At 65.0% G+C, this 55703-nt stretch carries 56 protein-coding genes, 1 tRNA gene and 1 pseudogene (1 of these 58 running past the window's edge); 36 read left to right on the plus strand and 22 right to left on the minus strand.

Annotation, left to right across the window (positions count from 1 at the left end):
• Window positions 1-768 (minus strand): IS4/Tn5 family transposase DNA-binding protein (locus FJQ54_RS13030; RefSeq protein ID WP_207790428.1); only part of this gene is annotated, 768 nt, incomplete at its 3' end.
• A gap of 122 nt (window positions 769-890) precedes the next feature.
• Between FJQ54_RS13030 and FJQ54_RS13035 the strand changes: the two genes are divergently transcribed.
• From FJQ54_RS13035 to FJQ54_RS13045, 3 genes are all read left to right on the plus strand, one after another.
• Complete coding sequence (locus FJQ54_RS13035; protein ID WP_268920587.1) at window positions 891-1271, plus strand: DUF6491 family protein; 381 nt, start codon at window positions 891-893, stop codon at window positions 1269-1271.
• A 245-nt stretch (window positions 1272-1516) separates the two neighbouring features.
• Complete coding sequence (locus FJQ54_RS13040; protein WP_140928863.1) at window positions 1517-2569, plus strand: replication initiation factor domain-containing protein; 1053 nt, start codon at window positions 1517-1519, stop codon at window positions 2567-2569.
• Between the two features lie 9 nt (window positions 2570-2578).
• Window positions 2579-3196, plus strand: a complete 618-nt coding sequence (locus tag FJQ54_RS13045) for a hypothetical protein (protein ID WP_140928864.1) — start codon at window positions 2579-2581, stop codon at window positions 3194-3196.
• A gap of 18 nt (window positions 3197-3214) precedes the next feature.
• On the opposite strand, the gene FJQ54_RS17540 is transcribed toward FJQ54_RS13045, so the two are convergent.
• Both FJQ54_RS17540 and FJQ54_RS13050 read right to left on the minus strand, forming a co-directional pair.
• Window positions 3215-3382: a hypothetical protein gene (locus tag FJQ54_RS17540; protein ID WP_181160157.1), complete on the minus strand. Its 168-nt coding sequence runs from the start codon at window positions 3380-3382 to the stop codon at window positions 3215-3217.
• Window positions 3383-3457: 75 nt separating this feature from the next.
• Complete coding sequence (locus FJQ54_RS13050) at window positions 3458-3970, minus strand: hypothetical protein (protein ID WP_140928865.1); 513 nt, start codon at window positions 3968-3970, stop codon at window positions 3458-3460.
• Window positions 3971-4057: 87 nt separating this feature from the next.
• On the opposite strand from FJQ54_RS13050, the gene FJQ54_RS13055 reads away from it, so the two are divergent.
• The 7 genes and pseudogenes from FJQ54_RS13055 to FJQ54_RS18130 all read left to right on the plus strand — a co-directional run.
• Window positions 4058-4342, plus strand: a complete 285-nt coding sequence (locus tag FJQ54_RS13055) for a single-stranded DNA-binding protein (protein ID WP_140928866.1) — start codon at window positions 4058-4060, stop codon at window positions 4340-4342.
• Between the two features lie 646 nt (window positions 4343-4988).
• Window positions 4989-5150, plus strand: coding sequence for a hypothetical protein (locus FJQ54_RS17545; RefSeq protein WP_181160158.1), 162 nt, complete (start codon window positions 4989-4991; stop codon window positions 5148-5150).
• A 76-nt stretch (window positions 5151-5226) separates the two neighbouring features.
• Entirely contained in the window at window positions 5227-6549 is a 1323-nt protein-coding gene (locus tag FJQ54_RS13060) for a hypothetical protein (RefSeq protein ID WP_140928867.1), read from the plus strand.
• Window positions 6550-6552: 3 nt separating this feature from the next.
• Window positions 6553-6903: a hypothetical protein gene (locus tag FJQ54_RS13065; protein WP_140928868.1), complete on the plus strand. Its 351-nt coding sequence runs from the start codon at window positions 6553-6555 to the stop codon at window positions 6901-6903.
• Window positions 6900-7832, plus strand: a complete 933-nt coding sequence (locus FJQ54_RS13070) for a zonular occludens toxin domain-containing protein (RefSeq protein ID WP_140928869.1) — start codon at window positions 6900-6902, stop codon at window positions 7830-7832. The genes FJQ54_RS13065 and FJQ54_RS13070 overlap by 4 nt, the downstream gene beginning before the upstream one ends.
• Window positions 7783-9009, plus strand: a complete 1227-nt coding sequence (locus FJQ54_RS13075; protein WP_181160159.1) for a hypothetical protein — start codon at window positions 7783-7785, stop codon at window positions 9007-9009. Before FJQ54_RS13070 ends, FJQ54_RS13075 begins: the two co-directional genes overlap by 50 nt.
• A 766-nt stretch (window positions 9010-9775) precedes the next feature.
• A pseudogene (locus FJQ54_RS18130) lies at window positions 9776-10120 on the plus strand (tyrosine-type recombinase/integrase); the annotation flags it as partial.
• Between the two features lie 175 nt (window positions 10121-10295).
• On the opposite strand, the gene FJQ54_RS13085 reads toward FJQ54_RS18130, so the two are convergent.
• From FJQ54_RS13085 to infA, 6 genes are all read right to left on the minus strand, one after another.
• Window positions 10296-10371, minus strand: a tRNA-Phe gene (locus FJQ54_RS13085).
• A 37-nt stretch (window positions 10372-10408) separates the two neighbouring features.
• The gene (gene yacG, locus FJQ54_RS13090; RefSeq protein WP_140928871.1) at window positions 10409-10597 is read right to left on the minus strand and encodes a DNA gyrase inhibitor YacG; all 189 of its coding nucleotides are present in this window, start codon (window positions 10595-10597) and stop codon (window positions 10409-10411) included.
• Complete coding sequence (locus tag FJQ54_RS13095) at window positions 10584-11525, minus strand: Rne/Rng family ribonuclease (protein WP_140928872.1); 942 nt, start codon at window positions 11523-11525, stop codon at window positions 10584-10586. The genes yacG and FJQ54_RS13095 overlap by 14 nt, the downstream gene beginning before the upstream one ends.
• Window positions 11518-12108, minus strand: a complete 591-nt coding sequence (locus tag FJQ54_RS13100; protein WP_235890453.1) for a Maf family protein — start codon at window positions 12106-12108, stop codon at window positions 11518-11520. The genes FJQ54_RS13095 and FJQ54_RS13100 overlap by 8 nt, the downstream gene beginning before the upstream one ends.
• The gene (locus FJQ54_RS13105; protein ID WP_140928873.1) at window positions 12099-13133 is read right to left on the minus strand and encodes a DUF2332 domain-containing protein; all 1035 of its coding nucleotides are present in this window, start codon (window positions 13131-13133) and stop codon (window positions 12099-12101) included. Before FJQ54_RS13105 ends, FJQ54_RS13100 begins: the two co-directional genes overlap by 10 nt.
• 9 nt (window positions 13134-13142) lie before the next feature.
• Window positions 13143-13361 carry a translation initiation factor IF-1 gene (gene infA, locus FJQ54_RS13110; RefSeq protein WP_140929026.1) on the minus strand — a complete coding sequence of 73 codons (219 nt, stop codon included), beginning with the start codon at window positions 13359-13361 and terminating at the stop codon, window positions 13143-13145.
• A 190-nt stretch (window positions 13362-13551) separates the two neighbouring features.
• Here infA and FJQ54_RS13115 point away from each other — a divergent pair, with 190 nt between their 5' ends.
• Window positions 13552-13761: a hypothetical protein gene (locus FJQ54_RS13115; RefSeq protein WP_207790429.1), complete on the plus strand. Its 210-nt coding sequence runs from the start codon at window positions 13552-13554 to the stop codon at window positions 13759-13761.
• Window positions 13762-13779: 18 nt separating this feature from the next.
• On the opposite strand, the gene dapB is transcribed toward FJQ54_RS13115, so the two are convergent.
• Complete coding sequence (dapB, locus tag FJQ54_RS13120; RefSeq protein ID WP_140928875.1) at window positions 13780-14568, minus strand: 4-hydroxy-tetrahydrodipicolinate reductase; 789 nt, start codon at window positions 14566-14568, stop codon at window positions 13780-13782.
• A gap of 97 nt (window positions 14569-14665) precedes the next feature.
• Here dapB and FJQ54_RS13125 point away from each other — a divergent pair, with 97 nt between their 5' ends.
• Both FJQ54_RS13125 and FJQ54_RS13130 read left to right on the plus strand, forming a co-directional pair.
• Window positions 14666-16687, plus strand: coding sequence for an amidohydrolase family protein (locus FJQ54_RS13125; protein ID WP_140928876.1), 2022 nt, complete (start codon window positions 14666-14668; stop codon window positions 16685-16687).
• The gene (locus tag FJQ54_RS13130; protein WP_140928877.1) at window positions 16687-17382 is read left to right on the plus strand and encodes an NAD-dependent deacylase; all 696 of its coding nucleotides are present in this window, start codon (window positions 16687-16689) and stop codon (window positions 17380-17382) included. The genes FJQ54_RS13125 and FJQ54_RS13130 overlap by 1 nt, the downstream gene beginning before the upstream one ends.
• 409 nt (window positions 17383-17791) lie before the next feature.
• On the opposite strand, the gene FJQ54_RS13135 is transcribed toward FJQ54_RS13130, so the two are convergent.
• Both FJQ54_RS13135 and phhA read right to left on the minus strand, forming a co-directional pair.
• A complete protein-coding gene (locus FJQ54_RS13135; protein WP_140928878.1) occupies window positions 17792-21118 on the minus strand; it encodes a hybrid sensor histidine kinase/response regulator in 3327 nt (1108 codons plus the stop codon).
• A gap of 322 nt (window positions 21119-21440) precedes the next feature.
• The gene (gene phhA, locus FJQ54_RS13140) at window positions 21441-22289 is read right to left on the minus strand and encodes a phenylalanine 4-monooxygenase (protein WP_181160160.1); all 849 of its coding nucleotides are present in this window, start codon (window positions 22287-22289) and stop codon (window positions 21441-21443) included.
• Window positions 22290-22336: 47 nt separating this feature from the next.
• Between phhA and FJQ54_RS13145 the strand changes: the two genes are divergently transcribed.
• On the plus strand, window positions 22337-22990 hold the full coding sequence (locus tag FJQ54_RS13145; protein ID WP_140928880.1) for a peptidylprolyl isomerase: 654 nt from the start codon (window positions 22337-22339) through the stop codon (window positions 22988-22990).
• A complete protein-coding gene (gene mnmD, locus FJQ54_RS13150) occupies window positions 22987-24720 on the plus strand; it encodes a tRNA (5-methylaminomethyl-2-thiouridine)(34)-methyltransferase MnmD (protein ID WP_140928881.1) in 1734 nt (577 codons plus the stop codon). The genes FJQ54_RS13145 and mnmD overlap by 4 nt, the downstream gene beginning before the upstream one ends.
• On the opposite strand, the gene FJQ54_RS13155 is transcribed toward mnmD, so the two are convergent.
• Complete coding sequence (locus tag FJQ54_RS13155; protein ID WP_140928882.1) at window positions 24626-25570, minus strand: LysR family transcriptional regulator; 945 nt, start codon at window positions 25568-25570, stop codon at window positions 24626-24628. The genes mnmD and FJQ54_RS13155 overlap by 95 nt on opposite strands.
• A 114-nt stretch (window positions 25571-25684) precedes the next feature.
• Between FJQ54_RS13155 and FJQ54_RS13160 the strand changes: the two genes are divergently transcribed.
• The 4 genes from FJQ54_RS13160 to FJQ54_RS13175 all read left to right on the plus strand — a co-directional run bounded on the left by FJQ54_RS13160 (window position 25685) and on the right by FJQ54_RS13175 (window position 29157).
• Window positions 25685-26383, plus strand: a complete 699-nt coding sequence (locus tag FJQ54_RS13160; protein ID WP_140928883.1) for a pirin family protein — start codon at window positions 25685-25687, stop codon at window positions 26381-26383.
• Window positions 26384-26449: 66 nt separating this feature from the next.
• The gene (gene wrbA / locus FJQ54_RS13165) at window positions 26450-27049 is read left to right on the plus strand and encodes an NAD(P)H:quinone oxidoreductase (protein ID WP_140928884.1); all 600 of its coding nucleotides are present in this window, start codon (window positions 26450-26452) and stop codon (window positions 27047-27049) included.
• 118 nt (window positions 27050-27167) lie between these two features.
• The gene (locus FJQ54_RS13170; protein ID WP_207790430.1) at window positions 27168-28496 is read left to right on the plus strand and encodes a TrkH family potassium uptake protein; all 1329 of its coding nucleotides are present in this window, start codon (window positions 27168-27170) and stop codon (window positions 28494-28496) included.
• Entirely contained in the window at window positions 28486-29157 is a 672-nt protein-coding gene (locus tag FJQ54_RS13175) for a potassium channel family protein (RefSeq protein ID WP_235890454.1), read from the plus strand. The genes FJQ54_RS13170 and FJQ54_RS13175 overlap by 11 nt, the downstream gene beginning before the upstream one ends.
• 471 nt (window positions 29158-29628) lie before the next feature.
• Here the strand turns inward: FJQ54_RS13175 and FJQ54_RS13180 are convergent, their stop codons facing one another.
• The 4 genes from FJQ54_RS13180 to lgt form a co-directional block, all read right to left on the minus strand.
• The gene (locus FJQ54_RS13180; protein WP_140928886.1) at window positions 29629-30294 is read right to left on the minus strand and encodes a superoxide dismutase; all 666 of its coding nucleotides are present in this window, start codon (window positions 30292-30294) and stop codon (window positions 29629-29631) included.
• Window positions 30295-30400: 106 nt separating this feature from the next.
• Window positions 30401-32203, minus strand: a complete 1803-nt coding sequence (locus FJQ54_RS13185) for an aminopeptidase P family protein (protein WP_140928887.1) — start codon at window positions 32201-32203, stop codon at window positions 30401-30403.
• Window positions 32200-33258, minus strand: coding sequence for a class I SAM-dependent methyltransferase (locus tag FJQ54_RS13190; protein ID WP_140928888.1), 1059 nt, complete (start codon window positions 33256-33258; stop codon window positions 32200-32202). Before FJQ54_RS13190 ends, FJQ54_RS13185 begins: the two co-directional genes overlap by 4 nt.
• Window positions 33255-34076, minus strand: coding sequence for a prolipoprotein diacylglyceryl transferase (lgt, locus tag FJQ54_RS13195; RefSeq protein WP_235890455.1), 822 nt, complete (start codon window positions 34074-34076; stop codon window positions 33255-33257). Before lgt ends, FJQ54_RS13190 begins: the two co-directional genes overlap by 4 nt.
• Window positions 34077-34138: 62 nt before the next feature.
• On the opposite strand from lgt, the gene FJQ54_RS13200 reads away from it, so the two are divergent.
• Genes FJQ54_RS13200 through pgeF form a run of 5 tightly spaced genes read left to right on the plus strand, consistent with a single transcriptional unit; the run spans window position 34139 to window position 39485 of the window.
• A complete protein-coding gene (locus FJQ54_RS13200; protein ID WP_140928890.1) occupies window positions 34139-35329 on the plus strand; it encodes an acyl-CoA dehydrogenase family protein in 1191 nt (396 codons plus the stop codon).
• A gap of 3 nt (window positions 35330-35332) precedes the next feature.
• The gene (locus tag FJQ54_RS13205) at window positions 35333-36472 is read left to right on the plus strand and encodes an acyl-CoA dehydrogenase family protein (RefSeq protein WP_140928891.1); all 1140 of its coding nucleotides are present in this window, start codon (window positions 35333-35335) and stop codon (window positions 36470-36472) included.
• Window positions 36473-36481: 9 nt separating this feature from the next.
• The gene (locus tag FJQ54_RS13210) at window positions 36482-38209 is read left to right on the plus strand and encodes a class I adenylate-forming enzyme family protein (protein WP_181160161.1); all 1728 of its coding nucleotides are present in this window, start codon (window positions 36482-36484) and stop codon (window positions 38207-38209) included.
• Window positions 38206-38733 carry a GNAT family N-acetyltransferase gene (locus FJQ54_RS13215; protein WP_140928892.1) on the plus strand — a complete coding sequence of 176 codons (528 nt, stop codon included), beginning with the start codon at window positions 38206-38208 and terminating at the stop codon, window positions 38731-38733. Before FJQ54_RS13210 ends, FJQ54_RS13215 begins: the two co-directional genes overlap by 4 nt.
• Window positions 38730-39485, plus strand: a complete 756-nt coding sequence (pgeF, locus tag FJQ54_RS13220; protein ID WP_140928893.1) for a peptidoglycan editing factor PgeF — start codon at window positions 38730-38732, stop codon at window positions 39483-39485. Before FJQ54_RS13215 ends, pgeF begins: the two co-directional genes overlap by 4 nt.
• A 626-nt stretch (window positions 39486-40111) precedes the next feature.
• On the opposite strand, the gene FJQ54_RS13225 is transcribed toward pgeF, so the two are convergent.
• Complete coding sequence (locus FJQ54_RS13225) at window positions 40112-41179, minus strand: tetratricopeptide repeat protein (RefSeq protein ID WP_181160162.1); 1068 nt, start codon at window positions 41177-41179, stop codon at window positions 40112-40114.
• A gap of 301 nt (window positions 41180-41480) precedes the next feature.
• Here FJQ54_RS13225 and fabD point away from each other — a divergent pair, with 301 nt between their 5' ends.
• The 11 genes from fabD (at window position 41481) to FJQ54_RS13280 (ending at window position 51194) form a co-directional block, all read left to right on the plus strand.
• A complete protein-coding gene (fabD, locus tag FJQ54_RS13230; RefSeq protein WP_140928895.1) occupies window positions 41481-42419 on the plus strand; it encodes an ACP S-malonyltransferase in 939 nt (312 codons plus the stop codon).
• Window positions 42420-42488: 69 nt separating this feature from the next.
• On the plus strand, window positions 42489-43223 hold the full coding sequence (gene fabG / locus FJQ54_RS13235) for a 3-oxoacyl-[acyl-carrier-protein] reductase (RefSeq protein WP_140928896.1): 735 nt from the start codon (window positions 42489-42491) through the stop codon (window positions 43221-43223).
• Window positions 43224-43327: 104 nt separating this feature from the next.
• Window positions 43328-43564: an acyl carrier protein gene (locus tag FJQ54_RS13240; protein WP_140928897.1), complete on the plus strand. Its 237-nt coding sequence runs from the start codon at window positions 43328-43330 to the stop codon at window positions 43562-43564.
• A 146-nt stretch (window positions 43565-43710) separates the two neighbouring features.
• Window positions 43711-44958 carry a beta-ketoacyl-ACP synthase II gene (fabF, locus tag FJQ54_RS13245; protein WP_140928898.1) on the plus strand — a complete coding sequence of 416 codons (1248 nt, stop codon included), beginning with the start codon at window positions 43711-43713 and terminating at the stop codon, window positions 44956-44958.
• On the plus strand, window positions 44958-45956 hold the full coding sequence (gene mltG / locus FJQ54_RS13250) for an endolytic transglycosylase MltG (RefSeq protein ID WP_235890456.1): 999 nt from the start codon (window positions 44958-44960) through the stop codon (window positions 45954-45956). Before fabF ends, mltG begins: the two co-directional genes overlap by 1 nt.
• Before the next feature lie 45 nt (window positions 45957-46001).
• Window positions 46002-46265, plus strand: coding sequence for a CopG family ribbon-helix-helix protein (locus FJQ54_RS13255; protein ID WP_140928899.1), 264 nt, complete (start codon window positions 46002-46004; stop codon window positions 46263-46265).
• Window positions 46247-46645, plus strand: coding sequence for a PIN domain-containing protein (locus FJQ54_RS13260; RefSeq protein WP_140928900.1), 399 nt, complete (start codon window positions 46247-46249; stop codon window positions 46643-46645). The genes FJQ54_RS13255 and FJQ54_RS13260 overlap by 19 nt, the downstream gene beginning before the upstream one ends.
• Before the next feature lie 49 nt (window positions 46646-46694).
• Window positions 46695-48104 carry a 3-isopropylmalate dehydratase large subunit gene (gene leuC / locus FJQ54_RS13265; protein WP_140928901.1) on the plus strand — a complete coding sequence of 470 codons (1410 nt, stop codon included), beginning with the start codon at window positions 46695-46697 and terminating at the stop codon, window positions 48102-48104.
• Entirely contained in the window at window positions 48101-49024 is a 924-nt protein-coding gene (locus tag FJQ54_RS13270) for an ABC transporter ATP-binding protein (RefSeq protein ID WP_140928902.1), read from the plus strand. Before leuC ends, FJQ54_RS13270 begins: the two co-directional genes overlap by 4 nt.
• Complete coding sequence (gene nadB, locus FJQ54_RS13275; RefSeq protein ID WP_235890457.1) at window positions 49021-50631, plus strand: L-aspartate oxidase; 1611 nt, start codon at window positions 49021-49023, stop codon at window positions 50629-50631. The genes FJQ54_RS13270 and nadB overlap by 4 nt, the downstream gene beginning before the upstream one ends.
• Window positions 50632-50768: 137 nt before the next feature.
• The gene (locus FJQ54_RS13280) at window positions 50769-51194 is read left to right on the plus strand and encodes a MerC domain-containing protein (protein WP_181160163.1); all 426 of its coding nucleotides are present in this window, start codon (window positions 50769-50771) and stop codon (window positions 51192-51194) included.
• A gap of 596 nt (window positions 51195-51790) precedes the next feature.
• Here the strand turns inward: FJQ54_RS13280 and FJQ54_RS13285 are convergent.
• Genes FJQ54_RS13285 through trmB form a run of 4 tightly spaced genes read right to left on the minus strand, consistent with a single transcriptional unit; the run spans window position 51791 to window position 55345 of the window.
• Window positions 51791-52237: a (deoxy)nucleoside triphosphate pyrophosphohydrolase gene (locus tag FJQ54_RS13285; protein ID WP_235890458.1), complete on the minus strand. Its 447-nt coding sequence runs from the start codon at window positions 52235-52237 to the stop codon at window positions 51791-51793.
• Between the two features lies 1 nt (window position 52238).
• A complete protein-coding gene (locus FJQ54_RS13290) occupies window positions 52239-53687 on the minus strand; it encodes a M48 family metalloprotease (protein WP_140928904.1) in 1449 nt (482 codons plus the stop codon).
• Window positions 53688-53704: 17 nt separating this feature from the next.
• The gene (locus FJQ54_RS13295) at window positions 53705-54640 is read right to left on the minus strand and encodes an acetyl-CoA carboxylase carboxyltransferase subunit alpha (protein ID WP_140928905.1); all 936 of its coding nucleotides are present in this window, start codon (window positions 54638-54640) and stop codon (window positions 53705-53707) included.
• A gap of 15 nt (window positions 54641-54655) precedes the next feature.
• Window positions 54656-55345 (minus strand): tRNA (guanosine(46)-N7)-methyltransferase TrmB, encoded by a 690-nt coding sequence (gene trmB / locus FJQ54_RS13300; RefSeq protein WP_140928906.1) that lies wholly within the window; start codon window positions 55343-55345, stop codon window positions 54656-54658.
• 77 nt (window positions 55346-55422) lie between these two features.
• Between trmB and FJQ54_RS13305 the strand changes: the two genes are divergently transcribed.
• Window positions 55423-55703, plus strand: the start of a protein-coding gene (locus FJQ54_RS13305; RefSeq protein WP_140928907.1) for a PaaI family thioesterase. The gene runs 589 nt beyond the window's last position; the window shows 281 of its 870 coding nt (coding positions 1-281); the start codon lies at window positions 55423-55425; its stop codon lies off the right edge, out of view.

Here is a 55703-nt window from a genome sequence, read left to right on the forward strand (position 1 = left end):
GCCTTGCACGGTGGTTTCGCTCATTTCGTCGGCGATCGTATGGCCACCGTCGCCAGCCAGACGATCGACACAGGTGCGGACCAAGAAATGCGTGCCGAGCGCCTGTGTTTCGCAGAAGAACTCGTAAATGTCGTTCTCTCGATCGCCAATGTGAACCAGTCGCTCCGGATCGCCTAGCAGGGTGGTCGATTGACGCATATTCTCGAGCCAGCGGTAGCTCTCCTTCTCCTCGATCGGCACGCGCGTGGGATTGATCCGCCGCTTCAACGCGTTGGCGCCCTTGAACTTGGTGCGGGTCCAGAATTTCGCCGCTGTCAGACCCAGTGGCAATCCCTCAGTCGTGATCGCAAGGCTGGAGTGCATGAGCAGGCCGCAGACCGTATGAAGCCGAAGCCGACCATTCTCATCACGCCGGCTCGGCGCAAGCCCGATGGCGCCAATCGTTTCAGGATTGCGCCTTTGATAGGAGAATTCGGTGGTGTCCTGTAAAACCAGGATGAACCCCTCAAGCGCCGCCGCGCGTGTCCGTGTCGCCTGAAAATGCCCGGCAAGTATGTCTCCCTCGTTCACCGAGCCATTAGACAAAAAACGGTAGGCCGCCTTTGTATTGGCCCAGTCTTGACACGCCATCGGTATCGGTGCGCCAATCGCTCCTGCCATCTGCTTAAGCATCGTTCGAAGCCGTTCGCCCAGTCGCTTATCACGAAAGGCGGCGGGATCGACTTCCCCGTCAGCCCATCCTGCCGCATCGAAAACGGACGTCTCCACGTTGCACCCCGCCAACCGATTCAGGTGCCAGGGAATGAATCATGCTTGATTCCAGACGGGCAATGCTCATGCGGCCAACGGAATCACGCTCGCGACCACTTGTGGGTAATTGAAAGGCAGCAATCCCCGCAGCATTTTCCGCAGCATTGGCTCTTGCAACCGCCGGGTGCAGCGGCAACCAGCCGCCACGCACCCCGCCCGCCATGGTTCCCGCCGGGGATCCGGTGAATTGTGTGCAGACCAGCCAGATTCGCTCCACGCAGGTGCAGGACGATCAAACGATCGACTTCACAATGCGCAACGGGCAGGTGTTCCGCAACACCTTGCCCAACCGCTGCCCCGGCCTCGGCTTCAGCCGCGCCTTCAGCTACAGCACCTCCACCTCGCAGCTGTGCAGTGTGGACATCATCACCGTCATCGAACAGGGCGGCGGTCCCCGCCGCGGCGCCTCCTGCGGCCTCGGTCAGTTCGTCCCGGCCAAACCGGCGGACGCGCCGAAATAGGGCAGCACCGCGCCTAAACTGCACCATTTTCAGACCAGAGAGGGAAAATGGTGCCCAGGGACGGGGACGAATAAATAAGCAAAAACAGACAGTTAGCCAAATCAAAGGGCTAAAACCGGCTGTTTTGCTCCTAGGGCGCGCTTCGCATTTGGCGAGCGTGTTTGCGCATGTATCGGCCGATTCGCGGACGCTCCTACCCCCGCATGGTAATACGGGGGTATTTTGGATTTGGGGGGGTCAGCATCATGACTCCTGACCAACTTGCTGAATGTCGTTTCGTCGGCTCTTCGGTGGACTGGCTAGACGTACGCGTTCGATCAGATTTTTTCGAAGCAAGGGATAAATTGCTGGACGCGCTCGGCGGCGAGGTAGCGCGCAGCAAGCTTGAGGCGTTCGATCCACCCAATCGAATGGGTTATGAGTTTGGTGTTAAAGTTACGTCAGCACCTGCTGTCGGCTCGCTGTCGTTGGTCGGCGGCCATAGAGCGGCGCGTGGTTGGTCCATGTTCTCAGGATCTCAACGTTGCGCAGATTGGCTTTGGCGATTTTTGCGAGTGGAGAGCACTGACGTGCTTGCGCAGGGTAGGCTGCATCAAGTGAATCGCGTGGATGCGGCTTTCGATTTCATGTACTCTGGACCGCCTGAGCTACTGTTTCGTCATGGTTTGTCGATGTGCGCGGAATATGATCTCGCCAACTATCGAGAAGGTCGCCCAGGGCGCGGTGAAACGCTCTACATGGGTTGGGAGAAGAAGCCGGCGTGCGAGCGGAAGCGTACGAACTCGGCACCTATTTACGCGGCACGCTTGTATCAGAAGGGGTACGAGCAAGGCGCAGGCATCGGCGCGATTGGAATCTCTCCGGATTGGTGGCGCTTTGAGGTGATGTTGCGGCCTGACAAGCCTGCATCAAAAGAACGCGCATTTATGCTTTCGGTAGATCAGATCGGGGACGGGACGCGTTGGACACGTGCATTTTTGAACAGTTTGGGGTATGAGTTTAGTGAGCGAAAACCGCATGCGATATCCAGTCCTGTGGAGGCTGTGGCGGTAGGCAAGAGGGCAGTGGCCGTGAAGAATCTGAGGTCTTTGAGTCATATGACAGACCAGTACGCAGCTGCGGCGCAATCGTTGGCTGAGCTTGTCGGCTGGGATCGGGTCGAAACTATCGTGATGGACGCGCTTCGTGAGACGCGTGAGGGCCGGAAGCCGGGGGACGGCCTTCGCCGGCTCGCGGATGACATCTGGACCGACGATCATGCGCCCGAATTCAGAGAGCTTCGTGACACGACGCACTGAGGTCTAAGAATGGTAACTAATGACCGCAGTGAAATTGCGCACCTTATTCGTGACTTAAGATCGGAAGCAGCATCTTATAATCGCCAATGGCACGTTTGGCTTGGGCTTGCTTCCGGTGGAGGTGCCGTCGCAATCCTGTCCTTTGCTGCCAATCTTCCTGATCCCGATTTTGCTTTGCGCCGGTTGCTGCCGACATTGGTCGCCTTTACGTCGGGGATTGTGTTTTCCGGCTTTGCTCTATTCGCTGCGTCGCGTCGCATATCATCATTAGAAGGGCACCATGCAGCAGCTTTCACGCGCGGCGAGCTGGATGACGCAATCAAGAAAATACCGATCATGATGTCTGCGCCGGCGAGCTTGGCCTATGAGCATAATGCGGCACGCAATCGGCTAACGAAGGAACGGGAACAGAGTCACCAGGAAGCGGAAGCGGAGTGGAAGTTCCATTTGAAATGGAAGGCAGCTAGCCGGCTTTTTATTGGCTTGGCGGTCGTTGGTTTTGTAGCAGGCTTGGTGTTGCCACTTGTTCATATTGGCACTGGCGGCAACTTCGCCCCGCCGCCAAGCGGCGAGGTAGCTACAGGCGACAGCCCTTCACCGCGCACTCCGACTAAAAAAGTGCAATAGTAACACTGCACTTTTGTCTCATTTTTGAGATTTTGAAAGTTTGCTCGGGCTGATGAGGCGGCTTTGGTCGAAGTAGGCCATCGTGGAACTATCAACGACGCCGACCTCGTGGAGCATGGCGGCCGTCTGGTGGATCGATTCAAAAACATCGTTTTTGTATCGTGGTTTTTGCTTCTTGCCGGTCATTTTCGTACATTATCTCGAGCAGTTGCCACATGGCAACTGGGTCCGATTTGGGACGAGTTGCCACATGGCAACTTTTTAGCTGGCGGCCTCTAACCCAAAGATTTCTTTTATCTCTTTTGCTCGTTGTGCGTGTATCACATTGTCAGCAATCTGCTGAATTTCGTCGTCCGTCCACGCTGCTGGATTGTTTTGTTGGATGATGAGATTCTGCATCGACTGGCAGAGAGCTTGAAGCGCTTCAACTTCGGGGCTGACGATGATGTTTGAATCGTTTGTGGCTGCGATCCAGAGGATTTGCTCGGCGGTTAGTTGGAAGGCAGGCGTCATAGCCAGCCTCGGATAGCCTGCGACGGCAGCTATCATGCACGTGCGCACATTCAGTCCAAGGCCTTCGAGAAGCTCAGAATAATCTCTGGTTAAATTATTCTTTTGCTCGCCGCTAAGCAGTTCATTTATTTGTGATTTCGACCAACCAATGCGACGACCGGCCGAAAGCTGGGTCAGATTTAAGTCACGAAATCTAGTGATGACGATTTGGTTGAGCGCATTGCGCGTGTCGTCCGACATCTCAATTTTCGAACTTTTCACGTTGAACTCCGAACCGGTGTTGAGCTTCTGAACATAGCACAGCAGTCTCTGCTAGCCAAAACAAAAGGCAAGTAGGAGCGCTGAAAAATGCAAATTGAAATAGAAATTGTTGATGAACCGATCACGCGTAGCGGTGTCAGCAAGAAAACTGGAAACGCGTATACGATCACAACGCAAAAAGCGTTTTTGCACAACCCATCTGAAAAGTATCCGACGAGCTTTGAATTCTTTCTTCGCACCGGCGAAGTCTTCAAACCCGGCCGTTATACGCTTTCGGCCGATGCATTTTACATCGACCGCGAAGGCAGGCTAGCCCTTGGTATTGAGCGCGGGCTTGTGCCTTTGACCTCGCCGACTGTGAAAGCTGGTTGAATTAAGCCAAATTTGCGGCGCAAACCTGCTAATTTCAATCGGTTAGAAGGAGAAATGTCATGGTAGCTGTTCCGGATGCACTCGTGACTGGTGCCCTCAACTTAGCTGCGATTCTGTTGTCTGCTCTTGGGCCGGTAATTTTAATATTGGCTGTGCACGTTGCTGTACTTCGCCCGATCAGAAAATATAACGAGGCATGTAGAGCGAGATATCAAAGAGACTTACATGCACTACAAAGGGTGTGGGAAGGTGTAGATTATGGCCGCAATTCTTGATGTGCTGATTCTATCAGTCCTCAGTTTTGTACTTTGCGTTGGATGCTGGATTATCTGGCAGTTCAAGCGGCCCATCTAACCAACAAGTTGCCGGCCTGTGGCAAGCGGGCGGGGGCAGGGTCGGACTTGTACCCCGCCCGTAAAATCAGGTGAGATTTCATGATCGTCGTTACGTGTGTTCCGGTCGTTGATTCACCGCCTAATGCGGTTTGTCCTGTCGGACACGTTTCAACCTTGGTCGAGCTCGCAGAGCCCAGCCCGGCCATGGCTCCCAGCGAGTTTTTTGGTGTCGTGGCGGTTGTTGTCTTCCTTCACTTCCTGATGCTCGTTTTTGGAAAAGGGCTCTCGATTGTCGAAAGGGGATATAGATAATGGAACCAACGACTTATGAAGTGTTGATTGCTGCCCTCGGCGATGAGGTCGGCGCGTTCATGAGCGAATTCGTGCTACCGGGGACCGTCGTGCTCCTGGGCTTGATGGCGGCCTCCACCGCCATCCGATACATCCGTGGCATGTTCCGAAGTGCAACCTAAGTGACGGTTTTTACCGCCATTTTATGCGGTTGCACGCTTTCCATAGTCTTCGCCCTCGGGTTGAAAGGCTGAAAAGATGACGTCTCCGAACTCTCGGGCGGCTTCGGCCGCCTCTTTTTTGACCCGCCGTCAGCTGTTGAGAGGAACCGCCTGCGCCGTTGTTCTGGTCGGTGCGCTGTCTTCTTTTCCGGCCAGAGCGGCAGGTCCAGTTTATAAGCTCGAGCGGGTAGCTTCGGACATTGTTATCCCGAGCGCGGCCGGGGGCGATGGCCTTACCACGGCACAAAAAAATGCGATGTCGCGGGCTTTCCGTAAGACGCTGATCCTCGCGAAGAACGAGGCCAAAACTTTGCCGGTGGCAAACGGCATGCTGACTAAAGTCGGCCGATTTTTTGGTCGTTATTCGTGGGTTAGCATGGTTCCGCTGATCGTCAGCGCCGGGATCGAGATCGGCAATATCCTATTGGCGGATGGGTCAATTGTGAATATCGGGTTCGGTGGCACTACGCGCTCTGGCAATTCGCCATCGTCATGCACCGCCCTACCTGCTCCGCCGAGCAATATTACTGATTTACCACAGGGTCTTTCGACCCACAAAAACCACGCAACCACTTGCACTGGCAGCGTTATATGGGTCAGATTTCAGTATAGCGGCTCCAACTATAGCGCGCCTTCCGGTTGGACGCGCCGGCGTGCCGCTTCTTTGGGTGGCGGTCTGCTGGACGTTATCATCAGCAAGAATTTTGCACCCGGTGATCCATATGAAATCCCGCCGCTGCCGCCTGGCGCGATCGCCGATGTACTGAACGGCGGCGAAGAGATTCCGGCGTCTGAGCTCGACAAGCTCGTTGATGCTGCGGTCAAAACGGCTCTTGTTCAGCTGCATGATTTTGACTTGCTCGCCGATCCGGCCATCGTTGATCCCGGCACTGATCTGCGCACGGCAGTTCCGACGCTGCCGGATGCATCGACAGATGGTCTTACTTCTCCGACCTTGAAAGCTTCGTCGTTACCCAGCTGGCCGACAGACGCGGCAACCGCGCCGGGCGTGAAGATGCCTGTGCAGGACGAGCCTGATTTCGGCTCGGGCGAACCGGAAGAGCCGGTTGATCCGCCTGAGCCACCCGAAGGCGCGCCATGGTGGCCGTCGATCCTGGGCACTGTGCCAGCTGCGCCCGGCCTTCCGGCCGAGGGTGCGATGCCGGATTGGCAAGCTCCGTCTTTCACTCAGCCCAGTCCGCACGCTGGCGAATGTCCAATTTTTACCGGATCAATAAAAGGTGAAGAATTCACCTTTGATCACTTCTGCAATTTCGCGGAGACTTTGCAAGAATATATTCGTCCGGTTCTGCGCTTTAGCTATGCGCTGGGTGCTGCACTTATGTTGTGGCGAGCATAGAATATGGCCGGTACTCTTGTGGCTCTGCTGACGTGGTTCGCGGCGCACTTTCGAACGATCATACTTTCGATATTCATTTCGAAACTGATCATGATTGCAACGTATGTTACATTGGTTACATTATCACTGCCGTGGGTTGTGAATAAGCTTGGTATTGATACGATTTATGGCCGTTTGACTGTGTTCACGGTCCCGGACTTGCTAAATGGTCTAATGTCCGACATCACAAATCCGCATATTGCTTGGGCTATCAACTATTTTGAGCTTCATTATTTGGTTGGCTGGGTTGGTCAGGCTGCGATGGTTGTTTTCTTCTTCCGCTTCTACCTTAGCTTGCTCAGGGCTGCGGCATGATCGTCACGCTTTATGTTGGCCTTCAAGGCTCCGGCAAATCGCTCGAGCTCGTGCGCTCTGTCATTCTGCCTGCGCTGGCCCAAGGTCGCAGGGTTGTCACCAACCTGCCCATGAACATTGAAGCGGTGAAATCTCACTTCGGCGAGCAGCAAGTTGGTGAGCTCGTCCAGGTGCTGGATGAACAGCTTTGCGATGACGCGAGCTACCCAACATCGGCAAGGCCGGGCACAATCATTCGCGGCGGTGATGTCGTCGTCATCGACGAAGCACACAACATCTATCCGCCATCCACTCGCCCCAAGAGCGGCGAAAACTGGCCCGCTCGCTTCGATTTCATCGCGATGGCTCGCCACTACACCGACGAGCAGGGTCGGACTTGCAACATCGCGCTCGCCACTCAAAGCGCTGCATCTCTTGCGAAGTTTGTTCGGGATCGCATCGGCGAAACCTTCGTCTGTCGCAATCTCGGTTCCCTGAGCCTCGGCAAGCGCTATCGCGTCACGAATTTCCCGGGCTGCCTTATTAACAGGTCTAACAGAGGGCCTAGCCGCGTCGTCAAGCACGATCCTTCTATTTTTCCGCTGTACCAGTCGAGTTCGGCCGCAAATTTCACGGTTGGTCGGCTTGATTCTCGCGGCCTGATCTTCCGCGGTTCGTTCCTGTTTTCGATTTTGGCTGCACTCGGCTCCATCATCGGCGGCTTTTTCTGGGCGAAAACATACTTTTTTCCGGCGTGCGACCCGCCTGAGGTCGTTTATATTGAGAACCGCAAAAGCAAGGCCTTCAAAAATGGCAAGGAAATTCAGGTCATCACGACTCGCGATAACGCTGGCCGTTACATCTTCACTGCCCGCCGTTGTTCATGGTCAGTCCAGCCCTATGCAGGAGGTGGTCTGGTCAAACATCGGCACAAGTCAAGCAGCAGCTGAACTTGGTGCGAGGATGGGTTTCAAGGTCGAAGACTGTAAGAAAACGCCAGATGCAAAGCTCTCTGGGTTTTACGGCTTGGGTGAGCCGTCGCATTCGGCCGCTGCGATCCGTGCGGCTGGGGGCGATGCGGTGTGGCGCGACAATGTTCTCAAGGTCCGCTGCAATTCAGCTGGTCAAGCGACAAGCGACAAGGGCGCTGTCCAGGCGGTGAGCTCTGTTGCTGAATTGCCAAAGGACTTCGACCCGAAAATGGCGAGCTATTATCAGGGCAAGGTTCCGCCTGAGGATCGCGCTGCCGGTGCCGCAACAGATCTAGCGCCGGCTGCCGATGATAATAAAATCAGCGTGTATCGCTCCAAGAATCTGGAAACGTCGCGCCTTGTCCAGCTGGTTTCAAAACTGCCGGGGTTGTCCGCTATGGCGGCGGTTGATCATCCATCTGAAATCGTCGTTTTCGGCCCTGCCAAATGGCACAGCGAAGCTCTGAAGATGCTTTCGCAGGTGGATCGCTGCCCGCCATCTGTCGAGTTGCTGGCCATTGTGGCCGCCCGCGCCAATAGCGACCTCGCCAAGCGCGCGTTTGGCCTCAGACTTACCGGTTCCACCCTTTTTGGCGGGTCGCTGCCCACGGGCGGATTTACGCTCGATTTGGGGCCGGTTCAGGCTGCGGTCGATGCACTGAAGCAAAAGGATGATGCGCTGACGCTGTTTTCGGCGCGAGGCTGGGCTTTTGAGGGTCAGCAGGTCGAAATCATGGACGGCAGCGATGTACCAGTCAGAACGGGCACCGTGACAAGCGACGGTGTGGTCACCGATTCTATCGAGTATCGGAAGATCGGCCATCAGCTGAGCGTCAAGATATTCGGTGTGTCGGAAGGTTCGATCACTGCTGACGTGACGCTCGAGCTTTCCGGTTTGGGAGCAACTTCGGACCTTGGACCGTCTTTCAACACACGTCGGACTGTTTCGAGGATCCGTGTGCAATCTGGCGAACCTGTCATCGTCAACTTGGTCGGCCTCGATCAATCGGAAAACAGGCGCAGCGCGGGTCTGTTTTCGGTTGGTCGGTCGCGATCTGCCAGCGAGGCGGGTGGTCATTTGATCCTGACCCTTTGGGAAAGGGCGTGCGCGCCGCGCGCGGTAGCTGCGAGCGAGAGCTCGCAGCGAGCACGGTAGCGCGCGTGGCGCGTCGGCCATCATTCAGGGCGGTTGAACTGCGGCGCTCGCTCGATGTAGCTCGTTCTGCGGGCCTTGAGGTTGTCGAGGCCGTCATTGCCACTGACGGCTCAATTCGCTTAGCTTTCCGGTCTTCTTCTTCCGCGGCTGGGGCCATTAACGAATGGGACGAGGTTCTAAGAAAATGACCCGCTCGGCGAACAGCCGCCGCTATCCGAAGTGGGTTTCGGCCTATGTCGATAACCGGGGCCAACTGCGCCTGCGCTTCCGAAGGACGGGCTCGAAAACGTACCACTTTCATTCAAAATTTGGCACGGGTGCCTTTGAAGCTGAGTATCGCACCTGCCTTGAAGAACTGCCGCTTGTGGCACCATCTTCATGGCCTTCTGGCACGATAGGCGAGCTGTTTCAGCAGTATCAGCAGTCAACGCGCTTTTTGCAGCTGGGGCACAGCACAAGGCGCAAATACGGTAGAATTCTAGCCGAATTTTCGGATGCGCACGGCCTTAAGCGTGCGAAACTTGTTACCGCGCTGCACATGGATTCGATCATTGGGGAGAAGGTGGATCGTCCTGGAGCAGCTGCTGAACTGCGAAAAGTTTTGACGGCTGTTTGGGTCTGGGGCGCGAAGCATAAAGGCTTGAACGTTGGTGTCATGCGCGAGACTGACACGGTTAAGCAGCGCAGGGGTGGTTTCTACACATGGAAGCCCGCCGATATCCGAAATTTCAGGGACTATTGGCCGCTTGGTTCGCAACCTCGCCTGATGCTTGAACTTGCGCTGCATAGCGGTCTTAGGCGTAGCGATCTGCATGACCTCGGCTGGCATCATGTCGGCGAAGATGGTTGGTTGGATTTTGACATGCAGAAGGTTGGTCGAGCGCACAGCGTGCCGATTCATCCGGATTTGGCAGCTGCCCTTGCGTTGGTTGATCGGAGTCAGCGCTATTTCATCGAATCGTCCAGAGGCACGCACTACACGGCTGAAGCTTACTCAAACGCGTTTCGGAAGGCTCGTAAGGCTGCCGGGCTTGAACGTGGCAGCTTGCATGGCCTCCGAAAAAAATTGGCTGTGGCGCTTGTCGAAGCGAAGGCGACCGACACTGAGGGCATGGCAATTTTGGGCCATGTGAGCGCAAAGACTTTTGGGCTCTACACTGCCGAAGCTGATCGGCAGAAGCTGGCGGCTCACGCCATGGACAAGCTTGAAATTGGCGAGCACTTGAGTGATGCTAGCCAAACGGCTCGCTCAAACCGTTGGAAACAAGGGGAAAAAGAGTGGAAAATGGTGCCCAGGGACGGGATCGAACCGCCGACACTGCGATTTTCAATCGCATGCTCTACCAACTGAGCTACCTAGGCACGGGAGGCGCGCTATAGGCGGAACTTCGGGTGGCGGTCAACCGGGTTCGTCGTCTTCTCCGATCGGGCGGCCCGGCACCACATAATGTTCGTCCAGCCAGGCGATCAGGTCGCGGTTGCGGCAGCCTTCCGAGCAGAAGGGGGCGTGCTTCGGATTCGCCGGTTTCCGGCAGACGGGGCAGCGGGGTTCCGGGCGCGGGTCGGGGCGCGGTTCAGGCTTGGGCATCGGCGGCTCCGGCTGTCAGCGAAACAGGGCGGTGGGTGCGGCGGGCGAGTTCCTCCAGCAGCTGCGGGCGGGCTTCCAGCCAGCGGATCACCGGGGGCGCAGGGCGCAGTGCCAGCGGGCCCGTGGCGGGATCGGTCAACGCGGTTTCCAGCAAGGCGATGGCCTCTGTGCCAGCGCGGTCCAGCTGGGCGCGTTCCAGAATCGAGGGGCCGGGGCGCGGACGGACGATTTGCATCAGCCCGAATCCGTTAATCGCCGTGCGTTCGAACGGCAGCTTGCCCATCGCCTGATCGAAAGCGTCCGCCGCGCGACTGCGCTGCTCGCGGTCTGTGGTGGGCAGGTCCACCACGATGCTGCCGCCAAGGCCCCACAGGCGGATCGCGCGCGCCAGTGTGGTGAGCGCGGGTGTCGCCATCGCCAGCCCATGGCCATCCACATCCACCGCGAGAAAGGCCGGGGTGGGCACGAGCACCAGATTCCCCGATTCGAATGGCAGCCGCCCCAGTTGTGCGGCTTCGAACGCATCATCCCATTGCGAGGAGACGTCGGCGGGCCAGCCGGGCTTCAGCACATGGCCGCGCGCGTGCAGCTGCGATTCCAGCCCCGGCGCGGGCCAAGGGTCCAGATTGGTGGGCCGGGCCTTGGCCAGCCTGTCCCGCCCGCGCTCGCGCCAGGCCGCGCGGGTGACTTCCAGCGTGACGGTCGCGCCCTCGGTGGCCCCGGCGGGCCACGGCTCCACCAGTAGCTCCTCGCCGCCCGCCAGCGCGATTCCGCGCGCACCCAGCCTGCGTGTGAGCTGCCCGGCAAGCCGCGCGCCTGCCGCCAGCCCGTCGCCGTCGCGGGCGATGTGCATTTCCACCAGCCGGAAATTCTCGATCACGGCGGCGCGGGTTTCGCCGAGGCCGTGGCGGATATGGAAGTCAGACATGCAACCCGGCCGTCCTCAGCATCGCTCGCGCATCCGCCAGCGGCAGCCCCATGATGCCGGAGAAACTGCCCTCCATCCATTGCACATGCGCTTCGAAGCGGCCCTGAATGGCGTAGCCGCCCGCCTTGCCGGCCCATTCGCCGCTGGCGATATAGGTTTCCACATCCGCGTCCGTCAGCCGCGCCACCCGCACCGTGGAGCGGCTGAGCCGATGCCGCGCCACGCCCAGAGTATCCACCACCGTCACCGCCGTCAGCACCCGGTGCCGCCGTCCGGACAACAGCGCGAGGCACTGGCGCGCGGTCGCTTCATCTTCCGCCTTGGGCAAGATCCTGAGGCCCGCCGCCACCAGCGTGTCGGCTGCCAGCACCACCGCGCCGGGGTGGCGCGCGGCGACAACGGCGGCCTTTTCCGCGGCCAGCCGCGCCACATGCGGTTCGGGCCGCTCGGCCTTGCGCGGGGTTTCGTCGATATCGGCCGGGTCCACGGCATCCGGCGTGAGGCCGATTCGCGCCAGAAGCTCCTGCCGCCGGGGCGAGGCGGAGGCGAGGATGAAGCGTGGGTGTTGGTGCGTCATAGCCATGAAACGATCCGCCCATGCGGGTGGGCGCGCGCCAGCAGCCGGTCTTCGCCGCCGGGCCACAGCGTCAGCCGCAGCGTGGGCGGTTCGCCCGCGCCGGGGTTCTCCTGCTCCAGCCGCAGCCACGCCAGCGGCGCGTCCCGCGTCGCCTGTGCGCCCATGCGGTGCATGTGGCTGATGATTCTCGCCTTGGTGGTTTCGGGGAAATATTGCATCGCGATGGAGTGGAATACCGTGGTGACGACGCCGTCGCAGGGCTTCACATGCGCTTCCACGAACTCCGCCGCGTCTCCGGTCACGATCTCGGGCATATCCTCTGCTGCGATCACCATCGCCTGCGCCATGCGTTCCAGCCGCTCGGTCTGGTCCGCCCAGACATAGGCCAGCATCCGCGCGCGCTGCTCGGGGCTTGAGAGGTCCGGCGGGTTGAGATCCACCCCCAGCCGGGAGAAGATGCTGATCGGGGCGTCGGGCGGATTCGGGCCGATCCACTCCGGCTCCAGCAGCAGCAGGCTGTCCGGGTCTCCGGCGTCCAGCGTTCCCAGCCGATAGGCATAGCGATCCGGCAGCAGGTTCAGGCCGCCGGAGCAGCCCAGTTCGAACAGGGCCAGCGGCAGGCCGGTTTCGGCTGCGATCACAAGGAAGCCGGGCATCAGCGTGCCCGACCGCGCCACTTCGTTGGTCTGCGGCGGCAGCTCCAGCCATGGGGCGATCTGCGGCAAGGTCAGCTCCGGCTCCAGCGCGGCCCACAGCCTGTCTGCATCGGGAATCGGGGCTGGCGGATAGACGGCGGCCAGCCCCGGGGCCTTGCCGCTGCGCACGCGGCCGTGCAGCGCGCCCGTCACCCTGAGGATCAGCGCGTCGTCATGGATGTTGCCGGGCCATTGATCCAGCCGCCGCGCCAGCGCAGAGCCGCTGGGCAGGCGGTCTGCGATGATGTCGCAAATGGCGGCGGTGAAGGGGGAGCCAAGCGCCCGGCACCAGCCTGCCTGCCAGCGGGCCTGTGCGCGGAACGGGCTGTCCGGCATCCGGCTTCGCTACTTGAAGCGGTAGGTGATGCGGCCCTTGGTCAGGTCATAAGGCGTCAGTTCGACGAGCACTTCATCCCCGGTCAGCACACGAATCCGGTTCTTGCGCATCTTGCCGGCCGTATGGCCCAGGATTTCATGGTCGTTCTCAAGCCGCACCCGGAACATCGCGTTGGGGAGCAGTTCGACAACCGTGCCCCGCATTTCGAGAAGTTCTTCTTTTGCCATGGGCGGATTGGCAGGCCTTATACTGGGGATGCACACCATCGGCGCGCGAATCCGGGTGAGATTTCGGCGCGCCATGCCTCAACGGGGCTTCAGATTCAAGTCCGACAAGCTTTTGTCGGATTTGTGCAATGCCCCGGCGCGCGCCTTCGCTAAACCCGCGGCAACAGGGTCGGACCTGTTTCAAAGCTGCTTGGGAGAATCGCGGGTGCTGCGCGCGGTGGTTGTGGGCTTCATTCTGGGCTTTGCCCTGATCGGCGTGATGCGCCTGTCAGCGGCGGGGAATTCCGGGCCGCAGCTCACCTCCACCTCGGGCCTCCGCTCCGGCGCGGCGATCGACCGGGTGATGGTGCCCGATTGCCCGCCGAAGCGGGCGAAGCCGCGCCGCCTGATCCTGATCTGAGGGCTTCTCGCCCCCAGCTCAACCCAGCCCGAAGATATCCGCCATCCGGTAACGCCCCGGCTTGCGCCCGGCCCCGGCCAGCCAGCGCGCGCCCTTCACTGCGCCTTTCGCGAAAATGTCCCGGCCCTCGGCCAGATGCGCCAGCTCGATCCGCTCGCCTTCGCCCGCCAGCAGCACGCGATGATCGCCCGCCGCGGAACCGCCCCTTAGCGAGGCGAAACCGATTCCGCCCGGGCGGCGCGCGCCGGGCGTGTCCTCGTGCGGGGGCAGCCGCAGCGTTTCCAGCGGCGCGCCCCGGCCGCGCGCGGCGGCCTCGCCCAGAAACAGCGCCGTGCCGGATGGCGCATCCACCTTGTGCCGGTGGTGCAGTTCGGAAATCTCGATATCCCAGTCCGTGCCCAGCGCTCGCGCCGCCTGTTCCACCAGCGCCGCCAGCACGGTGACCCCCAGCGAGGTGTTGGCGGTCTGCAGCACGGCGATGCTGCGCGCGGCTTCGTCGATGGCGGCGTGGTGGCGCGCCTCCAGCCCGGTGGTGCCGATCAGGATGGCGGCCTTGCCGTCCAGTGCGGCGCGCAGATGTTCGTCCAGCGCTTCGGGCGTGGTGAAATCGATCAGCACATCGGCCTTGTGCGCCACCGGCGCGGCATTGGCGCAGATGATCTGCCCGTCGCCGATCACGCTGCCGCACATCGGGTGGCCGGGCCGCTCCACGCCGCCCGCCAGCCAGCTGTCGGGCGTGGCCTGCACTTCCGAAATGATGGCCTGGCCCATGCGTCCGCCCGCGCCCAGCACACCGATCCTGATCATCTCGCCTCTCCTTGGATGCCCGCACAGGTGCGGCAAGCGGGCTGTCTTGGCAAGCGGATGCTTGCCGCATCCTTTCCGCCATGCTCAAAGTGCGCGCATGAAAAAACTCGTCGGCTTCGTCGCCCTTTTCGCCATCGCCAGCCCGCTGCTTGCGGCGCAGGAACGCTATTCCGTGCTGTTCAGCGGGCGCACCGTCGGCACCCTGATCGCAGACGAGGCGAACGGCAGCACCAGCATCGTCTATGATTACAAGAACAACGGCCGCGGCCCCACCATCAACGAGAGCGTGACGGTGGATGCGGCGGGCCTGCCCACCAGCTGGCGTGTCACCGGCAGCACCACCTTCGGCAGCAAAGTCGACGAAAGCTTCACCCTCTCCAACGGCACCGCCAGCTGGACAGACGCGACAGGCCCCGGCACCGCGACGGTTTCCACGCCCACCCTCTATGTCGCGCAAGGGGCCAGCCCCTTCGCACTCGGCCTCTATGCCCGCGCGCTTAGCAACGCGGGCGGCAAGCTTCCGGCGCTCCCCGGCGGTGAACTGAAGCTGGAACAGCTGGCCCCCGTTGCACTGAAATCCGCCTCCGGCACGGTCTCCGCCACGGCCTACACGCTTTCGGGCATCGATCTCGACCGGCAGACCATCTTCCTCGATTCGAACAAGCGGCTGGTGGCCTATGCCACCCCCGAATTCGTCATGCTGCAACAGGGACTGGAGGGCGAGGAAGCCCGGCTGCGCGCCATGGTGGCCGAATGGGACACCAAGCGCCTGACCGACACGGTGCACAGTCTTGCGAAGCAGCCGGCGGGCAATTTGCGCATCACCAATGTGCGCATCTTCGATCCCGCGAAGCTGGCGCTCTCCGCCCCGGCCTCTGTTTTGGTGAAGGGCAATCGCATTGCCGCCATCGACGGCCCCGGCGTGACGAAGCGCGGCGAAACCGTTGTGGATGGCGCGGGCGGCACCATCCTTGCGGGCTTCAACGAAATGCACGCCCACCTCGGCCAGTCAGACGCTCTGCTGAACCTGATGGCGGGCATCACCACCGCGCGGGACATGGGCAATGACGATCCCGTGCTGGACAAGCTGGTGCAGCGCATCGAATCCGGCGAACTGGCAGGCCCGCGCGTCGTCCGCTCGGCCTTCATCGAAGGCAAGAGCAAGACCAACGCGCAGGCGACCGTGGTGGTGGATAATGAGGCGGACGCCGTGCAGGCGGTGCGCAACGCCGCGAAAGACGGCGTGTTCCAGATCAAAATCTACACCAGCATCAACCCGGCCTGGGTGCCCGCCATGGTGAAGGAAGCGCATGCGGCGGGCCTGAACGTGGCCGGCCATGTGCCCGCCTTCACCACCACCGATGACATGATCCTCGCCGGCTATGACGAGATCACCCATTCCAACCAGCTCATGCTGAACTGGGTGCTGCAACCCGGCGACGACACCCGCACCCTGCTGCGCATCACCGCGCTGAAGCGCTTCGCCGATTATGATCTGAACAGCCCCGCCGCGCAGAAGACCATCAACCTGATGATCTCGAAGCATATCGCGCACGATCCCACCCTCATCATCATGGAAACCGCCACGCGCGGCCGCAAAGGTCAGTTGCCGCCGGGCGCGGTGGACTGGGCCTCGCACATGCCCATCGGCATCCAGCGCGACCTGAAGCAGCCGATGCTGGACATCTCCACCCCGGAAGATGACCGCGCCTATTCGAAGGCGTTCGACACCACGCTGGCGGTGATGAAGAAACTGAACGACGGCGGCGTGCTGATCGTGCCCGGCACGGACATGGGCGGCAGCTTCTGGTATCACCGCGAACTGGAACTCTACACCAACTTCATGAGCAACGCTGAGGTGCTGAAGCGCGCCACGCTGGATTCGTCCGCCCACCTGAAGCGCGGCGCGGATTATGGCGAGGTGAAACCCGGCAAGATGGCCGATTTCATGCTGCTGCCGGGCGATCCGGTGAAAGACATCAAGGCGATCAAGGCGATCTCCATGGTGGTGAAGAATGGCACCGTTTATTTCCCCGAACAGGCCTATGAAGCGCTGGGCATCAAGCCCTTCGCGGCAGCGCCTTCCGTGGGTGGTGCGGGTTTCAAACCGGCCAGCTGATGGCCAGCAACATCGTCATCCTCACCGGCGCGGGCGTCTCCGCCGAATCCGGCGTTCCCACCTTCCGCGGGCCAGACGGCCTGTGGGAAGGCCACCGCGTGGAGGACGTCGCAACGCCGCAGGCATTCCGGCGCGATCCCGTGCTGGTGCAGCGCTTCTACGATGCACGCCGCGCCGCCCTGTCCTCCGTGCAGCCCAACGCCGCGCACAAGGCGCTGGCCCGGCTGGACGCCGAATGGCCCGGCGAACTGCTGCTCGTCACCCAGAATGTCGACGATCTGCACGACCGCGCCGGATCGAAACGCCTGCTGCACATGCACGGCGAACTGAACAGCGCATGGTGCACCGCCTGCGACAGGCGAACCCCCTGCACCGGCCCGCTGCTGGAGAACCCCGCCTGCCCGGCGTGCACCCTCTCCGGCCACCTGCGGCCAGACATCGTCTGGTTCGGCGAAATGCCCTACCATATGGAGGCCATCGAAGACGCGCTGCTGGGCTGCGACCTGTTTATCTCCATCGGCACATCCGGCAACGTCTATCCAGCCGCAGGCTTCATAGACCTCGCCCGCCACGCCGGTGCCCGCTGCCTCGAACTCAACCTCGACCCCTCCATGACAAGCAACCGCTTCCACGAAAGCCGACTCGGCCCGGCCGGTACATTGGTGCCCGCACTGGTGGACGAATTGCTGGGTTGAGCGGGGGAGGGGTTGCCGCAGGACGAAAGGCCAAGGGCTCTGCCCTTGGAACCCGGCAGGGAAATGATTTCCCTGCACCCTCGAAATTGGCGTTGTGCCTAACCTCCAGCGCCGTGCGGGCGATCCGCTTTGATTGCCTGCGGCGCAACGAAAGCCCTCTCCCCCTGCAAGGGGGAGAGATGGAGAGGGGGTTTCACCGCCGGGCCTGATCCACTGACATCACAACACGCGCAACGAAATGCGCCGCAGGCAATAAACCTCCAACCTCGCGCCCAGCGGTCAGCCCCCACCCCAACCCCTCCCCTAAAGGAGGAGGGGCTAAAAACGTCGGGGGTGCAGGGGCGTCACGCCCCTGCCGGGTGGCGGGCAGAGCCCGCCCCGCCGGAGGCCTCCAACGCCCCCGCCAAACCTACTCAGCCGCCGCCCGCCCGCTCTCCGCCAGAAAGGCGAACAGCCGCGCGGGGTCGGCGGGTTTGGCGAACAGCCGGATGGAGAGCCGCCGCAGTCGCCAGTCCAGCCCGGTTGCGGCGGAGGCTGTCACCATGGCGATGGGCATGGCGGGGTCCCGACGTCTCAATTGTCGGGCAAGTGTCAACCCGTCCGGCCCGTCGCCCAGCTGGTAATCGAGGATGGCGGCGGCGGGGCGGTGGCTGCGCGCCAGCGCCATGGCCTCCAGCGCGGTGGCGGCCAGCAGCGGTTCGTGGCCATGGGCGGACAGTGCCGCGCCCAGCGCTTCCAGCACGGCCGGGTCGTCGTCCACGCACAGCACGCGCAGGCCGACGGCGGCGGCGCGGGCGGGTGGCGGTGCGGCGCGGCGCTCGGCGGGTGCCGTTGCTGATACCGGGATATCCACCGCGAACACCGATCCCCGGCCCGGCGCGGAGCGGAGATGGACGGGCGTGTTCAGCAGCCGCGCGGTGCGCTCCACGATGGCCAGCCCCAGCCCCACACCCGGCGCGCCGCCGTCCAGCCGCTCGAACTCGCGGAAGATGCGGGCTTGCGCATCGGCGGCGATGCCCGGCCCGCTGTCTGCCACGGCGAAGCGGATTATCCCGCCGCGCCGCCGCGCGGTGAAAGCGATGCTGCCGGATGCGGTATAGCGCACTGCGTTGGACAGGAAGTTCAGCAGGATGGAGCGCAGCAATTCGCGGTCTGTTTCCACCATGGCGTCCACGCTGCGCGCCAGCAGGCGCAGGCCTTTTTCGGCGGCCAGCGCTTCGAATTCCAGCCCCAGCTCCTCCACCAGTTCGCGCGCGGAAAAGGGCGCGGGGCGCGGCTTGATCCCGCCCGCGTCCAGCTTGGACACGTCCAGCAGCGCCCGCAGCAATCCATCGGCAGAGGCGATGGATTGCGACACCGAATCCAGCAGTGGCCGCGCCGGGTCCGGCGTCTGTCGCTCCAAAGCTGAGAGGAACAGCCGCGCGGCGTGCAGCGGTTGCAGCAGATCGTGGCTGGCCGCGGCGAGGAACCGCGTCTTTTCCCGCGTCGCCGTTTCGGCAGCGGCCTTGGCCTCTGCCAGCGCGGAATTGGCGGCGGCCAGATCGGCGGTGCGTTCGGCGACGCGCGCTTCAAGTTCCTCCTGCTGCGCCTTCTCGGCGGTGATATCGGTGAAGCTCATCACATAGCCGCCGCCCGGCATGGCCGCGCCCACCGTCTTGATCCAGCGGCCAGTAGGGCGCAGACGCTCGAAGCTGTGCGGCAGCCCGCGCGCGAGGTGGTAAAGTCGCCGCTCCACATGCGCATCGGCCTCGCCCGGCCCCCATTCGCCGCTCAGCGCGTTGTAACGGATCAGGTCCGCCACCGGGCGGCCCACTTCCACCAGCCCGGCCGGGTAATCGAACAGGTCCAGATAGCGCTGGTTCCACGCCACCAGCCGCAGCCGCCGGTCCACCACGGAAACGCCCGGGTCGATCGCCTGCAACGTCGCCTCCAGCATCTGCCGGGAGAATTGCAGGGACTGGCCGGAACGATCCAGCAGCTTCACCACCTCGCCCACGCCAAGGCCGGACCCGGCCATGGTGGAGGTAACGATCAGCCGGGCCGAGGGCGCGCCGATCACGTCGGCGATCATCTGTTCGGCGCGGCGCGCGGCCGGGCCGCTGATTGAGCTGTCCGGCCCGCCGAAGGGGGCCAGCGCGATCTCCGCCTCCCGGTCCCCGGCGAAGCGCCCGGCCAGCGCCGTAAGTTCGCCCAGCGTCGTCACATGGCCAAAGCTGGAATCGCGATTGCCGGGGCCGCTGCGCGCCCGGCCAAAACGCGCAAAGGCGAACAGCGCCACGCAGTTCGCGCCAAGGCTCCACAAGGTGCCGTGCACCAGCGCCGACCCCAGATCCAGCCCGAACAGCCGCTGCGGATTCAGCAGCCCGGCCGACGCGCCATCCAGAACGCCCACCAGCCCCGGCCCGCCAAACGAGGGCAGGAACAGGGTATAGGCCCACAGCGCCAGCCCGGCGATCAGCCCGGCGCGCGCGGCCTGCTTGTTCTCGAACCGGAACGACACCGCGCCGATCAGCGCGGGCGCGAACTGCGCCACCCCGGCAAAGGCGATCAGGCCGATCGCGGCGAGCGAGGCCGCATCGTCGATCGCCTCGGCATAGGCCCATGCCGCCAGCAGGATCGCCACGATGATCACCCGCCGCGCCCGCAGCATCAACCGCCCCAGATCGGTGCCTTCGCGCAGCCGGGCGCGGATCAGCAGCGGGGCCAGCAGATCGTTCGCGGCCATGGTGGAAAGCGCCAGCGTTTCCGCGATCACCATCCCGGTCGCCGCCGAAAAGCCGCCCAGAAACGCGAGCAAGGCCAGCCCCCGCGCCCCTTCAGACAGCGGCAGCGCCAGCACGAACAGATCGGGCCGCGTGCCGGGCGGCAACAGCGCCAGCCCCGCCGCCGCCAGCGGCAGCACCATCAGCGAAATCAGAGCCAGATAGGCCACGAAAGGCCAGCGCGCCCGGCGCAGCGCCGCCGCGTCCGGGGCCTCCACGAAGCCCAAATAGAATTGCCGCGGCAGGCACAGGATAGCCAGCGCGCCCAGCAAGGTCTGGATCAGAAAGTCCGGGCCGAAGCTGCCGCTCATCCGCGAAGCCAGCGCCGTCGCCCCCGCCACGGATGAAATCTGCGGGCTGCGCCACAGCAGCCATGCCGCGAACAGCCCCAGCGCCACGAAGGCGATCAGCTTCACAAGGCTTTCCGCCGCAACCGCTGCGACGATGCCGGGGTTGCGCCCCGTCACCTCCACCCGCCGCGCACCGAAGCTGATGGAGAAGGTGGCCAGCAGCGCCGCGATCAGGAACGACAGCTCCGGCGAGCGGCCCAGCCCTGAAACCGCCTCGAAACTCATCGAAACAGAGCGCAATTGCAGCGCGATATAGGGCGTCGCCGCCAGCAGCGCGAGCGCCGCCACCAGCGCCGCCAGACTGCGGCTGCGCCCGTAACGCTGGCCCAGAAAATCGGAAATGGAGGACGCCCGCCCCTCCGCCGTGCGCGCCGCCAGCCGGGACAGGAACCCCGGTGCCAGCAAAAACAGCAGCGCCGGCCCCAGATAGATGGACAGATACGGCAGCCCCACGCTGGCCGCCGAACCCACGCCGCCGAAAAAGGTCCAGCTGGTGCAATAAACCGCAAGGCTCAGCGGAAACACCCACGGCTGCAACCGATGCGGAATCCCCCGACGCTCCGTCCGGGCGGCAAGCCAGAACAACCCCGCGCCATACAGGATGACGAAAAGCGCCGGCAGCATGGTCAAGCCGTCATGCACCCGTTCACTCGCAAACCCACCCTCCCGAAACGCACCACCCGGCACTCCGGGCGGCGACAAAGCGCGGAAACGCGGGGGAGGTCAAGTTTTGGGGTGGGGGGCGGCGCACAGCTTTTTTGCCTCCGGCGGGCAGGGAAATGATTTCCCTGCACCCTCAACATTGGCGTTGCGGCCCATCTCCAGCCGCGTGCGTGTGATCAGATTCGATTGCCTGCGGCGCTACGAAGCCCTCTCCCCCTGTAAGGGGGAGAGTTGGAGAGGGGGTGTCACCGCCGGGCCTGATCCACCGCCTTCAAAACGCGCTTCAAGCCACCCGAACCTGCGTCCCACGCGTCAGCACCCGGTCCCCCGGCAGAATCACATCAATCTCCAGATCCGGCAGCGCCTCCAGCTCCGCATACAGCGGCGCGAAATCGGTGTTCAGCGTCACGTCCAGCAGATGCTCGAAACTGGGGATCGCGAAATAGACCTGCTGATAATCGTCGATCCGATACTGCGTGCGCAGCACCCGCTTCAGATCGAAGCCCAGCCGGTTGGGGCTTGGATCGTCCAGCGCGAAGCGGCTTTCCCCGAACGAAGAGACGATCCCCGCGCCGCAGATGCGCAGCCCCTCGTCGGTTTCGATCAGCCCGAATTCCACCGTATACCAGTACAGCCGCGCCAGCTTGTGCAGCGCGCCATAGTGCATGGAACGCAGGCCCCCTTCGCCATAGGCCTGCATATAATCGGCGAACACGGGGTTCGCGAGCAGTGGCACATGGCCGAACACATCGTGGAACACATCGGGTTCCTGCAGATAATCAATCTGCTCGGGCGTGCGCAGGAAATTGCCCGCCACGAAACGACGGTTGGCCAGATGCTCGAAAAACACGTCTTCCGGCACCAGCCCCGGCACTGCCACCACCTGCCAGCCCGTCAGCCGCTCCAGCTTTTCCGACAGGCGACGGAAATCGGGAATTCCGCCCGCTCCAAGGTCCAGCCGGGACAGCCCGTCCATGAAGGCCGGGTGGGCGCGGCCGGGCAGCAGCGCCGTCTGGCGGGCATAGAGCCTGTCCCACAAGGCGTGCTCCGCCTTGCTATAGGCCTCCCAGCCTTGCGATATGGTCCAGTCCGAAGCCGCTCCCTCGGGCGGCGCAGTCAGTACATGTGTCATGCCGCACAGGATAGCAGTTATCCGCGCGGGCGACTACGCTCAGGCGCATGATTCGTTTGCCCATTGTTGCAGCCCTGCTGCTCGCCGCCACACCCCTTGCCGCGCAGCAGACGGAGGCTCCGCCTGCCGAAGCGTCCGCCGCGCAACCCGCCGCCGAAGCGCCGCCCCCGGCAAAGGTCTGGAAGACGGAACGGGTGAAGCTGCAAACGGCGGAAGGCCCCATCGTCATCGAGCTGGATACGGAACGCGCGCCGATCACTTCCGCCAATTTCCTGAAATATGTGGATCAGAAACGCTTCGACGGAATCACCTTCTATCGCGCGCTCACCTTCCCCGGCCGCCCCGATCTGGGGCTGATTCAGGGCGGCCAGCGCGATCAGAAGAAGCTGCTCCCACCCATCGCCCATGAACCCACCAGCAAGACCGGCCTTTCCAACCGCGACGGGGCGATCGCCATGGCACGCGGCGCGCCGGGCAGCGCGCAATCCGATTTCTTCATCATCATGGGTGATCTCTCCACGCTGGACGCCAGCCCGAAAGACCCCGGCTTCGCCGTGTTCGGCCGCGTGGTGGAGGGGATGGATACGGTGAAGAAAATCCTCGCCGCGCCGGTGTCGGCGACGGAAGGGGTGGGGGCGATGAAGGGGCAGATGATCGCCAAGCCTGTGCCCGTCACCACGGCCCGCCGCGTTCCGAAGTGACACCGGCCGACCCGGGCGCCGCCTGGGACGGGGAGACGCTGACCTCTGCGCGCTTCGGCGACGTCTATGCCTCCCGCGCGGGGGCACTGGCGCAGAGCCGGGCGGTGTTTCTCGCCGGTTGCGGCCTGCCGGAGCGCTGGCAGGGGCGGCGGCGCTTCACCGTTGGCGAGCTGGGCTTCGGCACCGGGCTGAACATGCTGGCGGTGCTGGACGCATGGGCGATCAGCCGTCCGGCAGATTCGACGTTGCACCTGTTCTCGGTGGAGGGCTTTCCGCTGGCGAAGGCCGATGCCGCCCGCGCGCTGGCGGCCTTCCCGGAGCTGGCCGACCTTGCCGCGCAACTGCTGGCGCGATGGCCGGATGGCGCGCGCGGGCTGCATCGGATCGACTTTCCGGCGCTGGGCGCAACGCTTGATCTGCTGATCGACGATGTCGCTGCGGCGCTCAGCGGTTGGCAGGGCCGGGCGGACGCATGGTTTCTGGATGGCTTCTCGCCCGCGAAAAACCCGGACATGTGGTCGGCGGAGGTGCTGGCACTGGTCGGGGAACGCACCGCGCCGGGCGGGCGGGCCGCGACATGGTCTGTCGCCGGGTTCGTCCGCCGGGGGCTGGCGGCCGCCGGTTTCACGGTGGAGCGGCTGCCCGGCTTCACCGGCAAGCGGGAGCGGCTGGCGGCGCACCGCCCCGGCGAACCCACCGATCCGCCGCTGCCCAAGGTGGCGATCATCGGCGCAGGAATCGCGGGCGCATCGCTGGCGCTGGCGCTGCGCGATCTGGGGATCGAACCGACGATCTTCGCCGACGGTCCTATGGCCTCCGGCAACCCGGCGGCGCTCGTCTCCCCCCGGCTCGCAGCGGGCAGCGAGGCGGGCTCTGCGCTGCACGCGCTGGCTTTCCGCCGCGCGGTGGAGCGGATCAACCGCACCGCGCCGGACGCCATCCTCGCGCGCGGGGCGCAGCGGCTGCTGAAGCCCTCGGAACTGGCTCGCGCGGATGCCACCCTCGACTCCGGCCTGTTCCCGCCCGCCGGTCTCACGCGCAGCGGCGAGGCGCTGGCGCTTCGCGACGCACTGGTGGTCTCACCCGAACGGCTGCGCGCGGCGTGGCTGGGGCCGGTTCGCCCGCTTGCCGTGGATAACATCGCCCGCGTCGGCGACGGCTGGCAGGTGCAAGGTGAAGGCCCGTTTGATGCCGTGGTGATCGCCGCCGGGTTCGGCAGCGCGGCGCTCTCCGGCCTGCCGCTGCGCCCCATTCGCGGGCAGGTGACGACCGCGACCGTTCCGCTGCAAGGCCCGCCCACCAGCTGGGGCGGTTATATAGTCCCGACCGACGACGGCCTGCTGTTTGGCGCAACCCACGGCCGGGGCGATGCCGACCCGTCCGTCCGCGCGGAGGATCAGCAGCACAATCTCGAAACCCTCGCCCGCGTGAAGCCGGAGCTTGCCGCCGCGCTGGCGTCGCAAAAGCTGGGCGCAATCGCTGGCGTGCGCGCCGCCGCCGGGGATCATCAACCCATCGCGGGCACGCTGGGCGACGGGCTTTACATGCTGGGCGCGTTCGGCGGGCGCGGCTTCGCGCTCGCCCCGCTGCTGGCCGAACATGTGGCGGCGGAGATCGCGGGCACGCCTTCTCCGCTCACCCCCGCGATGGCGCGGCTGCTGGACCCGTCCCGCTTCGCGCCCAAGGGGGATTCCGCAGCTTTTCCGCCAGCCAGTCCATCAGCAGCCTGACCCGCAACGGGCGCAACGGGCTGGGCGGGGTGATCATGTACAGCCCCATCGGAGGCGGCCGCCAGTCGCATAGCAGCGCCTCAAGCCGCCCGTCCGCCAGCAGATCGGCCACCAGAAAATCCGGCTGCAAGGCGATCCCCGCGCCCGCCAGACAGGCCGGGTTCAACGCCCCGCCGCTGTTCGCCGTCAGCGGGCCGGACACCGTCACGCTATACTCCGCGCCTTCCGGCCCGGCGAAGCGCCATACGTCTGGCGGCGTCACATTGCTGTAGATCAGGCACAGATGCTTCGCGAGATCGGCCGGGTGCAGCGGCCGACCATGCGCCTGAAGATAGGCCGGGCTGGCCACAGGCATCCGCTCCACCGCGCACAGTCGCCGGGCGATCAGGCTGGAATCCGCCAGCTGGCCGATGCGCAGCACGATATCATGGCCCGACGCCACGATGTCGATTCGCGCGTCATCAAGGCTGAGATCGATGGAGACTTGCGGGTGCCGCGCCAGAAAGTCCGGCAGCAGCGGGGCGATATGGGCGCGGCCGAACTCCAACGGCGCGGCCAGCCGGATCGGCCCGGCGGGCAGGGTGGTCGCCTCGCCCAGCCGCTCCTCCATGCGTTGTGCCGAGAGCACCAGCGCCTGCGCCTCCCCCAGCGCCTCCTGCCCCAGCGCGGAGAGAGACAGCCGCCGCGAGGTGCGGTGGAACAGCGCCGCGCCCAGCCGCTCTTCCAGCCGCGCCACCGCGCGGGAGACGGTGGGGACAGAGAGGTTCCGCGTCCGCGCCGCGCCCGCGAAGCTGCCCGCTTCCGCCACGGCGACGAACAGATCCCACGCCTCGAAATCGGGAACATGCATTTTCTGAAATGATTCCTTTCGATCCTTCCACTTTTCTAACTCATCAAGGCCGCTAAATGAAGGGGCGTTCAATCGCTCCGGCCTTGGATGCCGAAGCGAGGAGGAGATCGACCGATGATCGAAGTCCGCAAGTTCGAAACGCTGGGTGCCGCCAACCATGGCTGGCTGGATGCGCACCATCACTTCAGCTTCGCCAATTATTACGAGCCTGCCCGCATGGGCTGGGGGGCGATCCGGGTGTGGAACGATGACATCATCGCCCCGCAATCCGGCTTCCCGCCGCACCCGCACAAGGACATGGAAATCATCACCTATGTGAGGAAGGGCGCGATCACCCATGAAGACAGCATGGGCAATCGCGGCCGCACCGAAGCCGGCGACGTGCAGGTGATGAGCGCGGGCACCGGCGTGCGCCACGCGGAATATAATCTGGAAGACGAGGAAACCCGCATCTTCCAGATCTGGATCATGCCGGAAACGGTGGGCGCAAAGCCCGCATGGGGCGCACGGCCTTTCCCGAAGGGCGATCGCTCCGGCAGCTTCGTGCCGCTGGCCAGCGGGCTGGGTGACACCGGCGCGCTGCCGATCCAGACCCCGGCGAAAGTGCTGGGGGCCACGCTGAAGGCGGGCAGCAGCACGGATTACCGGTTCGAACCGGGCCGTGTCGGCTATCTCGTCGGCGCGGAAGGCAAGTTCCGCGTGAATGGCACGGAGGTGAACGCCCGCGACGGCGTGGCCATCCGCGATGTCGAAACCCTCACCATCGAGGCGCTGGAGGACAGCGAGCTTGTCCTTGTCGACGCCCTGAAGTGATCAGCCGAGGCCCCGCCCACCCCGGGCGGGGCCTCCTTTTTTCGTTGCAGTTGAAGGAGCAGTGAAATGACCAAGGTTCTCGTTCTCTATTATTCGTCCTACGGCCACCTCGAAGCCATGGCGGAAGCCGTGGCCGAAGGCGCGCGTTCCACCGGTGCCGAAGCGATTGTGAAGCGCGTGCCGGAACTGGTGCCGGATGACGTCGCCAAGGCCAGCCATTTCAAGACCGACCAGAAGGCTCCGATCGCCACCGTCGAGGAATTGGCGGACTATGACGCCATCATCGTCGGCGCGCCCACCCGCTTCGGCCGGGTGGCTTCGCAAATGGCGAACTTCTGGGATCAGACGGGCGGCCTCTGGTTCCAGGGCAAGCTGATCGGCAAGGTCGGCGCGGCCTTCACCTCCACCGCGACCCAGCATGGCGGGCAGGAGACCACGCTATTCTCCATCCTCACCACGCTGATGCACCATGGGCTGGTGATCACCGGCCTGCCCTACAGCTTCCCCGGCCAGATGCGGAATGATGAAATCACCGGCGGCTCACCCTATGGCGCCACCACCATCGCCAACGGAGACGGCAGCCGCCTGCCCAGCCAGAACGAGCTGGACGGCGCGAAGTTCCTTGGCAAGCATGCCGCGGAAGTGGCTGCCAAGCTGAAGGCCTGAAGCTGATTGCGGCCGCGGGGAGCATGCCCCCGCGGCCGGATTGCAACCATCCCCCGGCCATGGCAGGATTCCCGCCGTGGACGGGGCTTTCAGATCCTTGGGGAGCGGGCGGAAGGCCGTGGCGCATCCCGAACGCGCCATCCCGCTGGCTTTCCTGATCGGCATCGGCATCGGCACGCTGCTGCTGGCCATGCCCATCGCCCGGGCGGGCGGCCTTTCCGGCGAAGGCGGCGCGCCGCCGCTGGTCGCGCTGTTCACGGCCACCTCGGCCTTCTGCGTCACCGGTCTCACCATCGTCGATACCCCCACCTACTGGTCACCGTTCGGCCATGTCGTGCTGCTGCTGCTGGCGCAGATCGGCGGCATCGGCATCATGACGGGGGCGACTTTGATCGGCCTGCTCGTCACGCGCCAGCTGCGGCTGAAAAGCCAGCTGATGGCGCAGAGCGAGATGAAGCGGCTGGATCTGGGCGATATCCGCAACGTGCTGAAGCTGGTGCTGCGCGTGACGCTGGTCACCGAGGCCATCCTCGCCATCTGGCTGGCGCTGCGCTTCTGGCACTATGGCCTGCCCCTGGGGGAGGCGCTATGGCACGGCCTGTTCCATTCGGTGATGGCCTATGTGAACGCGGGCTTCTCCACCCTGCCCGGCGGCCTCGCCGCGCACCGGGCGGATTGGCTGCTGGCCATCCCGCTGATGATCGGTGTGATCATGGGCGGGGTCGGCTTCCCCGTTCTGCTGGAACTGCACCGCGAATGGCGCAAGCCCGCAGGCTGGTCCATCCACACCAAGCTCACCCTCTGGGGCAGCCTCGGCCTCACCCTCATCGGCATGGCCGCCGTGCTGCTGTTCGAATGGGGGAACCCTGCCACGCTGGGCGGCGCGGGCCTCTCGGAAAAGCTGCTGGGCGGGCTGTTCCATTCGGTGATGACCCGCTCCGGGGGCTTCAGCCTGCACGATCCGGGGGCGATGGGGCCGGATACGCTGCTGATCTCGTCTGGCCTGATGCTGATCGGCGGCGGCAGTGCCTCCACCGCAGGCGGCATCCGCATCACCACCTTCCTGCTGCTGGGCTTCGTCGTGCTCAGCGAAATTCGCGGCGACAAGGATTCCGTCGCCTTCCGCCGCCGCATCTGCCCCGATGTGCAGCGGCAGGCCGTTGCCGTCGCGCTCACCGCCGTGGGCGTCGTCTCGCTGGCGCTGCTGGTGCTGGCCAGCTTCGTAAAGGCCCCGGTGGAACGCATCATGTTCGAAGTGATTTCCGCCTTCGCCACCGCAGGCCTCTCCACCGGCCTCACCGCACAAATGCCGCCCGCCGGGCAGATGATCATCATCCTCGTCATGTATGTCGGCCGCGTCGGCATCATCTCGCTGGCGGCGATCCTCGCGGTGCCGTCGCGCTATTCCCCCATCCGCTATCCAGAGGAGAAACCGATTGTCGGCTGAAAAGGCGAAACCGGCTCCGCCCGTCATGGTGATCGGCCTCGGCCGCTTCGGCTCCGCCGTTGCCCGTTCGCTCACACGCGTGGGCCATGAAGTGCTCGGCGTCGATCAGGACATGGCCGTGGTGCAGTCGCTCTCCGAAGAACTCACCCATGTGGTGCAGGCCGATACCACCAACCCCATTGCGCTGAAAAAACTGGGCGCCGGAGATATGGAGCACGCCGTCGTTGGCATCGGATCGGATATCGAAGCCAGCGTGCTGACAGTGGTGGCGCTGGCAGACGCGGGCTGCCGCGACATCTGGGCCAAGGCCGTGAACGCCAACCACGGCCGTATCCTCGAACGGGTGGGGGCCACCCACGTGGTGTTCCCCGAAGCCGAAATGGGCGAACGTGTCGCCCATATGGTGACGGGAAAGATGATCGACTTCATCCAGTTCGACGATGATTTCGCCATCGTGAAAACCCGCGTCCCCCGCTTCATGGCCGGCAAAACCCTGCTGCAAACCGACGTCCGCAAAGCCCATGGCGTGACGATCGTCGGCGTGAAACGCCCCCGCGAACCCTTCATCCACGCCATCCCGGATACCGTCGTCTATCTGTCGGACCTGCTCATCGTCTCCGGCGCTACTGACGCTGTGGAGCGGTTTGCGGCGCTGACGTGATGGGGCGTGGGGCTGGGTTTTGCGCGCCGCGCGGCCAAGGGCTCTGCCCTTGGAACCCGGCAGGGAAATGATTTCCCTGCACCCTCAAAATTCACGTCGCGCCCGAACTTCCACGTCGTGGATGTGATGAGATTCGATTGCCTGCGGCGCTACACGGCTCTCTCTCCCCGTTGGGGAGAGAGTTGGAGAGAGGGGAGCGACGCCGGGCCAAACCCGCCAACCTCCCCACACCCACAACCGTCACCCCGGACTTGATCCGGGGTCCAGCTGGTCTTCGGCGACGTGTGGAGAGGTGGGCGGGAAACTCCCCAAAGCGCCGCAGGCAATGAACTCCAACCTCGCGCCCAGCGGATGGCCCCCACCCCAACCCCTCCCCTGAAGGAGGAGGGGCTAAAAACTCCGGGGGTGCAGGGGCGTCACGCCCCTGCCGGGGTGAAGGGGTGGAACCCCTTCAAAACACCCCCAACCAGCTCAACCGTTGCCGATCCCCAGCCCCAGATCCTCAACGCTCTCAGCCGCATAGGCTTCGGCCGCAAACGCCCAGTTCAGATGCTTGGCCGTCACTGCGTCCAGATAGGCTTTGCGGGCGCGTTGATGGTCCAGATAATAGGCGTGTTCCCACACATCCAGCACCAGCACCGGCTTCAGATCCTCGTCGATCACCGGGGTCTGCGCGTCGTGGCCGCCCAGCAGCTCCAGCTTGCCGTCGTCAGACACCAGCCACACCCAGCCGCTGGCGAAATGGTCCACGCCCTTGTCGACGATGGCCTTCTTCAGCGCTTCCACGGAACCGAAGTCGCGCTCGATGGCGGCCAGCAGTTCGCCCGTGGGTTCGCCGCCGTCCGCGCTCAGGCTTTTCCAATAGAAGCTGTGGTTGAAGTGCTGCGCGGCGTGCACGAAAATGTCCCCGGCGGAGACTTGTTCAGAGACATCTTCCGGGTCCACGTCGGCGGTTTCGCGGATGATTTCCAGCAGGCTGGTTTCGGTGAAGTCATGCTCGTCGGCCAGCGCGTTCAGCTTGTCCACATAGGCCTTGTGGTGGCCGGCGTGGTGCTGGGCGAAGGTGTCGGCCGAAATGGCGGGGGCCAGCGCGGTCGGTTCGAACGGCAGCGGCGGAAGGCTGAACTTGGCGGGCATGTTGGATCTCCAATCGTTGAGTGAACTGGTTTAGCCGCCGAAGGTTTCGGCAGCATGGACGAACCGGCGAAAAACGCGCGGTTAGTGGGTGAAAAATGCCATCGCGTCAGGCGGCTTCTCGCGCCGCCTTCGGCAGCGGGTCGGTGGCGGCGATCAGCCAGTCGCGCGCCGGGCCGTCCAGTTGCGGCTCCAGCGCGGCGCGGACCCGGGCGTGGTAACTGTCCAGCCAGTCGATCTCGGCGGCCGTCAGCAGCGCGGGCTCGATCAGCCGCTGATCAATGGGGGCCAGCGTGATGGTTTCGAATGCCAGCATCGGCTGCTCGTCGCCGGGGCGGCTGTCCTCCGTCACGATCACCAGATTTTCGATGCGGATGCCATATTCGCCCGCCTTGTAGAAGCCGGGTTCGTTGGAGAGCACCATGCCCGGCAGCAGCACTTCGTCCACGCCGGGCGCGCCGACGGCTGCCGCGATGCGCTGCGGGCCTTCGTGCACGCCCAGAAAATGCCCCACGCCATGGCCGGTGCCATGGGCGTAATCCAGCCCTGCGGACCAGAGGAACTGCCGGGCGAGAATGTCCAGCTGCCCACCACGCGTGCCGCGCGGGAAACGCGCCATGGCCAGCGCGATATGCCCCTTCAGCACGCGGGTATAGCGATCCTTCATTTCCGCCGTCGGCGTGCCCAGCGCCACCGTGCGGGTAATGTCGGTGGTGCCGTCGGGATATTGCCCGCCCGAATCGATCAGGTAGATCGCCTCGCCCGCGAACGCCCGCTTGCTTTCGGGTTCAGAGCGGTAATGCGGCAGCGCCGCGTTCGGCCCCACGGCGGAGATGCTGTCAAACGAGAGGTCTTTCAGCAGGTTGGATTCGCGGCGGAAGGCTTCCAGACGGTCGGACGCGTCGATTTCGTCCACCGGCGGCTTCGCGTCCACGGAATGCAGGAATTTGCTGATCGCCGCCCCGTCGCGCACATGGGCGGCGCGCATGCCGTCCAGCTCCACCGGGTTCTTGGCGGATTTGGGCAAAGTGGTGGGGTCGCGCGCTTCGATGAGGCTGGCCCTGCCACGCCCCAGCGCCTCATAAATCGCCGCGACAGACGATGAAGGGTCCAGCAGCACCTTGCCCTCCAGCGCTTCCAGCGCCGGGCCGAAGGCCTCGTAAGGCTGCACTGCCACGTCCGGCCCCAGATGCGCCTGCACTTCGGCGGAGATCTTCGCGGGCGCGGTGAACAAGGTGGCGCTGCCATCGTCGCGGACGATGGCGAAGGCGCGCACCACCGGCGTGCGAGAAATATCATGCCCGCGAATGTTGAAGGCCCATGCGATGGAATCGAGCGCGGACAGGATCACCGCGCCCGCGCCCGCCTTTTTCGCTTCGGCGGCAATCGCCGCGCGCTTGTCGGCGGAGCTGCGGCCGGTGAATTCCGCGCCCAATATCTCGGCCGGGGTCAGCGGCGGCTCGGGCCGATCCGCCCACACGGCATCCACCGGGTTGGACTTCACGGCGACCAGCGAAATCCCCTTGCGTGCCAGTTGGCTTTCCGCGCCGCGCAGGAAGGCGCGCGTGGTCAGCCACGGATCATAGCCGATGCGCGCACCGGCGGGCGCGGTTTCCGCCAGCCAGCCCGCCACCGGCTCCGACGGGACGGAGCGATATTGGTAGAGCCCGCCATCCACCTGCGAGCGGACCTGAATGGTATAGCGCCCGTCCACGAAGATCGCCGCCGCATCCGCCAGCACCACGGCCGTGCCCGCGCTGCCCTGAAAGCCCGTCAGCCAGCCCAGCCGCTGCGCATAGCCGCCGACATATTCGGACATATGCTCGTCCGTCAGCGGCACGATGAAGCCATCCAGCCCCTCTGCCTTCAGGGTCTGGCGAAGGGCGGCGAGTCGGTCTGCGTGGCTGGTCATCCGGCGGATATAGGGAAGCCCGCCGGAACCGGCCAGCCTTCTGCGACGAGTGCCAGCGCCTGAAACAGCCGCCCCATTGCGCCCGGCGCGGTCAGCCGCACATGCGCCGCCTCGATTTCCGCGCGCCGCTCAAGGCTGGCCAGCCGCTTCAGCGCCTCGGCGCGATCTGCCAGCCCCAATGATTCGAGGAACATGCCCTGCGCTTCCGGCCCGAACACCTGCGCATTCGGGCGGGCCGCGCGCGCAATGGCGGCGAAATCCACATGCGCGGACACATCGGCTTCGCCCAGCGTCTGCAACGGATCGGCATAGTGCCCGCCCTTCAACGCCTGCAGCGTGTCGCCCGTGGCAGGCCCCGCATAACCATAATCGATGAACAGCGCCGCGCCGCCCTGCGCCGCCAGCCTGCGGGCGACGGCGGCGGCCACCTGTTCCGCACCGAAATTGCGCTCATGCACCTGCCCCACCGGCGCATCGCGAATCTCGGCGGGCAGGAAGGCCAGATTGGCCCCCACCGAGCGATCCCAGCGCGGCCCGGCCGAGCCGATCTCCACCCGGCGCATCACCCAGCCGTCTTCGACGCGCTCGAACTGGGTGAGGGGAAGCGCATCCAGAAACTCGTTCGCCACCAGTAGCAGCGGCCGGTCATCCGGCAGGGTGGAGAGATCGTCATGCCATGTGGCATCCGGCACCACCTTGGCTTGCAGCGCGCGCAAGCGGGGGCTTTTCTCCACGAATTGCACGCTGAGTGCCGCGCGCAGCCCCGGCGCGGCCTTGGCGATGGCGCGCAGGGCATCCGCCATCAGCGTGCCGCGCCCCGGCCCCAGCTCGGCCAGCGCAACCGGCGCGGGTGATCCGGCGCGCTGCCACAGATCGGCCAGCCACAGGCCGATCAGTTCGCCGAACATCTGGCTGATTTCCGGGGCCGTCACGAAATCGCCCGCCACCCCGAAGGGCTCGCGCGTGGCGTAATAATGATCCGCCGCCAGCGCCATCACGCGCGCCAGCGGCAGCGGCCCCTCGCGCCGCAGCAGCGCCTCGATGTCGGCAATCATAGCTGGGCTGTTTCGCGCCGGTTCAGCGTTGCCAGCAGCCACAGCCCGAACAGGATCATCGGCAGCGAGAGCAGCTGCCCCATCGTCATCCCCATCGCGAGCACGCCCAATTGCGCATCCGGCTCCCGGAAGAATTCGATCGCGAAGCGCGACAGGCCATAGCCGGTGATGAAAATCCCCCCCAGCAGCCCCGGCTTCAGCCGCGCCCGCGTGCCCCAGAACAACAGGTTCAGCAGGATCAGCAGCATCGCCCCTTCCAGCGCCGCCTCATACAGCTGGCTGGGGTGGCGCGGTTCCGGCCCGGCATCGGGGAAGATGATGCCCCATGTGCCGTCTGTCGGGCGGCCCCACAATTCGCCGTTCACGAAATTGGCGAAGCGCCCCAGCAGCAGCCCGATGGGGGCCACAACCGCCACATAATCGAGGATGCGGAGCGCCGACAGCCCCTGCGAGCGGGCATAGAGCACGATGGCAAGGATCACCCCGGTGAGGCCGCCGTGGAAGCTCATCCCGCCTTCCCACAGTTTGAATACATCCAGCGGATTTTCGATATATTGCCGTGGGTTATAGAAGATCACATAGGCCAGCCGCCCGCCCAGGATCACGCCCAGCGTGCACCATGTGACGAGATCGTCCACATGCTTCGCCGTCATCGGCGAGCCGGGCCGCCGCACCATGCGCAGCAGCAGCCACCAGCCGGCGATGATGCCGAGGATATAGGCAAGGCTATACCATCTGAGCGCGAGCGGCCCGATCTGCAAAGCCACGGGATCAAGGCCAAGGCTGGCCCATTCGACAGGTGTCTGGAAAAATTCCATGCCGCGCTTCATATCGGCTGTATGGGACAAGCGCGAGAGCGCTTTTGGGAGAGTGTGAGAGAATGGACGAAACTGCGGAACTCGCGGCCTTCCGCGCGGAAACCCGTGCATGGCTTGAAGCGAACTGCCCGGACGAGATGCGCTCCCCCGGCGCGGGCGACGATGATATGTGCTGGGGTGGCCGCAAATGGACCTTCAAAAGCGAGGCGCAGAAGCAGTGGCTGGAGCGCATGGCAGCGAAGGGCTGGACGGTACCCGAATGGCCACAGGAATATGGCGGCGGCGGGCTTTCGAAGGATGAAGCCAAGATTCTGGCGCAGGAAATGCGCCGCATCCGCGCCCGCTCGCCGCTTTCCAGCTTCGGCATCTGGATGCTTGGCCCGGCGCTGCTGAAATATGGCAATGAGGCGCAGAAGAAGGAACATCTGCCGAAGATCGCGCGCGGCGAAATCCGCTGGTGCCAGGGCTATTCCGAGCCGGGCGCAGGCTCTGATCTTGCGTCTTTGCGCACCTCCGCCGTGCTCGATGGCGACGAATTTGTCGTGAACGGCTCGAAAATCTGGACGAGCTATGCCGACAAGGCGGACTGGATCTTCTGCCTCGTCCGCACCGAACCCGATGCGCCCAAGCATCTGGGGATCAGCTTCCTGCTGTTCGATATGGACAGCCCCGGCGTTTCCACCAGCCCGATCAAGCTGATCTCCGGCTATTCGCCCTTCTGCCAGACCTTTTTCGACAATGTGCGTGTGCCTGCCGAAAATCTGATGGGCACGCGCGGCAAGGGCTGGGACATCGCCAAATATCTGCTGACGCATGAGCGCGAGATGATCGGCGACATGGGCTCCCCCGGCGGGGTTTCCATGCGTGACGTCGCCCGGCAGGAAATCGGCACGGACGCCGATGGCCGCCTGAACGATCCGCTGCTGCGCGTGGATGTCGCCCGCTTCGATGTCGATTCCTACGCCTTCGCGCTGACGATGGAGCGGGTGAAGGACGAGGCGAAGGCCGGGCAGGGCACGGGGGCCATGTCCTCGCTGCTGAAATATTATGGCACCGAATTGAACAAGCGGCGGCAGGAACTGCTGATGTCCATCACCGGCAGCGATGGCCTCAGCTGGGAGGGCGAGGGCATTCGCGACGGGGCACTGGCCAAGGACTGGCTGCGCAGCCGCGCCAACAGCATCGAGGGAGGAACATCCGAAGTGCAGCTGAACATCATCGCCAAGCGCGTCCTCCAGCTTCCGGGGGCCTGAGCCATGGCATTGGTTTTGAACGACGAGCAGCGGATGGTGAAAGAGTCCGCAGACGGATTTTTCGCGGAAAACGCCCCCGTGGCGCAGCTGCGCAAGCTGCGCGACGGCGCGGATGCGACGGGCTTCGATCGCGGCCTGTGGGCGAAGATGGCGGAGATGGGCTTCGCGGGCGTCGCCATTCCCGAACAGTTCGGCGGGGCCGGGCTGGGCATGGTGGCGGCGGGCCTCATTCAGGAAGCCATCGGCCGCAACCTCTCGCTTTCGCCCTTCCTCTCGTCCGCGGTGCTGTCCGCCACGGCCATCGGCAAGGGCGGCAGCGAGGAGCAGAAGGCGGCGCTGCTGCCGCAGATCGCGTCCGGCGAACTGATCGTCGCGCTGGCGGCGGATGAAAAGGCGCGGCACCAGCCCGCCACCATTTCCACCCGCGCCGAAGCGTCGGGCAACGGCTTCCGGCTGACGGGCGGCAAGCCCTTCGTGCTGGACGGCCATGTGGCGGACAGGCTGATTGTCGCCGCCCGTACCAGCGGCGCTGAGACAGATACCGCTGGAATCACCCTGTTCCTCGTCGATCCGAAGGCAGCGGGTGTTTCCATCGCGCGCCGGTCCATGGTGGACAGCCGCAACGCCGCCGACATCGGGCTGGACGGTGTTCAGGTGGACGGCGCAGACGTGCTGGGCGAGATCGGCGGCGGCTTCGCCATCCTCGAAGCCGCGCTGGACGCAGGCCGCGCCTGCCTCGCCGCCGAACTGCTGGGCGTTTCCGCGCAGAGCTTCGAGACGACCGTCGATTATCTGAAGCAGCGCGACCAGTTCGGTGTGAAGATCGGCACCTTTCAGGCCTTGCAGCACCGCGCCGCGCATCTGTTCTGCGAAATCGAACTGGCCCGCTCCGTCACGCTGAAGGCGCTGACCGCGCTGGACGAAGGCGACGCCCGCGCACCGCTGTTCGTGGCGCTGGCCAAGGCCAAGACGGGTGATGTCGCCAAGCTGGCCACCAATGAAGCGGTGCAGATGCACGGCGGCATCGGCATGACGGACGAATTCGACATCGGCTTCTATATGAAGCGCGCGCGTGCAGCTGCCGAAACCTTCGGCGACGCCGCCTTTCAGGGCGACCGCGTCGCCCAACTGCTGGATTATTGAGGACAGATCATGGCGCTCACCGAACTGGACAAGGCAATTGACGCGGCCACCGCCGCCATCACCGCGCCCGGCGGCCAGCTCGCCGTCGGCAAGGCGGCAGTGCGCGGCGTGGAATACCCCGCGTTCGAACAGGCCCCGCCTTCGCTGCGGGAATATCTGGCCTTCTTCCTTGCCAGCAACGCCGACAAGGAATTCATCGTCTATCAGGGTGAGCGCTTCACCTTCGCCGATGTGCAGAAACAGGCCGTTCAGGTGGCGGCCGTGCTGCAATCCCGCTTTGGCATCGCCAAGGGGGATCGGGTGGCGATCGCCATGCGCAACTATCCCGAATGGGTCTCCGCCTTCATCGGCGCGATCATGGTGGGGGCAGTCGTGGTGCCGATGAACGCCTGGTGGAAGCCGGAGGAACTGGCCTATGGCCTGACCGATTCCGGCACGCGGCTGGTGTTCGCCGATGAGGAACGGCTGCGCCGCATCCGCGAAATCCCCGACCTTTCCGTCGAAGTGCTCACCGTGCGCACCAGCCATCAGGTGGCGGCGCAACTGGGCGCGACCACGCTGGACGACGCCATCGCCGCCGCCCCGCCTGCCCCATGGTATCTGCCGCCGATCTACCCGGAAGATGATGCCACCATCATGTATACCTCCGGCTCCACCGGCGCGCCCAAGGGGGCGGTTTCCACCCACCGCGCCATCGTATCCGGCTCGATGAACTATCTGGTGCAGGGCCTCGCCATGCTGCAACTGGCGCAGGCCAGCGGCACGGTTCTGCCGCCGCAGCAGGTGATGCTGCTGAACGTGCCGCTGTTCCACATCACCGGCCTTGTGCCGATCCTGCTGGTCTCCATCGCCATCGGCCGCAAGCTGGTGATCATGTATCGCTGGGATGCGGGCGAGGCGCTGCAACTGATCGAGCGGGAAAAGGCCACCTATTTCGTCGGCGTGCCGACCATGAGCCTCGAGCTCATGCAGCACCCGGATCGCGACAAATATGATCTCTCCACCCTGCTGGACATCGCCGCCGGCGGCGCGCCGCGCCCGGCCGAACATGTGGGGCGGCTGGCGGAAGCCTTCCCCGGCAAAACTCCGGCCATCGGCTATGGCCTGACGGAAACCAACGGTGTCGGCGCGGGTAATATCCGCGACAATTACCGGCTGCGCCCCGATTCCACCGGGCGCGCCACCAAGCCGATGGTGGATCTGGCGATCCTCAGCGATGATCTGGAGCTGCTGGGCGCGGGCGAAGTGGGCGAAGTCTGCATCCGCTCCGTCGCCAATGTACGCGGCTATTGGAACAAGCCGGAGGCCACCGCGTCGGCCTTCACGCCGGACGGCTGGTTCCGCACCGGAGACCTCGGCCGCCTCGATGAAGACGGCTACCTCACCATTGTCGACCGCAAGAAAGACATCATCATCCGCGGCGGGGAGAATATCTCGGCCGCTGAAGTGGAAGCCGCCATCTATGGCCACCCTGCTGTCGCCGAAGCCAGCGTGTTCGGCCTGCCGGATGACCGGCTGGGCGAAATCGTCGGCGCTGTCGTCTATCCCAAGGGCGGGGAACCGCTGGAGGGCGAGGCGATCATCCAGTTCCTCGCCCGCGACCTCGCCGCCTTCAAGGTGCCCGCGCGGGTGTGGGTGTCGGAACAGCCGCTGCCGAAGCTCGGCTCGGGCAAGATCGACAAGGTGAGCCTGCGCGCGCACTTCCGCGAGGTGCATCTGGGCCGCGCCGCCGCATGAGCTTCTCCTTAAGGCGGGCGGGCGCGGCCGACGCGCCCGCCGTCTGCGCGCTGTTCCACAAAAGCTTCACCGCGACGTTCGGCCACCTCTATCCGCCACAGGAACTGGCCGGATTTCTGGCTGGCTGCCCGGTGGAGCGTTTCCGCGCGGAATGCACCGATCCGGAGTTCGCCGTGATGCTGGGCGAAGCCGCGGACGGCACCCCGCTCGGCTATTGCACGCTTGGCCCCTATGATCTGCAAGGCCATATCCCGGAACTGCTGGAAGGCCGCCGCTGGTGGGTGCTGCGCCAGCTCTATCTGGACGAACCCGCCAAGGGCAGCGGCCTTGCCGACGCGCTGATGCAATGGGCCGTCTCTGAGGCGCGCGCCCGGCAGGTGCAGGATCTCTACCTCACCGTCTGGATCGAAAATCACCGCGCCCGCCGCTTCTACGAACGGCACGGCTTCCACGAAGTGGGCAAATATCCCTATGTGGTCGGCAACACCGTCGATGATGACCGCATCCTGAGGCTGACGCTTTGATCACCCGCCTGACTGCCCGCACGCTGACCTCCCCGCACGGCTTCCTTGGGCGCACGGGTGGGGTTTCCACCGGCATCTTCGCCAGCCTGAACGTCGGCCTCGGTTCGTCGGACGATCAGGCGCATGTGCGGGAAAATCGCAGCCGCGCGCTGGCTGCCGTGGCACCCGCCGCGCGGCTGGTGACGCTGCATCAGGTCCACAGCGCCCGTGCTGTTGAAGCCGGAAACTGGCTGGACGACGCCCGGCCCGAAGCCGATGGCCTCGCCACCAACCGCCCGGGCCTCGCGCTCGGCATCCTCACCGCCGATTGCGCGCCGCTGCTATTCGAGGACGCCGAAGCCGGCGTGATCGGGGCCTGCCACGCCGGTTGGAAAGGTGCCTTCACCGGCGTGATTGCCGCCACCGTCGATCTGATGGAGCAGTTGGGTGCCAGCCGCCACCGCATCGCCGCCGCCATCGGCCCCTGCATCGGCCGCCGTTCCTACGAAGTCGACACCGCCTTCCGCCAACGCTTCGAAGACGCCGACCCGGACAATGAGCTGTTCTTCACCGACGGCCGCGAAAACCACGCCTTCTTCGATCTGGAAGGCTTCTGCCTGAAACGCCTCGCCGAATCCGGAATCACCCGCGCCGAAGGTCTGGGCGCAGATACCAAATCCGATCCGGACCGCTTCTTCAGCTACCGCCGCAAAACATTGGCGGGCGAGCCGGACTATGGGCGGCAAATCAGCCTGATCGCCCTGCCGGGGTGAGAGGTTGGAGTTCGGCAGGCGCGGTTTTGCCTCCGGCGGGCAGGGAGATGATTTCCCTGCACCCTCGAAATTGGCGTTGCGCTTGAACTCCTGCGACGCGCGAATGATCAGATTCGATTGCCTGCGGCGCTACGGAGGCTCTCTCTCCCCGTTGGGGAGAGAGTTGGAGAGAGGGGAGCAACGCTGGGCCTGACCCACCAACCTCTCCACCCGCTCAGCCTGAGTCCTGAGCTTGTCGAAGGGTCGAAGGCCCGTGAGAAACCCACCAACCTCTCCACACCCACAACCGTCACCCCGGACTTGATCCGGGGTCCAGCTTTCTTGCCCGCAAGGCTGGAGAAGAACAGCTGGATCCCGGATCAAGTCCGGGGTGACGGGTGGAGAGGTGGGTGGGGCAGGCTCCAAAGCGCCGCAGGCAATCAAACCTCCAACCTCGCGCCAAGCGGATGGCCCCCACCCCAACCCCTCCCCTGCAGGGGAGGGGCTAAAAACTAAGGGGGTGCAGGGGCGTCACGCCCCTGCCGGGTTCCGGGCAGAGCCCGGCCGCCGGAGGCCACCCAACCAACCCCAACGAAAAGGGGCTCCGGCCGAAGCCGAAGCCCCCGATTCGCGCGCTTCGGACGAGCTTACTTCGTCGAAGCGTAGAGGTCCCACAGCCCGGCGACTTCGCTCACCGAACCGGCCGGCACGGATTTGAAGGTTGCCCGTGCGGCGGGGCCCTGCCCGCTGCGCACTTGGGCGATGCCCTTGAACAGCGCGGCTTCGCCCGGGTTCGGGCCTTTCTGCGCCGTGGTGAAGGCGGCGATGGCTTGCGGATACTGGCCAGCGCCCAGATAGGCGTTTCCGGCCGCCAGTGCGGTGGCCGGGTTCTTGGCGCCTGCCGGGGCGGCGGCCAGTGCGGCGGCCTGCCGCTTGGCTGCGGCTTCCACCAGCTTGGCGGTCATCGGGTCACCGGCGGGCAGCACGCCCGAGGTGCCGGCTGCCTTCACCGCATCGACGGCCACGCCCGATTGACCGGCCACGATGGCCAGCTTGGCGAATTCCTGCACGTCGGCGGCGGTGGAAAGGTTCCCGGTTTCGCGCATCAGGTGATACACGCCCAGCTTGGCATCGCGGGAGAGCGAGCCGCTCTTCATGTCCACCAGCAGGGCGCGCCAGCGGGCCGGGGTCGGGTCCAGCCGGATCAGCTTCTGGATGGTGGCCAGAGAGCCCTTCTTGTCGCCCATCTTGCTCTGCGCGGCGGCAAGGTTCTGCAGCGCGTTCACATTGTTGGGGTTCTTGTTGACGATGTCCTGATAGATTTTGGCGGCTTCGGCGGGCTTGCCCTGCTGCAGGTAGGATTGGGCGATGATGGTGGTCTGGCCGGACTTGCGGGCAGCAGTGATCGCCTTGTCATACTGGCGGGCCTGATAATAAAGCGGGGCCAGCTGCGAGGCGGGCGCGCCGATGCGCTCCAGCTCGGTGGCGGCCGCGCCATAATTGCCCGCGCGCGTGTACACATAGGCCGCCGTTTGCGAGACCTTGGTGCGTTCGGCGTTGGTGGTGGCGGCCGAACGGGCCTGATTCACATAATTGGTCGCCGCAGCGGTATTCCCGGCCTTGGCGGCGTTCAGCGCCTGTTGCAGCGGCTTGCCCACGGTCGGGGCGATTGCCTGCGCCATCGCAACGCCACCCAGCAGGGGAACGCCGGCCACCGGAACGGCAGCGGCGATGGCAAGAGCGACGAGCGGAAGCCTGGAAACCGGATTCATTGACGACCTTTCTTGTCGGTGGAACAGAAAACGCTCACTCCTATGCCATGCAACGCATGGCGCGTGCCTGAACAGACGGAATGGGGGCCCCCGCTCCCGGTGCAGTGCAGCAATAGGGGAAGGCTCCTGCCAAGAAAAGCTGTCTCTTGCAATCAATCCGCATCACGGGACAGACGGTTTTGACAGCGCGATTGAATGCGCTACTGGCCCGCAAATCACAATTTCAGGCGAGCAGAGCAGGCAAATGACCACAGCCTTCATCTTCCCCGGGCAGGGGAGCCAATCCGTCGGCATGGGCAAGGCCCTGGCCGAGATCAGCCCCGCCGCGCGGGCGATTTTCGAGCAGGTGGACGAGGCGTTGAAGCAGAGCCTCACCCGGCTGATGTTCGAAGGCCCGGAGGATCAACTGACGCTGACGGCAAATGCGCAACCGGCGATCATGGCCTCCAGCCTCGCGGCGCTCGCCGTGCTGGAGGCAGAGGGCGGCATCCGGCTGGCGGAAAAGGCGGGCTTCGTGGCCGGGCACAGCCTTGGCGAATATAGCGCGCTGGCCGCTGCCGGGGCGATCCCGCTGGACGTCACGGCCAAGCTGCTGCGCCGCCGGGGAGAGGCGATGCAGGCGGCGGTGCCGCCCGGCGAAGGGGCGATGGCGGCGATTCTGGGCCTTGGCCTTGAAGATGTGCAGGCGATTGCCGCCGAGGCTGCCGAAGGCGAAGTGTGCACCTCCGCCAACGACAATGCGCCGGGGCAGGTGGTTGTATCCGGCCATAAGGGCGCGGTTGAGCGCGCCATTTTGCTGGCGAAGGCGAAGGGCAGCCGCCACGCGGTGCTGCTGCCGGTTTCCGCGCCGTTCCACTGCCCGTTGATGGCGCCTGCCGCCGAGGCGATGGCGCAAGCGCTGGATCAGGTGGCGATTGCCACGCCGCTGGTGCCGGTGTTCGCCAATGTGACGGCCGCGCCGGTCGCCGATCCGGCCACCATCAAAACCCTGCTGGTGCAGCAGGTGACGGGCACGGTGCGCTGGCGCGAATCGGTGCTGGCCATGCAGGACGCGGGCGTCACCCGGCTGGTGGAATTCGGCGGCAAGGTGCTGGGCCCGATGGTGAAGCGCATCGCGCCGGACATCCAGAATCTGTCGGTGGTGAAGCCCGACGACATCGAAGCCGTGCTGAAGGCGCTTTGAGGGGAGGCTCGGCCCGCAAGGGCCGCAAGCGCGACTGCGCGCCCGAGCCAGTGCGAGGAGGAATCAAGAATGTTTGATTTGAGTGGAAAGACGGCGCTGGTCACAGGCGCGAGCGGCGGAATCGGCGGGGCCATCGCCCGCACGCTGAAGGCGTGCGGCGCGAAGCTGGCGCTGTCCGGCACCCGCGCAGAGGCGCTGCAGGCGCTGGCGGATGAACTGGGCGGCGCGGAGATTCTCCCCTGCAAGCTGGACGTGGCAGAGGAGGTGGAGGCGCTGGTGCCCGCCGCCGTGGACAAGCTGGGCCAGCTGGATATCCTTGTAAACAATGCCGGAATCACCCGCGACGGCCTTGCGATGCGGATGAAGGACGAGGATTGGGCCGCCGTGCTCCGTGTCGATCTGGAGGCGGCGTTCCGCCTGTCGCGCGCGGCGCTGCGGCCGATGATGAAGGCGCGGCACGGGCGGATCATCTCCATCAGCTCTGTGGTCGGCTCCATCGGCAATCCGGGGCAGGCGAACTATGCCGCCGCCAAGGCGGGCCTTGAAGGCATGACGCGCAGCCTCGCCGCCGAAGTCGCCAGCCGGGGCGTCACGGTGAACTGCGTCGCACCGGGCTTTATCGCCTCTGCCATGACGGACGCACTGACAGACGATCAGAAAGCGAAGATGTTCGAGCGGATTCCCGCCGGCCGGTTCGGAGAGGGTTCGGATGTGGCCGCAGCCGTGCTATGGCTGGCCTCTGCCGAGGGGGCTTATGTCACGGGCCAGTCGATTCATGTGAATGGCGGCATGTATATGGGCTGAAGCGCCGCCGCTTGCATGGGAACCGGCAGGCGGCTAGTGCGGAAGCGGCAATCCAACGGGACGCGCCCTTCGTGGGCGGAGGGCCGAATGAAAGGGTTAATGGAATGAGCGACGTCGCCGATCGTGTGAAGAAGATCGTGGTCGAACATCTCGGCGTGGAAGCCGAGAAAGTGACCGATGAGGCGAGCTTCATCGACGACCTGGGCGCGGACAGCCTCGACACTGTCGAGCTTGTGATGGCGTTCGAGGACGAGTTCGGGGTGGAAATTCCCGACGATGCAGCCGAAAAAATTCTGACGGTGAAGGACGCAATCGCCTTCATCGCCGCGAACGGCAAGTAACGCAGTTCAGGGCCGCGCGGTCGCCGCGTGGCCCAGTGACGGCCTCGTGGATCCCGCGAGGCCGTTTCCATATCCAGTCCCCGCCGCTATGGGCGGCCTGAGGGATGGCCCGGCGCAAGGCCGGGCGAGGGAATCAGGAGACAGCAATGCGCCGCGTAGTCGTGACAGGCCTGGGGCTTGTGACCCCGCTGGGCGGAAGTGTCGAGCAGACATGGGAACGGCTGATCGCCGGCCAGTCCGGCGCTGGCCCGATCACCCGCTTCGACGCCAGCGATTATGCCTGCCGCATCGCCTGCGAAGTGAAACCCGCGGATTTCGATCCGAACCTGCGCGTCGATCACAAGATCCAGCGGCAGGTCGATCCCTTCATCGTCTATGGCATCGACGCCGCAGGCCAAGCGCTGGAAGATGCGGGCCTGACGGACATGTCAGAGGAAGAGCGGCTGCGCGCGGGGACGATGATCGGCTCCGGCATCGGTGGCCTTCCGGGCATCGCCGAGGAATCCATCGTGCTGTTCGAACGCGGCCCGCGCCGGGTTTCCCCGCATTTCGTGCATGGGCGGCTGATCAACCTCGTCTCCGGGCAGGTCTCCATCAAATATGGCCTGATGGGGCCGAATCACGCGGTCGTCACGGCTTGTTCCACCGGCGCGCACGCGATTGGAGATGCAGCCCGGCTGATCGCGCTGGACGATGCGGACGTGATGGTGGCCGGTGGCACCGAAGCCACCATCTGCCCCATCGGCATCGCCGGATTCGCGCAGGCGCGTGCCCTTTCCACCGGCTTCAACGACGAACCCACCCGCGCCAGCCGCCCGTGGGACAAGGCCCGCGACGGCTTCGTGATGGGCGAAGGCGCAGGCATCGTCGTGCTGGAGGAATATGAGCATGCGAAGAAGCGCGGCGCGAAAATCTATGGCGAAGTGGTGGGCTATGGCCTGACCGGGGATGCCTATCATGTGACCGCCCCGCACCCGGAAGGCTCGGGCGCGTTCCGCTCCATGCAGATGGCGCTGAAGCGGGCCGGGCTGAACCCGGCCGACATCGATTATGTGAACGCGCACGGCACCTCCACGCCGATGGGCGACGAGCTGGAACTGGGCGCGGTGAAGCGGCTGTTCGGCGACGCCATCGGGCAGGTTTCCATGAGCAGCACCAAATCCGCCATCGGCCATTTGCTCGGCGGCGCGGGCGCGGTGGAAAGCATCTTCACGCTGCTGGCGATGCGTGACCAGATCGTGCCGCCGACGCTGAACCTTGATGATCCGGTGGATGGTGCCGAAGGCGTCGATCTGGTGCCGTGGAAGGCGAAGGAGCGCAAGGTGGACGCGGTCTTGAACAACAGCTTCGGCTTTGGCGGCACCAACGCGACCGTCGTGTTCAAGAAGGCCTGATGACCCAAAACGCCAAGGTCGCGGGCCAGCCGCGCTGGGTTGTGTGGGGGGCGGCGCTGTCGCTGCTCGCCATGCTCACGCTCAGCCTGTGGACGGCGACAATGTGGCGGCGCGCACCCCTGCCCGGGGCAGAGCGGATCGAGGTGGAAATTCCGCGCGGGGCCTCCATCGGGCAGGCGGCGGATCTCCTTGAAAAAGCGGGCGTGATCGACAGTTCGGAGGCCTTCGAACTGCTCGCCCGCACGCTGGGCGACAGCCGCGACATCCAGTTCGGCACCTATGGCTTCTTCGAAGGCGAAGGCTGGGGCTCCATCCTTGAGCGGCTGAAGCGCGGTGACACGCTGATCGTGCGGATTCCCATTCCCGAAGGCCTGCCCTCGATTCAGGTGGCGGAGCGGCTGAACGCGGTGGGTCGGCTGAAGGGGCAGGTGGAGGCCCCGGCCGAAGGCACGGTGCTGCCCGCCACCTATGAAGCCAAGATCGGCGAATCCCGCGCAGACGTGCTGAAGCGCATGCAGGCGGCGATGACCGAGGAGCTGGACCGGCAGTGGGAGCGTCGCTCTGAACACACCGCCGTGAAGTCCAAGGATGAAGCGGTGATTCTGGCCGCCATCGTGGAAAAGGAAACCGGCGACCCGTCCGAACGGCGGCGCATCGCGGGGCTTTACTCCAACCGGCTGAAGCAGGGCATGCGGCTGCAGGCCGACCCGACGGTGATTTACCCGGTGACGAAGGGCAAGCCGCTGCAACGGCGCATCCGCCAGTCCGAACTGCGCGCCGACAATGGCTATAACACCTATGCCCGCGATGGCCTGCCGCAAGGCCCCATCACCAATCCGGGCCGCGAAAGCATCGCCGCCGTGCTCGATCCGGAGGTGCACGACTATGTTTATATGGTCGCAGACGGCACCGGCGGCCACGCCTTCGCCAAGACCTACGAGGAGCATCAGGCCAATGTCGCCAAATGGCGACAAATCCGCCGCGACCGCGGAATCTGACCTGTCCTTGAAGCGATATCACCCATGATATACATGGGTGATATCATGCGAACGCTCATCACTCTGGAAGACCGGCAGGTCGAAAAGCTGGACGCTATCGCCAAGCGGCGAGGCACCTCGCGCGCGCAGCTGGTGCGCGAAGCAGTGGAGAGGTTCGTAGGGGCGGATGCGCAGAGCGAAGCCGACAAGCGCCGCGCGGACGACGAGAATCTGAAGGCCGCCTTCGGGCTGTGGAAGGATCTCGACATCGCCGCTGACGGACTTGAGTATCAATTGGCGATCCGAAGCGAATGGGATCACCGGCCCTGAGTCTGCGACTGGCCGGTCCTGCGCTGTTCGACAGCAATATCCTGATCGACTTTCTTTCGAGGCGGCAGGAAGCGGAGGAGCTAATTCTGCACGCTCCGGGTCGTCTCATCAGTGTCATCACCACCATCGAAATTCTGGCGGGCACGCCGGAAGCGGCGTGGCCACGTGCAAGGCAAGTGCTGTCGGCATTTGAAGAACTGCCGCTGGACGATGCTGTCCGCGACGAAGCCGCGCGAATCCGTCGCGCCACCCGGCTGAAATTGCCCGACGCGATCATCCTGGCGACCGCGCGAATCCATCGCCTGCCGCTCGTCACCCGCAACATCCGGGATTTTCCCGAGGGCAGCGACGGCGTGATCCTTCCCTACACCCTGACTTAAACCGCCTCACTTGACCAGCCCGAGTTCAGGGGCCTAGGCGGGACGCCTTATGACGGCTCCACGCACCCTCTACGACAAAATCTGGGACGATCACATCATCTCCACGCGGGATGACGGCACCGCGCTGATCTTCATCGATCGCCACCTGATTCACGAAGTGACGACTCCGCAGGCCTTCGCGGGCCTTCGCGATGCGGGCCGCCGCCTGCGCCGCCCCGATCTCACGCTGGCGGTGCCGGATCATAATGTCCCCACCACCGATCCGCGTCTGCCCATCCACGATCCGGAATCCGCCGCCCAGCTCGCCGCGCTGAAGGCGAACTGCGAAGAATTCGGGGTGGAATATCTCGATATCAACGCAGTGGAACAGGGCATCGTCCATGTGATCGGCCCGGAACAGGGCTTCACCCTGCCGGGCGTCACCATGGTCTGCGGAGACAGCCACACCTCCACCCACGGCGCGTTCGGGGCACTGGCGTTCGGCATCGGCACGTCAGAGGTTGAGCATGTGTTCGCCACCCAGACGCTGCTGCTGAAGAAATCGAAGAATCTCGCCGTCACCGTGACGGGCAGCCTCGGCTATTCCATCACCGCGAAGGATGTGGCGCTGGCCATCTGCGGTGAGCTGGGCACGGCGGGCGGCACCGGCTTCGTGCTGGAATATCGCGGCCCCGTGATCGAAGCGCTCAGCATGGAAGGGCGGATGACGCTCTGCAACATGTCGATCGAGGCGGGCGCGCGCGCAGGCCTTGTCGCGCCGGACGAAAAAACCTTCGCCTATGTCGCGGGCCGTCCGCGCGCACCCAAGGGCGCGGAACTGGAACAGGCGCTGGCCTGGTGGCGGCAGCTCGCCAGTGACGCCAACGCCCACTTCGATCGCGAAGTCATCATAGACGGCTCGGCCATCGCCCCGCTCGTCACATGGGGCACCAGCCCGGAAGATGTGGTGGCCGTCACCGGCGTCGTCCCTTCGCCCGACAGTTTCGCCGATCCGTCCAAGCGGGCGGCGGCGGAAAAATCGCTGGCCTATATGGGCCTCGCGCCGGGCACCCGGCTGGAAGATGTGCCGGTGGAAAATATCTTCATCGGCAGCTGCACCAACAGCCGGATTGAAGATTTGCGCGCGGCCGCTGAAATCGTGAAGGGCCATCGCCTCGCGGGCAACATCCGGCAGGCGCTGGTGGTGCCCGGCTCCGGGCTGGTGAAGCGGCAGGCGGAGGCCGAGGGACTGGACCGCATCTTCACCGAAGCGGGCTTCGAATGGCGCGAACCGGGCTGCTCCATGTGCCTGGGCATGAACCCGGACAAGGTGCCGGCGGGCGAACGCTGCGCCTCCACCTCCAATCGCAACTTCGTCGGTCGGCAGGGGCCGGGCGCGCGCACCCACCTGATGTCGCCCGCGATGGCGGCGGCGGCGGCCATCACCGGCCGTCTGGCCGACGTGCGGCAACTGGCATGACCACCCCGGCCATCCGCCTCACCGGCCTTGAAAAGACCTACGCGGGTGGCAAGCGCGCGCTGGATGGCATCAGCCTCGAGATTCCGCGCGGCTCCATGTTCGGCCTGCTGGGGCCGAACGGCGCGGGCAAATCCACCCTCATCAACATCCTCGCCGGGCTGGTGATGAAAACCGGCGGCAAGGCGGAGGTGTGGGGCTTCGATATCGACGAACACCCCCGCAACGCCAAGGCCAGCATCGGCGTGGTGCCGCAGGAACTGCTGTTCGACGCCTTCTTCACCCCGTTCGAAACGCTGGAACTGCAGGCGGGCCTTTATGGCGTGCCCAAGGAACGCCGCCGCTCGATGGAGCTGCTGGAAAAGGTGCGGCTGGCCGACAAGGCGCATGTCTATACCCGCCAGCTCTCCGGCGGGATGAAGCGCCGCCTGCTGATCGCGAAGGCGCTGGTGCACAATCCGCCCGTGATCATTCTGGACGAACCCACGGCGGGCGTGGACATCGAGCTGAGGCAGATGCTGTGGCAATATGTGCGCGAACTGCACGCGGGCGGCACCACCATCGTCCTCACCACCCATTATCTGGAAGAGGCCGAAGAGCTTTGCGACCGCATCGCCATCGTCAACCATGGCCGCATCGTCGCGGATAAATCCAAGGCCGACCTGCTGGCGCAGGCGCGGGACAAGCGCGTGCTGGTCACGCTGGCAGACGATATCGTGACGTTGCCGGAAATCGAAGGCGTCTCCCGCATCGAAGCGCCAGACCCGCGTCGGCTGGACATCCTGTATGACAAGCAGGCCGTTCAGGCCGGTGCCATCCTCGCCCGGCTGCAGGCGGCAGGCCTCTCCGTGGTGGACGTCTCCACCCGCGAAGCCGATCTGGAGGATGTGTTCCTCGAACTAACGGGCGGCCTTTCGGAGTGACGAGCGATCGGATCGAAGCCGATGTCGTCGTGGTCGGCTCCGGCGCGGCCGGGCTGACGGTCGCGCTCAACCTCGCGGCAGACGGGCTGGATGTGCTGGTGCTCTCCAAGGCGGATATCTCCGCTGGCTCCACCAGCTGGGCGCAGGGCGGAATCGCCGCCGTGCTGGACGAAGGCGATACCTTCGAAAGCCATATCGAAGACACGATGATCGCAGGCGCAGGCCTGAACGACCGCCGCGCGGTGGAGTTCGTGGTGGAACATGCGGCCCCCGCCATCGAGCGGCTGGCGGCGCTGGGGGTGCCCTTCAATCCGGGCGAAACCGTCTCCGAACGCTGGCACCTCACCCGCGAAGGCGGGCACAGCGCCCGGCGCATCGTGCATGTGGACGATGCGACAGGCTGGGCCGTGCAAAAGGCGCTGGAAAAGGCCGCGCTCGCCACCCCCAACATCCGTTTCCTGCCCGGGCATGTCGCGGTGGATATCATCACCGAACGCCACGCCGTCGGGCGCGGTTTCGCCGAACGCCGCGCCATGGGCCTTTATGCGCTGGACCGCGAATCGGGCCATGTCCGCCGCCTGCTGGGCCGCGCCGTGGTGCTGGCCACCGGCGGCGCCTCGCGCGTCTATCGCTTTTCCACCAACCCGGACGGTTCCACCGGAGACGGCATCGCCATGGCCTGGCGCGCGGGTTGCCGCGTATCCAACATGGAATTCAACCAGTTCCACCCCACCTGCCTCTATCATCCGCAGGTGAAGAACTTCCTCATCACCGAAGCCATGCGCGGCGAAGGCGGCATCCTCAGGCTGCCAGACGGCACCGCCTTCATGGAGGCGCATGATCCGCGCCGCGAACTCGCCCCGCGCGATGTCGTCGCCCGCGCTATCGATGCCGAAATGAAGCGGCTGGGCATCCCGCACGTCCTGCTGGACATGACGCACAAGCCCGCCGGATTCGTGGAGGAACATTTCCCCACCATCGTGAAGCGGCTACGCGAACTGGGGATCGATCCGGTCACCCAGCCCATCCCGGTGGTGCCGGCCGCGCACTATACCTGCGGCGGTGTGCTGGTCGATCTGCACGGCCGCACGGACCTGCCCGGCCTCTATGCCATCGGCGAAGTCAGCCAGTCGGGCCTGCACGGGGCCAACAGGCTCGCCTCCAACAGCCTGCTGGAATGTCTCGTGTTCGGGGCCGCCGCCGCAGACGAAATCCTCGCCCGCTTCGCCCACACCCCTGCCACCGCCGAAATCCACCCATGGGACGAAAGCCGCGTCACCAGCTCAGACGAAGAAGTGGTCGTCACCCACAACTGGGATGAACTGCGCCGTTTCATGTGGGATTATGTTGGAATCGTCCGCACAGACCGGCGGCTGGAACGCGCCGCCCACCGCGTCGCCCTGTTGCGGCAGGAAATCGCGGATTATTACGGCAATTTCCGCGTCACGCCGGATCTCTTGGAACTGCGCAACCTTGTCGAAGTCGCGGACCTCATCGTCCGTTCGGCGCAAAGCCGCAAGGAAAGCCGCGGCCTGCACTACACCACCGATTACCCCGGCCTGCTCGACACCCCGCGCGACACCATCCTCTACCCCTCCACCAACTGACCGCCTGCACCGGAGAACCCGAAACAGGCCAGCTGCGACACTTCACCCCGGTGCCCGCGCCGCCCGGCCCGGGCATTGACTCAGGGATGATGTTACATTATCACATCCCGCAGAAGCAGCACAGGTCGGGAACCCGCGTGAACTTGTCCCACAATGATGGTCCCGGCACCGAAAGCTCCGGATTCAACGGCCCGGGCCTCGACGGGGCCGCCGCGCTGATGTCCAGCCTGTGCCTCGTCCACTGCCTGCTCCTCCCGCTCGCCTTCGCCCTCTCTCCGGTCCTCGCCGTCGGCCTCGCAGACGAACTGCTGCACGGCCCGGTCTGGGTGCATTGGCTGCTGATCGCACTCGCCGCCCCCGTCTCCATCTACGCCCTCTGGCGCGGGGCAGGGCAACGCGGAATCCGCCTGCCATGGATTCTCGCCGCACTGGGCTTCACCCTGATGGCCGCAGGCGCCCTCGCCCATGATCGCGGCCCCATCGAGCCCATCCTCACCGTAATCGGCGGCGTGATCGTCGCCTACGCCCACTGGCGCAACTGGAAAGCCCGCAAGGCGGCCTGAGTTGTGCGCGGCGGGGGGCGCGGAGGCCTCTGGCGGCCAAGGGCTCTGGCGTTGGAACTAGGCCTGCGGTTTTTTTGCCTCCGGCGGGCAGGGAAATGATTTCCCTGCACCCTCTAAATTGGCGTTGTGCCTGAACTGCCACGTAGTCTGAGTGATCAGTTTTGATTGCCTGCGGCGCTACGCAGCCCTCTCCCCCTGCAAGGGGGAGAGATGGAGAGGGGGTGTCACCGCCGGGCCTGATCTACCATCATCCCCACCCCCGCAACCGTCACCCCAATCCACTCTCCATCCCACTCAGGCTGAGCTTGTCGAAGCCTCCCTGACGCTAAAGCGCAACAGCTGAGCCGCCGCTCATTCCACATGGGGCTTCGACAAGCTCAGCCTGAGCGGGGGGAGGATAAGGGGACACCACCGAAAAGCGCCGCAGGCATTAAACTCCAACCTTACGCCAAGCGGATGGCCCCCACCCCAACCCCTCCCCTGCAGGGGAGGGGCTAAGTAAAAAACTCCGGGGGTGCAGGGGCGTCACGCCCCTGCCGGGTCCCGGGCAGAGCCCGGGCCGCCGGAGGCAAGCACTCGCCGCACTCGACCCGCCCTCACAAAATCGCAGCAATCTGCCCCAGCAAGGGCCGGTCGGCAGGCGGCATGTCCAGCCGGAACAGCCCGTTCACCGGCACCCATTGCATGCGCTGGCCTTCGCGGGGCACCGGCGTGCCGCGCCAGCGGCGGATGGCGAAGGCCAGCAGCAGCAGGTTCACCTTTTCATAGCTCCACGAGGCAAAGCCGCAGGGGGAGAGGCAGGCGGGGCTGGTTTCGATCCCCAGTTCCTCCTGCAGTTCGCGCACCAGTGCGGCTTCGGGGCTTTCCAGCGGTTCCAGCTTGCCGCCGGGGAATTCCCACAAACCGGCCATGTCCTTGCCTGCCGGGCGGTCCGTCACCAGCACATGCCCGTCTGCGTTGAGCAGCACGGCGCAGGCGACTGTCAGCAGCGGCAGCGCGCGCGGCGGGTGGCCGCCGGGGCAGTCGGCCCAGTCGGCGGGCACCTCAGTTGACAATGATCTTCAGCTGCTCGCCGGGTTGCAGTGGCCGGTTGGCAATGCCGTTCAGCGCAAGGAAGCTCTGCACGCGGTTGTAGGGCGGCGACATGCGCCGGGCGAGGCTGTCGGCGCTGTCGCCCGGCCGCACCGTGATCACGTCGATCCGCCGCCCCTGGCTGGCCGCCTGCGCTTCCTGCACGCTCATGCGGCGGAACGAGCTGATCAGGCTCTGGAATTGCGCCCCGCGCCCGGCTGGCGCGATGGTGCGGATCACATAGACATCCTGCGGCGACACGCGGAACACATGCACCCCCACGTCCATCATGCCCTGCCGACTGGAGAGCCGCGCTTCGGACAGCCCTGCGTCGAAATTGTTGATTCGCCGCTCGCTATAGCTGGCTTGCGGCACCTGTCCGGCCGTTTGCTGCCACACCTGCTGCGCCACGCTTTGCAGCGATTGGCCGGGCTGCACTTTCACGCCAGTGAAGATGAACTGCGAGCCGTCCTGCGCACGTCCCCCCACGGCCTGCGGACTGTTCTGCAGCTGGAAGCCCTGCGGCGCGTCGAACGCCAGCCCAAGGGAGGCGTGGCGGAAGCTGCTGCCGGAAATGATCCCCTGATCGGGCGAATCGCCGAAGCGCATGCCGTCGATGGCGGCCAGATAAGCCTCGCGGTTCAGCGCCCCGCCTACGCCCGTCTGCGCGGCCTGCCGCGCCACCCGCTGCACCCGCTCGGCCGTCACGGGGTGGGTGGAAAACACCGAGGCGACGCCGCCCCGCTCCATCGAGTCGCGGCCTTCCACGGCGGCCACCCGGTCCAGCGCTTCCAGCATGGAGGCCGCCGCGCGCGGATCATAGCCCGTCAGGATGGCATAGCGCATGCCCAGCGTATCGGCCTGGCTTTCCTGGCTGCGCGAGAAGCCCGCGACCCACGCGCCCGCGCCATAGTTCACCGCTTCGGCAGCCTGCCCGCCCAGCAGGACGGCCGCTGCGACAGAGCCGAGCGCGCCAATAACGGCGCGGCCCTGCCGCTTGTCCGAATGGCGCGCGGCCACATGCCCGGCCTCATGCCCCAGCACGGATGCCAGCTCGGCCTCGTTGTTGATCATCGCCAGCAGGCCGCGCGTGATGTAGATATAGCCGCCGGGCGTCGCCATCGCGTTGGGCACAGGCGAGTTCAGCACCGTCACCTTCCAGTCCCCGGCGGTGGAGCCGGGAACAGAGGCCATGCCGATCTTCGTGCCCACTACGCGCACATAATCCGCCAGCGGCCCGTCCACCGCGCCGCCGAATTCCGCCACGATCTGCTTGTTCGCCTGCGCGCCGATCTGCCGGTCTTTCTGCGACAGCCCCGTCAGTGCCTGCGGCTGGCGTTGGGCCTGTGCAGGAACCGCCGCCACAGCCAGCAGCGAGGCGGCCAGAACCGCCCGCGCCATGGTGCCGATGCTGCGCAGCATTTTGCCTGCCGCCCCGATCAGGCCGCCCGGGCGAAGGCCAGAAACTTGGCCCGCCGGTCCGCTTTCAACTCCGCCGGAGACAGCTTCTCCAGCCCATCCAGCGCCGCGTCGATCGAATCCCCCAGCCGGGCAATCGCATCGGCAGGGGCGCGGTGCGCGCCGCCCACCGGCTCGGCGACGATGGAATCGATCACCCCCAGCTCGGCCAGATCCTGCGCGGAAATCCGCATGGCCACGGCCGCATCCGCCGCCTTCGCCGCATCCCGCCACAGGATGGAGGCGCAGCCTTCCGGCGAAATCACCGCATAGACGGAATGTTCGAACATCAGCACCCGGTTGGCCGCCGCCAGCGCCACCGCGCCGCCCGATCCGCCTTCACCGATGATCACAGACACCATGGGCACTTCCGCCGTCAGGCAGGATTCGGTTGCCCGCGCGATGGCCTCGGCCTGCCCGCGCTCCTCGGCGTCGATGCCGGGATAGGCCCCCGGTGTATCCACCAGCGTAACGATGGGCAGGCCGAAGCGGTTCGCCATCTCCATCAGCCGCGCCGCCTTGCGATAGCCTTCGGGCTTCGCCATGCCGAAATTGCGCTGCACCCGGCTCTGCGTGTCATGCCCCTTTTCATGGCCGATCAACATCACCGAACGCCCGCGGAAGCGCGCCGGCCCGCCCAGAATCGCCACATCGTCGGCAAAGGCGCGGTCGCCAGCCAGCGGCTGCCAATCCTCGAACAACTGCTCCACGATCCCCAGGAATCGCGGCCGGTCCGGGTGGCGGGCCACCAGCGTCTTCTGCCAGGGGCTCAGCGCCTTGTAGATGTCGGCCAGCAACCGGCCACGCTTCGCCTGCGCGCGCTCCAGCTCGGCGGCACGCGCCGGGTCCGCCGTCAGTTCGGCGATCTCAGCATCCAGCGCGGCGACGGGCTTTTCGAAGTCGAGTGTTTGAACCATGTCCGCTCCAGTTGGTCAGGCGCGGCGATAAATCAAGCGCCACACGTCATGGCCCAGCGCGCGGGCCTTCTCGGCGAAGCGGGTATCCGGCCAGTCGGCCGGAATCCGCTCCCAGTCGTCGGGCGTTTCCGCCGTCCATTCGAACTGCGGCTGGCTCTGCATCACCGCCAGCGTGTGCCGCATGTAACCCACATGATCTGTCGCCACCCTGAACTCCCCGCCGGGCTTCAGCTTCGCCGCCACCAGCTTCAGCGGCCCGGCATTCACGAAGCGGCGCTTGGTGTGCCGCGCCTTGGGCCATGGGTCCGGATGCAGCAGATAGAGCGTGCTCAGGCTGGCGTCCGGCAGCCGCTCCAGCACGTCCAGCGCGTCACCGCGATGCACCCGCACGTTGGAAAGCCCGCGCTCCTCCACCTCCGCCAGCAGCCCGGCCACCCCGTTCAGATAGGGCTCCGCGCCGATGAACCCCCAGTCCGGCCGCAGCGCCGCCTGAAAGCCCAGATGCTCGCCCTTGCCGAAGCCCACTTCGAAGGCCAGCGGGCGCGCATCGCCGAACAGGGTTTCGGCGGAAAGCGGCCCTTCCTCCGGCACGGCCAGCCGGGGCAGCAGCTCGTCGATCAGCTTCTGCGCATTGGCGCGCAGCGGATGGCCTTGCGCACGCCCATACAGGCGGCGAATGGAAAGGGGATCGGGGGCAGCAGTCACGCGGGCACCCTTAGCAGCTTCGCGGGGTGACGTCGCAACCCCCGGCCTGCAAGTTGCGACGGCAAGGGGGGGAACGCATGACATCAGGGCTACAACCGGCACGCGCGGCAGGGTCGGATCATACCGGCGAGATGATCCGTTCCATTCCCGCCTGCGTCACGCTGGGCGTGCGCGCCAGCGGCCCCGGCCAGCCGCCCGGCTGCCGCATGGACGGCACGCTGCCCGCGCTGTGCGAGGCGGACGGCCGCTTCAGCCGGGGCGCGGCGCTGATCCTCGCCGATCAGGCGCTGGCAGCCGGGGTGTTCGCCGCGCTGGCAGAGCCGGTCGCCATGATGACGCTGGACCTCCGGCTCGATTG

Origin of the sequence: Sandaracinobacter neustonicus (assembly GCF_006385875.1) — a bacterium.
Classification (GTDB): domain Bacteria; phylum Pseudomonadota; class Alphaproteobacteria; order Sphingomonadales; family Sphingomonadaceae; genus Sandaracinobacteroides; species Sandaracinobacteroides neustonicus.

Excerpts from the sequence above, each read along its gene's own strand:
- FJQ54_RS13205 (WP_140928891.1), top strand. The coding sequence starts at position 35,333 with ATGGCATTGGTTTTGAACGACGAGCAGCGGATGGTGAAAGAGTCCGCA.
- FJQ54_RS17540 (WP_181160157.1), bottom strand. The coding sequence starts at position 3,382 with ATGACCGGCAAGAAGCAAAAACCACGATACAAAAACGATGTTTTTGAA.
- FJQ54_RS13255 (WP_140928899.1), top strand. The coding sequence starts at position 46,002 with ATGCGAACGCTCATCACTCTGGAAGACCGGCAGGTCGAAAAGCTGGAC.
- fabD (WP_140928895.1), top strand. The coding sequence starts at position 41,481 with ATGACCACAGCCTTCATCTTCCCCGGGCAGGGGAGCCAATCCGTCGGC.
- FJQ54_RS13185 (WP_140928887.1), bottom strand. The coding sequence starts at position 32,203 with ATGACCAGCCACGCAGACCGACTCGCCGCCCTTCGCCAGACCCTGAAG.
- FJQ54_RS13260 (WP_140928900.1), top strand. The coding sequence starts at position 46,247 with ATGGGATCACCGGCCCTGAGTCTGCGACTGGCCGGTCCTGCGCTGTTC.
- yacG (WP_140928871.1), bottom strand. The coding sequence starts at position 10,597 with ATGCCCAAGCCTGAACCGCGCCCCGACCCGCGCCCGGAACCCCGCTGC.
- FJQ54_RS13065 (WP_140928868.1), top strand. The coding sequence starts at position 6,553 with ATGGCCGGTACTCTTGTGGCTCTGCTGACGTGGTTCGCGGCGCACTTT.
- wrbA (WP_140928884.1), top strand. The coding sequence starts at position 26,450 with ATGACCAAGGTTCTCGTTCTCTATTATTCGTCCTACGGCCACCTCGAA.
- FJQ54_RS13215 (WP_140928892.1), top strand. The coding sequence starts at position 38,206 with ATGAGCTTCTCCTTAAGGCGGGCGGGCGCGGCCGACGCGCCCGCCGTC.
- fabG (WP_140928896.1), top strand. The coding sequence starts at position 42,489 with ATGTTTGATTTGAGTGGAAAGACGGCGCTGGTCACAGGCGCGAGCGGC.
- mltG (WP_235890456.1), top strand. The coding sequence starts at position 44,958 with ATGACCCAAAACGCCAAGGTCGCGGGCCAGCCGCGCTGGGTTGTGTGG.
- fabF (WP_140928898.1), top strand. The coding sequence starts at position 43,711 with ATGCGCCGCGTAGTCGTGACAGGCCTGGGGCTTGTGACCCCGCTGGGC.
- FJQ54_RS17545 (WP_181160158.1), top strand. The coding sequence starts at position 4,989 with ATGGAACCAACGACTTATGAAGTGTTGATTGCTGCCCTCGGCGATGAG.
- FJQ54_RS13190 (WP_140928888.1), bottom strand. The coding sequence starts at position 33,258 with ATGATTGCCGACATCGAGGCGCTGCTGCGGCGCGAGGGGCCGCTGCCG.
- FJQ54_RS13075 (WP_181160159.1), top strand. The coding sequence starts at position 7,783 with ATGCAGGAGGTGGTCTGGTCAAACATCGGCACAAGTCAAGCAGCAGCT.
- FJQ54_RS13180 (WP_140928886.1), bottom strand. The coding sequence starts at position 30,294 with ATGCCCGCCAAGTTCAGCCTTCCGCCGCTGCCGTTCGAACCGACCGCG.
- infA (WP_140929026.1), bottom strand. The coding sequence starts at position 13,361 with ATGGCAAAAGAAGAACTTCTCGAAATGCGGGGCACGGTTGTCGAACTG.
- FJQ54_RS13125 (WP_140928876.1), top strand. The coding sequence starts at position 14,666 with ATGAAAAAACTCGTCGGCTTCGTCGCCCTTTTCGCCATCGCCAGCCCG.
- lgt (WP_235890455.1), bottom strand. The coding sequence starts at position 34,076 with ATGGAATTTTTCCAGACACCTGTCGAATGGGCCAGCCTTGGCCTTGAT.
- FJQ54_RS13100 (WP_235890453.1), bottom strand. The coding sequence starts at position 12,108 with ATGGCTATGACGCACCAACACCCACGCTTCATCCTCGCCTCCGCCTCG.
- FJQ54_RS13105 (WP_140928873.1), bottom strand. The coding sequence starts at position 13,133 with ATGCCGGACAGCCCGTTCCGCGCACAGGCCCGCTGGCAGGCAGGCTGG.
- FJQ54_RS13200 (WP_140928890.1), top strand. The coding sequence starts at position 34,139 with ATGGACGAAACTGCGGAACTCGCGGCCTTCCGCGCGGAAACCCGTGCA.
- FJQ54_RS13070 (WP_140928869.1), top strand. The coding sequence starts at position 6,900 with ATGATCGTCACGCTTTATGTTGGCCTTCAAGGCTCCGGCAAATCGCTC.
- FJQ54_RS13295 (WP_140928905.1), bottom strand. The coding sequence starts at position 54,640 with ATGGTTCAAACACTCGACTTCGAAAAGCCCGTCGCCGCGCTGGATGCT.
- FJQ54_RS13060 (WP_140928867.1), top strand. The coding sequence starts at position 5,227 with ATGACGTCTCCGAACTCTCGGGCGGCTTCGGCCGCCTCTTTTTTGACC.
- FJQ54_RS13270 (WP_140928902.1), top strand. The coding sequence starts at position 48,101 with ATGACCACCCCGGCCATCCGCCTCACCGGCCTTGAAAAGACCTACGCG.
- FJQ54_RS13155 (WP_140928882.1), bottom strand. The coding sequence starts at position 25,570 with ATGCATGTTCCCGATTTCGAGGCGTGGGATCTGTTCGTCGCCGTGGCG.
- phhA (WP_181160160.1), bottom strand. The coding sequence starts at position 22,289 with ATGACACATGTACTGACTGCGCCGCCCGAGGGAGCGGCTTCGGACTGG.
- FJQ54_RS13290 (WP_140928904.1), bottom strand. The coding sequence starts at position 53,687 with ATGCTGCGCAGCATCGGCACCATGGCGCGGGCGGTTCTGGCCGCCTCG.
- dapB (WP_140928875.1), bottom strand. The coding sequence starts at position 14,568 with ATGATCAGGATCGGTGTGCTGGGCGCGGGCGGACGCATGGGCCAGGCC.
- FJQ54_RS13055 (WP_140928866.1), top strand. The coding sequence starts at position 4,058 with ATGCAAATTGAAATAGAAATTGTTGATGAACCGATCACGCGTAGCGGT.
- FJQ54_RS13210 (WP_181160161.1), top strand. The coding sequence starts at position 36,482 with ATGGCGCTCACCGAACTGGACAAGGCAATTGACGCGGCCACCGCCGCC.
- FJQ54_RS13040 (WP_140928863.1), top strand. The coding sequence starts at position 1,517 with ATGACTCCTGACCAACTTGCTGAATGTCGTTTCGTCGGCTCTTCGGTG.
- FJQ54_RS13145 (WP_140928880.1), top strand. The coding sequence starts at position 22,337 with ATGATTCGTTTGCCCATTGTTGCAGCCCTGCTGCTCGCCGCCACACCC.
- leuC (WP_140928901.1), top strand. The coding sequence starts at position 46,695 with ATGACGGCTCCACGCACCCTCTACGACAAAATCTGGGACGATCACATC.
- FJQ54_RS13135 (WP_140928878.1), bottom strand. The coding sequence starts at position 21,118 with ATGCTGCCGGCGCTTTTCGTCATCCTGTATGGCGCGGGGTTGTTCTGG.
- FJQ54_RS13240 (WP_140928897.1), top strand. The coding sequence starts at position 43,328 with ATGAGCGACGTCGCCGATCGTGTGAAGAAGATCGTGGTCGAACATCTC.
- FJQ54_RS13160 (WP_140928883.1), top strand. The coding sequence starts at position 25,685 with ATGATCGAAGTCCGCAAGTTCGAAACGCTGGGTGCCGCCAACCATGGC.
- FJQ54_RS13045 (WP_140928864.1), top strand. The coding sequence starts at position 2,579 with ATGGTAACTAATGACCGCAGTGAAATTGCGCACCTTATTCGTGACTTA.
- FJQ54_RS13095 (WP_140928872.1), bottom strand. The coding sequence starts at position 11,525 with ATGTCTGACTTCCATATCCGCCACGGCCTCGGCGAAACCCGCGCCGCC.
- FJQ54_RS13130 (WP_140928877.1), top strand. The coding sequence starts at position 16,687 with ATGGCCAGCAACATCGTCATCCTCACCGGCGCGGGCGTCTCCGCCGAA.